At 54.5% G+C, this 57202-nt stretch carries 56 protein-coding genes and 1 riboswitch (1 of these 57 cut by a window edge); of the genes, 31 read left to right on the top strand and 25 right to left on the bottom strand.

Features of this window, described 5'->3' with window-relative positions; all coding sequences use genetic code 11:
• From G506_RS0111050 to G506_RS0111040, 3 genes are all read right to left on the bottom strand, one after another.
• Window positions 1–822: the 5' portion of an efflux RND transporter periplasmic adaptor subunit gene (locus tag G506_RS0111050; protein WP_028116913.1), read on the bottom strand. Its footprint begins 471 nt before the window's first position; only the first 822 of its 1293 coding nucleotides appear in the window; the start codon lies at window positions 820–822; its stop codon lies off the left edge, out of view.
• Window positions 822–1454 carry a TetR/AcrR family transcriptional regulator gene (locus G506_RS0111045; RefSeq protein ID WP_028116912.1) on the bottom strand — a complete coding sequence of 211 codons (633 nt, stop codon included), beginning with the start codon at window positions 1452–1454 and terminating at the stop codon, window positions 822–824. Before G506_RS0111045 ends, G506_RS0111050 begins: the two co-directional genes overlap by 1 nt.
• 311 nt (window positions 1455–1765) lie before the next feature.
• Window positions 1766–2314, bottom strand: a complete 549-nt coding sequence (locus G506_RS0111040; RefSeq protein WP_028116911.1) for a YaeQ family protein — start codon at window positions 2312–2314, stop codon at window positions 1766–1768.
• A gap of 216 nt (window positions 2315–2530) precedes the next feature.
• Here G506_RS0111040 and G506_RS0111035 point away from each other — a divergent pair, with 216 nt between their 5' ends.
• The gene (locus tag G506_RS0111035; protein ID WP_028116910.1) at window positions 2531–3355 is read left to right on the top strand and encodes an FKBP-type peptidyl-prolyl cis-trans isomerase; all 825 of its coding nucleotides are present in this window, start codon (window positions 2531–2533) and stop codon (window positions 3353–3355) included.
• A 61-nt stretch (window positions 3356–3416) separates the two neighbouring features.
• Here G506_RS0111035 and G506_RS0111030 read toward each other — a convergent pair whose 3' ends face one another.
• From G506_RS0111030 to G506_RS0111005, 6 genes are read right to left on the bottom strand one after another with little or no spacing between them, the layout of a single operon-like run.
• Window positions 3417–3983, bottom strand: coding sequence for a DUF3833 domain-containing protein (locus G506_RS0111030; protein ID WP_240473416.1), 567 nt, complete (start codon window positions 3981–3983; stop codon window positions 3417–3419).
• A gap of 18 nt (window positions 3984–4001) precedes the next feature.
• On the bottom strand, window positions 4002–4550 hold the full coding sequence (locus G506_RS0111025) for a chalcone isomerase family protein (protein ID WP_051202076.1): 549 nt from the start codon (window positions 4548–4550) through the stop codon (window positions 4002–4004).
• Complete coding sequence (locus tag G506_RS0111020; protein WP_028116907.1) at window positions 4550–5758, bottom strand: SAM-dependent methyltransferase; 1209 nt, start codon at window positions 5756–5758, stop codon at window positions 4550–4552. Before G506_RS0111020 ends, G506_RS0111025 begins: the two co-directional genes overlap by 1 nt.
• Window positions 5743–6510, bottom strand: a complete 768-nt coding sequence (locus tag G506_RS19550) for a DUF1365 domain-containing protein (RefSeq protein WP_035387268.1) — start codon at window positions 6508–6510, stop codon at window positions 5743–5745. Before G506_RS19550 ends, G506_RS0111020 begins: the two co-directional genes overlap by 16 nt.
• A 2-nt stretch (window positions 6511–6512) precedes the next feature.
• Window positions 6513–7748 carry an NAD(P)/FAD-dependent oxidoreductase gene (locus G506_RS0111010; protein WP_028116906.1) on the bottom strand — a complete coding sequence of 412 codons (1236 nt, stop codon included), beginning with the start codon at window positions 7746–7748 and terminating at the stop codon, window positions 6513–6515.
• Window positions 7745–8464, bottom strand: coding sequence for an SDR family NAD(P)-dependent oxidoreductase (locus G506_RS0111005; RefSeq protein WP_028116905.1), 720 nt, complete (start codon window positions 8462–8464; stop codon window positions 7745–7747). Before G506_RS0111005 ends, G506_RS0111010 begins: the two co-directional genes overlap by 4 nt.
• 142 nt (window positions 8465–8606) lie before the next feature.
• On the opposite strand from G506_RS0111005, the gene G506_RS0111000 reads away from it, so the two are divergent.
• The 3 genes from G506_RS0111000 to G506_RS0110990 all read left to right on the top strand — a co-directional run bounded on the left by G506_RS0111000 (window position 8607) and on the right by G506_RS0110990 (window position 10530).
• Complete coding sequence (locus tag G506_RS0111000) at window positions 8607–9197, top strand: LON peptidase substrate-binding domain-containing protein (RefSeq protein ID WP_028116904.1); 591 nt, start codon at window positions 8607–8609, stop codon at window positions 9195–9197.
• 63 nt (window positions 9198–9260) lie between these two features.
• Window positions 9261–9860, top strand: coding sequence for a sigma-70 family RNA polymerase sigma factor (locus G506_RS0110995; protein ID WP_205619501.1), 600 nt, complete (start codon window positions 9261–9263; stop codon window positions 9858–9860).
• Window positions 9853–10530 (top strand): ChrR family anti-sigma-E factor, encoded by a 678-nt coding sequence (locus G506_RS0110990; RefSeq protein WP_028116902.1) that lies wholly within the window; start codon window positions 9853–9855, stop codon window positions 10528–10530. Before G506_RS0110995 ends, G506_RS0110990 begins: the two co-directional genes overlap by 8 nt.
• Window positions 10531–10607: 77 nt before the next feature.
• Here G506_RS0110990 and G506_RS0110985 read toward each other — a convergent pair whose 3' ends face one another.
• Complete coding sequence (locus G506_RS0110985) at window positions 10608–11261, bottom strand: thiol:disulfide interchange protein DsbA/DsbL (RefSeq protein WP_035387267.1); 654 nt, start codon at window positions 11259–11261, stop codon at window positions 10608–10610.
• Between the two features lie 200 nt (window positions 11262–11461).
• Entirely contained in the window at window positions 11462–12655 is a 1194-nt protein-coding gene (locus G506_RS0110980; RefSeq protein WP_240473415.1) for a multidrug effflux MFS transporter, read from the bottom strand.
• Window positions 12656–12753: 98 nt separating this feature from the next.
• Here G506_RS0110980 and G506_RS0110975 point away from each other — a divergent pair, with 98 nt between their 5' ends.
• Window positions 12754–13719 carry a LysR family transcriptional regulator gene (locus tag G506_RS0110975; protein ID WP_035387266.1) on the top strand — a complete coding sequence of 322 codons (966 nt, stop codon included), beginning with the start codon at window positions 12754–12756 and terminating at the stop codon, window positions 13717–13719.
• Here G506_RS0110975 and G506_RS0110970 read toward each other — a convergent pair.
• From G506_RS0110970 to G506_RS19545, 4 genes are all read right to left on the bottom strand, one after another.
• Entirely contained in the window at window positions 13711–14856 is a 1146-nt protein-coding gene (locus G506_RS0110970) for a response regulator (protein ID WP_051202074.1), read from the bottom strand. The genes G506_RS0110975 and G506_RS0110970 overlap by 9 nt on opposite strands.
• Before the next feature lie 13 nt (window positions 14857–14869).
• Window positions 14870–15613, bottom strand: coding sequence for an MlaA family lipoprotein (locus tag G506_RS0110965; protein WP_028116897.1), 744 nt, complete (start codon window positions 15611–15613; stop codon window positions 14870–14872).
• Window positions 15614–15819: 206 nt separating this feature from the next.
• The gene (locus tag G506_RS0110960) at window positions 15820–16947 is read right to left on the bottom strand and encodes an alkane 1-monooxygenase (RefSeq protein WP_051202073.1); all 1128 of its coding nucleotides are present in this window, start codon (window positions 16945–16947) and stop codon (window positions 15820–15822) included.
• 35 nt (window positions 16948–16982) lie between these two features.
• Entirely contained in the window at window positions 16983–18296 is a 1314-nt protein-coding gene (locus G506_RS19545; RefSeq protein ID WP_051202072.1) for an ammonia-forming cytochrome c nitrite reductase subunit c552, read from the bottom strand.
• 497 nt (window positions 18297–18793) lie between these two features.
• Here G506_RS19545 and G506_RS0110950 point away from each other — a divergent pair, with 497 nt between their 5' ends.
• The 9 genes from G506_RS0110950 (at window position 18794) to serA (ending at window position 28711) form a co-directional block, all read left to right on the top strand.
• Entirely contained in the window at window positions 18794–20062 is a 1269-nt protein-coding gene (locus G506_RS0110950; RefSeq protein ID WP_028116895.1) for a DEAD/DEAH box helicase, read from the top strand.
• Window positions 20063–20276: 214 nt separating this feature from the next.
• Window positions 20277–20489: a hypothetical protein gene (locus G506_RS0110945; protein WP_028116894.1), complete on the top strand. Its 213-nt coding sequence runs from the start codon at window positions 20277–20279 to the stop codon at window positions 20487–20489.
• Window positions 20490–20972: 483 nt separating this feature from the next.
• Window positions 20973–21413 (top strand): Hsp20 family protein, encoded by a 441-nt coding sequence (locus G506_RS0110940; RefSeq protein ID WP_028116893.1) that lies wholly within the window; start codon window positions 20973–20975, stop codon window positions 21411–21413.
• Between the two features lie 183 nt (window positions 21414–21596).
• Entirely contained in the window at window positions 21597–23747 is a 2151-nt protein-coding gene (locus G506_RS0110935) for a molybdopterin-dependent oxidoreductase (protein WP_051202071.1), read from the top strand.
• An 86-nt stretch (window positions 23748–23833) separates the two neighbouring features.
• Window positions 23834–24490, top strand: coding sequence for a ribose-5-phosphate isomerase RpiA (gene rpiA / locus G506_RS0110930; protein ID WP_028116891.1), 657 nt, complete (start codon window positions 23834–23836; stop codon window positions 24488–24490).
• Window positions 24491–24570: 80 nt separating this feature from the next.
• Window positions 24571–25107: a glutathione peroxidase gene (locus tag G506_RS0110920; protein WP_028116890.1), complete on the top strand. Its 537-nt coding sequence runs from the start codon at window positions 24571–24573 to the stop codon at window positions 25105–25107.
• Window positions 25108–25393: 286 nt separating this feature from the next.
• Window positions 25394–26776 (top strand): coniferyl aldehyde dehydrogenase, encoded by a 1383-nt coding sequence (locus tag G506_RS0110915; RefSeq protein WP_156904878.1) that lies wholly within the window; start codon window positions 25394–25396, stop codon window positions 26774–26776.
• A gap of 1 nt (window position 26777) precedes the next feature.
• On the top strand, window positions 26778–27383 hold the full coding sequence (locus G506_RS0110910) for a TetR/AcrR family transcriptional regulator (protein WP_028116888.1): 606 nt from the start codon (window positions 26778–26780) through the stop codon (window positions 27381–27383).
• Between the two features lie 98 nt (window positions 27384–27481).
• Complete coding sequence (serA, locus tag G506_RS0110905) at window positions 27482–28711, top strand: phosphoglycerate dehydrogenase (protein WP_028116887.1); 1230 nt, start codon at window positions 27482–27484, stop codon at window positions 28709–28711.
• A gap of 72 nt (window positions 28712–28783) precedes the next feature.
• Here serA and ompW read toward each other — a convergent pair whose 3' ends face one another.
• Window positions 28784–29428 (bottom strand): outer membrane protein OmpW, encoded by a 645-nt coding sequence (ompW, locus tag G506_RS0110900; protein ID WP_028116886.1) that lies wholly within the window; start codon window positions 29426–29428, stop codon window positions 28784–28786.
• A gap of 231 nt (window positions 29429–29659) precedes the next feature.
• On the opposite strand from ompW, the gene G506_RS0110895 reads away from it, so the two are divergent.
• Both G506_RS0110895 and G506_RS0110880 read left to right on the top strand, forming a co-directional pair.
• A complete protein-coding gene (locus G506_RS0110895; protein ID WP_028116885.1) occupies window positions 29660–30553 on the top strand; it encodes an aldo/keto reductase in 894 nt (297 codons plus the stop codon).
• Between the two features lie 710 nt (window positions 30554–31263).
• Entirely contained in the window at window positions 31264–32697 is a 1434-nt protein-coding gene (locus G506_RS0110880) for a disulfide bond formation protein B (RefSeq protein WP_028116883.1), read from the top strand.
• A 96-nt stretch (window positions 32698–32793) separates the two neighbouring features.
• On the opposite strand, the gene G506_RS0110875 is transcribed toward G506_RS0110880, so the two are convergent.
• Both G506_RS0110875 and G506_RS20945 read right to left on the bottom strand, forming a co-directional pair.
• Window positions 32794–33204 (bottom strand): YbaY family lipoprotein, encoded by a 411-nt coding sequence (locus tag G506_RS0110875; RefSeq protein WP_028116882.1) that lies wholly within the window; start codon window positions 33202–33204, stop codon window positions 32794–32796.
• Between the two features lie 163 nt (window positions 33205–33367).
• Complete coding sequence (locus tag G506_RS20945; RefSeq protein WP_156904877.1) at window positions 33368–33520, bottom strand: hypothetical protein; 153 nt, start codon at window positions 33518–33520, stop codon at window positions 33368–33370.
• Window positions 33521–33873: 353 nt separating this feature from the next.
• Here G506_RS20945 and G506_RS0110860 point away from each other — a divergent pair, with 353 nt between their 5' ends.
• The gene (locus G506_RS0110860; RefSeq protein WP_240473414.1) at window positions 33874–34806 is read left to right on the top strand and encodes a DUF1295 domain-containing protein; all 933 of its coding nucleotides are present in this window, start codon (window positions 33874–33876) and stop codon (window positions 34804–34806) included.
• A 58-nt stretch (window positions 34807–34864) separates the two neighbouring features.
• On the opposite strand, the gene G506_RS0110855 is transcribed toward G506_RS0110860, so the two are convergent.
• The 3 genes from G506_RS0110855 to G506_RS0110845 all read right to left on the bottom strand — a co-directional run bounded on the left by G506_RS0110855 (window position 34865) and on the right by G506_RS0110845 (window position 38802).
• A complete protein-coding gene (locus G506_RS0110855) occupies window positions 34865–36235 on the bottom strand; it encodes an alanine/glycine:cation symporter family protein (RefSeq protein WP_028116880.1) in 1371 nt (456 codons plus the stop codon).
• Between the two features lie 247 nt (window positions 36236–36482).
• A riboswitch (glycine riboswitch) is annotated at window positions 36483–36584 on the bottom strand.
• Window positions 36585–36801: 217 nt separating this feature from the next.
• Entirely contained in the window at window positions 36802–37659 is an 858-nt protein-coding gene (gene tesB, locus G506_RS0110850; RefSeq protein WP_028116879.1) for an acyl-CoA thioesterase II, read from the bottom strand.
• Between the two features lie 234 nt (window positions 37660–37893).
• A complete protein-coding gene (locus tag G506_RS0110845) occupies window positions 37894–38802 on the bottom strand; it encodes an SDR family NAD(P)-dependent oxidoreductase (protein WP_028116878.1) in 909 nt (302 codons plus the stop codon).
• A gap of 218 nt (window positions 38803–39020) precedes the next feature.
• Here G506_RS0110845 and G506_RS0110840 point away from each other — a divergent pair, with 218 nt between their 5' ends.
• The gene (locus tag G506_RS0110840) at window positions 39021–39911 is read left to right on the top strand and encodes a 1,4-dihydroxy-2-naphthoate polyprenyltransferase (RefSeq protein WP_035387265.1); all 891 of its coding nucleotides are present in this window, start codon (window positions 39021–39023) and stop codon (window positions 39909–39911) included.
• Window positions 39912–40228: 317 nt separating this feature from the next.
• Here G506_RS0110840 and G506_RS0110835 read toward each other — a convergent pair whose 3' ends face one another.
• Window positions 40229–41188 carry a DMT family transporter gene (locus G506_RS0110835; protein WP_156904876.1) on the bottom strand — a complete coding sequence of 320 codons (960 nt, stop codon included), beginning with the start codon at window positions 41186–41188 and terminating at the stop codon, window positions 40229–40231.
• A 171-nt stretch (window positions 41189–41359) separates the two neighbouring features.
• Window positions 41360–41899, bottom strand: coding sequence for a GntR family transcriptional regulator (locus G506_RS19540; RefSeq protein ID WP_240473413.1), 540 nt, complete (start codon window positions 41897–41899; stop codon window positions 41360–41362).
• 59 nt (window positions 41900–41958) lie between these two features.
• On the opposite strand from G506_RS19540, the gene G506_RS20715 reads away from it, so the two are divergent.
• The 13 genes from G506_RS20715 to G506_RS0110765 all read left to right on the top strand — a co-directional run bounded on the left by G506_RS20715 (window position 41959) and on the right by G506_RS0110765 (window position 54874).
• Window positions 41959–42189 carry an enolase C-terminal domain-like protein gene (locus G506_RS20715; protein ID WP_338032044.1) on the top strand — a complete coding sequence of 77 codons (231 nt, stop codon included), beginning with the start codon at window positions 41959–41961 and terminating at the stop codon, window positions 42187–42189.
• Between the two features lie 711 nt (window positions 42190–42900).
• Window positions 42901–45000, top strand: coding sequence for a TonB-dependent receptor plug domain-containing protein (locus tag G506_RS0110820; RefSeq protein WP_051202069.1), 2100 nt, complete (start codon window positions 42901–42903; stop codon window positions 44998–45000).
• Between the two features lie 10 nt (window positions 45001–45010).
• Window positions 45011–46006, top strand: a complete 996-nt coding sequence (locus G506_RS0110815; protein ID WP_035387264.1) for an ABC transporter substrate-binding protein — start codon at window positions 45011–45013, stop codon at window positions 46004–46006.
• The gene (locus G506_RS0110810) at window positions 45994–47061 is read left to right on the top strand and encodes a FecCD family ABC transporter permease (RefSeq protein ID WP_035387263.1); all 1068 of its coding nucleotides are present in this window, start codon (window positions 45994–45996) and stop codon (window positions 47059–47061) included. The genes G506_RS0110815 and G506_RS0110810 overlap by 13 nt, the downstream gene beginning before the upstream one ends.
• A complete protein-coding gene (locus G506_RS0110805) occupies window positions 47054–48373 on the top strand; it encodes an ATP-binding cassette domain-containing protein (protein WP_240473412.1) in 1320 nt (439 codons plus the stop codon). Before G506_RS0110810 ends, G506_RS0110805 begins: the two co-directional genes overlap by 8 nt.
• Complete coding sequence (locus tag G506_RS0110800; protein ID WP_051202067.1) at window positions 48366–49061, top strand: hypothetical protein; 696 nt, start codon at window positions 48366–48368, stop codon at window positions 49059–49061. Before G506_RS0110805 ends, G506_RS0110800 begins: the two co-directional genes overlap by 8 nt.
• Window positions 49058–49894 (top strand): hypothetical protein, encoded by an 837-nt coding sequence (locus tag G506_RS19535; RefSeq protein WP_051202066.1) that lies wholly within the window; start codon window positions 49058–49060, stop codon window positions 49892–49894. The genes G506_RS0110800 and G506_RS19535 overlap by 4 nt, the downstream gene beginning before the upstream one ends.
• Entirely contained in the window at window positions 49891–50718 is an 828-nt protein-coding gene (locus tag G506_RS19530; RefSeq protein ID WP_051202065.1) for a DUF3450 family protein, read from the top strand. The genes G506_RS19535 and G506_RS19530 overlap by 4 nt, the downstream gene beginning before the upstream one ends.
• Before the next feature lie 25 nt (window positions 50719–50743).
• Window positions 50744–52147, top strand: coding sequence for a MotA/TolQ/ExbB proton channel family protein (locus G506_RS19525; protein WP_051202064.1), 1404 nt, complete (start codon window positions 50744–50746; stop codon window positions 52145–52147).
• On the top strand, window positions 52144–52686 hold the full coding sequence (locus G506_RS19520) for a MotA/TolQ/ExbB proton channel family protein (RefSeq protein WP_051202063.1): 543 nt from the start codon (window positions 52144–52146) through the stop codon (window positions 52684–52686). The genes G506_RS19525 and G506_RS19520 overlap by 4 nt, the downstream gene beginning before the upstream one ends.
• On the top strand, window positions 52679–53092 hold the full coding sequence (locus G506_RS0110775) for an ExbD/TolR family protein (protein WP_028116870.1): 414 nt from the start codon (window positions 52679–52681) through the stop codon (window positions 53090–53092). The genes G506_RS19520 and G506_RS0110775 overlap by 8 nt, the downstream gene beginning before the upstream one ends.
• Window positions 53089–53724: an energy transducer TonB gene (locus tag G506_RS20465; RefSeq protein WP_051202062.1), complete on the top strand. Its 636-nt coding sequence runs from the start codon at window positions 53089–53091 to the stop codon at window positions 53722–53724. Before G506_RS0110775 ends, G506_RS20465 begins: the two co-directional genes overlap by 4 nt.
• Window positions 53696–54874, top strand: coding sequence for a tetratricopeptide repeat protein (locus G506_RS0110765; protein WP_169628101.1), 1179 nt, complete (start codon window positions 53696–53698; stop codon window positions 54872–54874). The genes G506_RS20465 and G506_RS0110765 overlap by 29 nt, the downstream gene beginning before the upstream one ends.
• Before the next feature lie 216 nt (window positions 54875–55090).
• On the opposite strand, the gene G506_RS0110760 is transcribed toward G506_RS0110765, so the two are convergent.
• Together G506_RS0110760 and G506_RS0110755 are read right to left on the bottom strand one after the other, a co-directional pair.
• Entirely contained in the window at window positions 55091–55621 is a 531-nt protein-coding gene (locus G506_RS0110760) for a hypothetical protein (RefSeq protein WP_028116868.1), read from the bottom strand.
• A gap of 453 nt (window positions 55622–56074) precedes the next feature.
• Complete coding sequence (locus G506_RS0110755; RefSeq protein WP_028116867.1) at window positions 56075–57112, bottom strand: IS110 family RNA-guided transposase; 1038 nt, start codon at window positions 57110–57112, stop codon at window positions 56075–56077.
• Window positions 57113–57202: the final 90 nt, after the last annotated feature.

The raw sequence follows: 57202 nt of genomic DNA, 5'->3' as shown, positions 1-57202 counted from the left end.
TTTAAAGCCTTTGGCGAGGGTACGAAATTCATGCAGAGGCACCTGAGCTTGCACCTCCATCACATCGATGCCGTGAGCTTCAAACAGCATCTGATTGGCGCTGATCGCCTCACCCTGCTCAATCTCTACCGCTCCGATGCGGCCACTGAATGGCATGGTAAATACGGTTTTTGCCAAGCGGCGCTGGGCATCGGCAACACTGGCTTCAGCAACGTTGAGTTTGGCCTCAGCCACCGCGCGGTCATCGGGCAGCAGCGCTAATTGATTTTGTAACTCCTGCACGCCGTTACGCTGGCTAAGCAAACTGCTTTGCTGCGATTCCAGTTCAGAGCTTGAGATCAAGCTTTGCTGACGCAGCTGCTGCTTACGAGTGGTCTCTTGTTCGGTCAACTTAAGCTTGCGCAGTTCCAGCGCCAATGAGGCATTAAGGTTGCTGACACTGCGATCAATTTTGGTCAGCTGCGCCTTGGCGGCATTGAGATCCGCCTGTGCCTGTGCCAACTTCAATTGGTATTCGGTTGGGTCAATTTTCAGCAGTTCGGTGCCCTTCGCTAACAGCCGCCCGGCGTACAGATCGGGATGGCGATAGATCACCTCACCACTGACTTCAGCAATCGCCTGCCACAACTGCTTCGGCGCCACCCGACCAAAGCCGGTGGCTTCTGGCAGCAATTGCTGAGTGGTCAAGGTCACCACATCAACCAAGCGCGAACGGTCATACTCCGGTGCCGCTTCGACACCTGGTTTTAACGCTTTGGCAACCATAATGGCGGCAACACCACAGGCTAGACCGACGGCAAGCCAACGTTTTTTATCTTTCATTATTGTTTCTCTGCCAGCAGACCGTAACGCAGCACTTGGGCGTGATGGGCAGCAAGCTCGGTAAGGGTTGGTCGATCAAGGGTGATGCCAGCACGCTGACGAAACGCCGCCGGCATCATAAAAGGAAATAGGATCATCGACACCAAGGTTGGCCCGGCAAAACGGTGCTCGCGGCCCGGCTGCAGCATCCCTTGGCGCAGCAACATCTGCTGCATGAGATGGTGGGGTCGAGCCATCACTCGTTCGACCACCTCGCGTTGTTCGGTGCCCGAATCAAGTTGCATGCAGGTGCTCAACATATGCGGCCAATTCGGGCGCTCTAGCAACATCTCGTAGTAGCACAGGATCATCTGTTCGATATCCGCTTGCGGATCACTGATCAGCAGCTCCATCTGCGCCAGCAGCGGCTGATAAAACTCGGCAATACAGGCCTCAAACAGCCCGGCTTTGTTGCCAAAGTAGTAACGGATCATGCTGATATTACTGCCCGCCAACGTGGCAATTTCTCGGGTTGAGACCTTGCCGTAGTCGCGTTCAGCAAACAGTTTGGTGGCCACCGCCACCAGTTGCTGGCGCACCGACGAGATACTGTCCGGCGCTTGTTTGGGACGGCCGACGGCCCGTGAACTCATAACATTGACCCTGAGGTAATTGTGGCGAGGGCAGTATAAAGAAGCGGTCACAACTGTCGCAGTGAACTAATTCACACTGCCATTAATCGCTGATTGATTTGTTGCGTTGGCTCAATCCAGTCGCATTCGACTGTCCCTTAGGCATAAAAAAACCGCCCCGTATGCGGGGGCGGCTGAATGAAAGCATTCTAAGGAGATGATGATGAATCTGTTAATTAGGACTGGCGCTAACGCCAAAGGTTCCAGCCGTTGCGAAAAAAAATCGCAAAATAATTTCGCTTCATCGTCATCCCATTGATTCGCAATACAAATTAGTTTTCGAATCGTTGTAGCCAGTTTGGCTCGATCATCACGTAAGCGCTGTCGTTACTGACGCTCACTTGGTCATCACTGATCGATACTGCCAGATCCATGGTGCGCGCTGCCATGGCCGCCAGCTGTTCCGCAGCGTCGTCGTTAATTTGCACCACGCTTAAGTTACGCAGCTTGCTGAACTTGCCTTGGTTCTTCTGCCACCATACCGCAACCGAGTTATCACCGTAGGCAAACAGCACCACGTTTTGGGCACGGCCACAGGCTTTGCGCAGACGGGTCTCGTCAGGGGTGCCCATCTCAATCCACAGTTCGATCTCGTCGCTGTAACTCTTTTGCCACAACTCAGGCTCGTCCTCTTCGCACAGGCCTTTGCTGAACTCCAAGCGCTCGTTGGCGAACATGCTCCATGCCAGCACCCGCAACATCAGCCGCGTGTCGGTCTCGGATGGGTGGCGGGCCATGGTCAGCGGTTGCTCTAAATAGACATGGCGATCCATGTCCGACAGGTTAATTCGTGCTTTAAACACTGTGGCTTTTAACGCCATACCGCACTCGCTTTCATTAAATCAATCAAACAACCGCGGCAGAGTACTGGCTGGCTAGCCGAACTACAAGCACAGCAAAGTCCAGCTCGCAGATTAAGGCGAGCATCAGGGAACCATCACAGTGTTGGCAGGTCTTAGCCAACGATAAATATTTAAGGGTTGCAATCAAGCAGTTAGCCCCCAATAGTAGTGAAACCAAATTTAAGGGAATGACACATGAACAGCATCTTTAAAGTCAGCCTGCTGACTGCCGCTATGGCACTGTCTGGCTGTGGCGAAGCGCAAGACGCCAAAGCCACCGAAACCGCACCTGCCGCGGCAACTCAAACTGAATTGAGCAAAGCGCTTGAAGCCGCTCCAGACAATAAAGTGGCCTACGCCATCGGCGTTTCCATGGGTAGCCACATGGCATCGCAGATCGACGCCATCGTTGCTCAGCAAACCGAAGCCGAGCGGCCGCTGGATCAACAACTGATCCGTGATGGCATCAAAGACGCATTGGCTGGCACCCCAGCACTGGAAGACGCCCAGATTGAAGAGATACTGCAAGCATTCCAACAAGAGATGCAAGCGGTGATGATGGCCAAGCAGGAAGAGCTGCAAAAGCAACAAGCAGCAGCCGCGGAGAAAGAGCAAGCGGAAGGCCCTAAATGGCTGGCTGAAGTAGCCAAAAAAGAGGGTGCCATCGTTACCGAATCTGGTCTGGTACTGTTCAAACTGCGCGATGGTGACGGCGTTAAACCTACTGCCGCTGATACCGTAGAAGTGCACTACCGTGGCACCACCCGCGACGGCAAACAGTTTGACTCCTCTTACGACCGTGGCCAAACCATCGAATTCCCACTGTCTGGGGTAATCGCCGGTTGGACTGAAGGTCTGCAGTTGATGGATATCGGTTCTAAGTACGAACTGTACATCCCATCCGAGCTGGGCTACGGCGCTCGTGGCGCTGGTGCCGATATCCCACCACACGCGGCACTGAAGTTCGAAATCGAACTGGTAAGCATCCCGTCGCAACAAGCTGACGAACAAGCACAGTAATTACCTACCGTGATCAAAAAAGAGCGCTGCGGCGCTCTTTTCTGTTTGTGCCTGCTGAACACTACTCGAGCTTACGGATCTGCAAGGTGATGGTGCCGACCTCGAATCCCCATTTACTCATGGTGGCAACATTGAGCAGCTGCGTTTCATCTATCAGCACCATGGTGTCATCTAAGGTAATCTGCCAGCCACCTTGCGACTCGGGCAACTGCAGATCATAGCGCCAGCCAAGCCACGCGCCGACCGCCTGCCCGCGAGCCACGCCAACCACATCATCGGCGCGGCCGGAATAGCTGCCATCGGCTTCAACGGTTAAATACCAGATGCGGGTGCTCTGCTCGCCATCGTCCCAATAAAACACTTCATCCAGCACCCCCTGCGGTTTGCCGTCGACAGTTTGCCAGCGACCAACCAAATCGGCTTTAAAACGGCGCAGCACGGTGCCACTGCGATCTTGCACCATGCCGTGGGCAACCAAGCGGCCATCGAAAAATTGCTCGAGCTTCAGCTGCGGTGTTTGCCCCTGATAATGGCTAAGATCTTGACTGCTGCAACCGCCCAGCAGCGGCAGCACCAGTAACCAAGCCAACAGCCAACGACGAGCCTGAAATGGTAGATGTCGCATCATGATTCCGTACCTCGCTGATTACCGGCCAACAAGTTGGCGCCGACTCTTGGGATAACTGGCATTTTCATCAAGCCAAATGGCAGCAAAGGCGGGGCCAAAACTGGGATCTGTCAGGTCGCCAATGAAGTTGCCGTTGTAGTAAAACGCCCCACTGTGCGTGGTTAGCGCAAACAGCAGCTGGTCGCCATCGCGGATGTTCGGCCAAATTGCTTTGAGTTTGGCCAACCAGTGAGAGGCTTGGGCGTCGCTCACTTGCCCCAACTTGCGCCACTCTTTGGCGGTGTGATCAAGTAGCTCGTCAGCATCAATATCGCGCAGGTAATTCAGCTCTAGATAGAGCGGTGCTTGCACCCCCTCAAAGCGACCGGATGGGGTGTAGAGTTTGGCGCGATAGATGGAAAACCACAGTATCTTCAGCTTGGTTTGCCCCACCAGCTGCAGCGGCGCTAGCTGCGATGTGGTAGCAGGTCGCTGCGGCTCGACCTCCGTCGCTGATGCCAGCAGCGGCAATAACGGCAGTGCGGTGGCGGCGGCCAGCAGCAGTGCCCGTGCCATCGATTGCCACATCAGTAGCGGTCTTTCTCGGCGGTTAACTGCACCGCGCTGATGCGGCGAGTTTCAAAGCCCGCTTGGCAGTAGCAGAAATAGAAACGCCACAGCCGAATAAAGGCCTCATCGAAGCCATAATCGCGCACCCGAGATAGCTGTGCTTCAAAGCGAGCACGCCAGTGACCAAGGGTGTGGCCGTAATCCAAACCGATATCTTCGACATTGCGCACCACCATGCTGGTGCGCTGTTTGAACTTGCGGCTTAGCACCTCAAGCGACGGCAAGAAACCGCCGGGGAAGATGTAGGTTTGGATAAAATCGACGTTGCTGCGGTAGTGATCGTAACGCTGATCGGCAATGGTGATCGCTTGGATCGCCAGCAGACCGCCTGGTTTCAACAGCGCTTGCAACTGCTCAAAGTAACTATCGAGGTAGGCTTCACCGACCGCTTCAATCATCTCCACCGAGACAATCTTGTCGTATTGGCCATGCAGATCACGGTAGTCCTGTTTAAGCAAGGTGATCTGATCAGTCAGCCCCGCCGCTGCCACTCGAGCCGTGGCTTCTTGATACTGCGCGTCGGAGATAGTGGTGGTGGTGACGTGGCAGCCGTAATGGCTGGCCGCATGCAGTGCCAGTGCGCCCCAACCGGTGCCGATCTCCAGTAGATGATCGCCACGGCGAAGTTGCAACTGCTGGCACAATCGTTCCAGTTTATCGAACTGCGCCTGCTCTAGCGTTTCGGCCTCGGAAAACAGCGCGCTGGAGTACAGCATCGACTGATCCAAAAACAGCTTATAAAAATCATTGGAGAGATCGTAATGGGCCGCAATGTTCTTGCGGCTGTTGGCTTTGGAGTTACGATTGCGCCAGTGATTAAACTTATTAATCGGCGCCGATAGCCAACTGAAGCGTCGCTCAAGCTTATCGAGCAAGCCAAGGTTGCGACTAAACAGGGCAATGACTTCGGTTAACTCTTCGGTGTCCCACAGCCCGTCTCGATAGGCCTCGGCCATGCCAATGCTGCCGCCCAGCAACAGCTTGCGCCAAGCACGATGGTGGTGGATGGTAATGCTCACCTGCGGCTGGCCTTGGCCTAGCTGCCAGCGCTGCTGCCCCTCAATAACTTGCAATTGGCCATGTTGCAGTTGGCTAAGGATGCCGAAGCTAATACGACGATAAAGGCTGTCACCGGCATTGGCGGTGGTTTCTACTTGCTCGAGCATCCAATGTCTCCGTTGGCTCCGCTGTGAGGATAAAAGCGCGCCCGCTTCAGCAGCAGACGCAGCGCTTCAAAATAGATCCCGGCCACCGTCTTGGCGGTAGCCCAAGGAACTGTCCTCATTACGCGATTGAAATTCCCTTGGTTTAGCGGGGTTAAAGTTAAGTCGATTGCCGCCCAAAAAGCGCGTTTTCCCTGTTGCTCAGAGCCAGCTCGATGGCAGTGGATGCCGATGCGGATCCGCTCGTCATCCAGTTGCACCCGCCAACGATAGCCAAGCTCGGCTGGCATAAATGGCGACACGTGGAATCGTTTCGGGGTCTGCAAGTTGTCGGTTTGCGCTAGCGGCACTAAATAGTGATGGCGTTGATTCCACGGGGTATTGCTGACCTCCGCGAGCATCTGGGTGAACTGACCATTTTGCTTCAGCAGATAGAAGTTGACCGGGCTGAAATACAAGCCGAAATAACGCACCTGCCCGAGCAAAAACAGCTGCCCTTGCAGCGGTTCACCCGCCAGTTCGCTCATACGCTTTAGCACTGCGGCTTTCAGATCGCCCTGCCCTAGATAATCATCACGACGCAGCCACACCCAGGGTTTGCGCCAACAGCGCTGTAAACGGTCGAGCCGATCCAGATCGAGCCATAACATCTGGGTGCGGTAGCCAAAGCGGTGCTTAGGCTTCAGCAGGCGCTGGTGTACCACCTCGCCGATCCCAAGCGCGTGACCATCTATCGCCGCCTGCTGCTGAGTCATCACTACAGCTCCGCCCCAAAACGGCGACAAACGTCAAGGGCGCTGCGAACGCCATCTTCGTGAAAACCGTTGTACCAATAGGCACCACAGAAATGGCTGTGGTTGTGGCCACAGATCCGCTGACGCTGCGCTTTCGCTTGCTCCGCCGCAAGGGTGAACTGCGGGTGGGCGTAGTTAAACCGCTGCAACACCTTATCTGCCGCAATTGGAGTCACTGGGTTTAAGGTAACGCAGTAGGTTTTATCGCTGTTTAGCCCCTGCAGAATGTTCATGTTGTAAGTGACCGTCACCGGCGCTCGCTCGCCAGCCCCCATCAGATAGTTCCAACTGGCCCACGCCGCTCGGCGTTTGGGCAGTTGGCCAACATCGCTGTGAAGGATCACCTCGTTATCGCGATATTCGATCTGTCCCAATACTTGTTGTTCGGCCTCGGTGGCGTCGCTTAATAACTTAAGCGCTTGGTCACTGTGACAAGCAAAGATCACCTCATCGAACTGCCACGATTTGCCGCTGCTGTCGGTCAGCTCGACGCCATCATCGGTTCGTTTGACTGCGGTAATGGCGTTGCCCTGCTCTAGGGCAAAGTTGGGATTGCGCTGCAGCGCTTTGACGTACTGCCAAGAGCCGCCTTTAACCGTGTACCACTGCGGCCGATTAGTGACGCTAAGCAAGCCGTGATGATGGAAAAAACGGATAAAAAATCGCAGCGGGAACTGGCGCATATCGTCGATGCTGGCCGACCAGATCGCCGCACCCATCGGCAACAGGTAATGACTTTCAAGCCAGCCATCAAAACCGTTTTGCTGCAAAAACTCGCCCAAACTGATGTCGCCAATCTGCTGTTGTTGCGCCAACTCGGTGGCCAATTTATTGAAGCGCAAGATCTGGCGGATCATCCCCCAAAATTTCGGCCTAAAGATGTTGCGCCGCTGGGCGAACAAGCTAGCAAAGGTGTGGCCGTTGTATTCTAAGTTCTGCTGGCTGTCGCTGACCGAGAAACTCATCTGAGTTGGCCGCTTTTCGACCCCAAGCTGATCCAGAAACTTCTCGAAATTGGGGTAGGTGCGGTCATTAAATACGATAAAGCCAGTATCCACCGCCAAACCATCAACTTCGACAGTGTGAGTATGACCGCCGAGCCAAGATTCGCTCTCAAATAGGGTGATCTGATGTTCCCGCCCCAGCACGTGGGCACAAACCAAGCCGGAGATCCCTCCTCCGATTACGGCAATATTCATTCGCCTTTCATCCTTCTACACAACTTGTACTGCCAACGTAGTGGCAGCCACGACAACAGGGTTAGGGTCCAATACAGTCGCTTTGGAAAAGCCACCACCGCCTTATTAGAGGCAATCCCTTGGCTAATCCGTCTGCTCGCTTCCTCGACCGACAGCAGGGTTGGCATCGCAAATTGATTGCGATCGGTCAGCGGCGTTTTAACAAACCCCGGCGACACCGCCACCACCCTGATCCCTTTTGGCTCCAGATCAACCGCCAAGGTCTGGGTCAGGTAGTGCACCGCCGCTTTACTGGCACCGTACGCCTGCGAACGGGTAAAGGGCAGCAGCCGCGCCAGACTATCAACAACCGCCAAGGCACTACCGGTCTTCAGGTTGGGCAACAGCGCCGCCAGGCAATAGTTGACGCTGTCGAGGTTAGCGCGGATCACCTGACCAAACTTGTCGGCCTGCCAATCGTCGCAATCGATGTACTCGCAGGTTCCGGCGTTTAAGATCGCCAGATCAATGTCCGTTATCCCACCAAGGCTGGCGGCGCATTGCTGTGGATCGGTGACATCAAAGCGCAAGCAGGTGACCGCACCAAACTGTTGCAGCGGTTCCAGCCGAGTTGGCTCACGCCCGCAGGCGTAAACCTTCCAGCCTTTTGCCGCGTAGTCTTTTGCGAGCTGTGCGCCAATTCCAGAACTTGCGCCGGTGATCAAAACCGTGGCCATCTGCCCTCACTTAGTGGTTTGCAATTGCGCCAACACTGCGCCTTTCAACCATCGGCTTACGACCGATTTGTCCAATAGGATCAGTGAACTACTTCTCCTTTTTAAGCGTAGCAACAGAAAATCATTTTGATGGAGGTCAACGATGCAGCAGTTCGCCGAACTCCCCCTATTTCCGTTAACCAGTCAGGTGTTTCCTGGCGGCCGCTTGCCGCTGCGGATTTTCGAGCCTCGCTACCTACGAATGATTAAAGAAAGCCTGCAACGCGGCCATGGTTTTGCGGTCTGTATGCTTAATGAGCAAGGCAATAAGGATGACAACAGCCACATCTACCCGTTTGCCACTCGAGTGGAGGTGGTCGATTTTGACCAACTGGAAGGGGGCATGTTGGGTGTCACTGTCGCGGGGCTGGAACGACTGCAGATCGGTCCCATCCGCAGCCAAAGCGACGGTTTGCGAGTCGGCAGCGCCACCGTACTGCCACAGTGGCCACAGCTGGCCATCAAGCCACAGCAGCTGCTGGTCGCCGAACAACTGCAGCGGGTATACGAGGCGTATCAGGATCTGGCGCAGCTATATCCGGAGCCGCATTTTGACGACGCCACCTGGGTTGCGCAGCGCTGGCTGGAGATCCTGCCGCTCAGTGGCGAAGACAAACATCGGTTGTGGCAGCTGGACAGCCCCAATCCAACACTGCAACTGATCGATAGCATGCTAAAAAACAGTAATCAGTGATCCCACTTTGTTTCGCTTTCGTAGCAAGCTGGTAAAGCCACCGGTAACACGAGATAATCACAGATGATTGAGGCCACACAGAGTATTGTTGCGATGGGGCAGGACGCCGTCGCAGATGCCGACCAGCAAAGACTGTGGATCCAACGTATCGCCGATCTGCAGGACAAGGCGGCATTTGCCAGATTGTTTCGCTATTACGCACCGCGACTGTTAAATCATGCGCGCAAACACTTCACCAGCGACGCCCAAGCGGAAGAGATGGTGCAAGAAACCATGACCAAGGTGTGGCTCAAAGCGCATCTTTATCACCGCGACAAAGGGCAGGTATCGACCTGGTTGTTTACCATCGCCCGTAACGTCCGCTTTGATATGCTGCGGCGCCAGCAAGCTCGGCCAGAGCAGCTGTGTGCTGAAGAGATCTATCTTGATCTGGAAGCCGACTTTGACCATGAAGAGCCACGCCTCGACGGCGGCATCCTTCGTCAACAACTCAAAAGCTATTGCAACCGTCTACCGGATCCACAGCGACTGGTGGTGGAGATGATCTATTTTGAGGATCGCTCACAACAAGAGGTTGCAGACGCCTTAGATATACCGCTAGGCACCGTTAAATCGCGGCTGCGTCTGGCCTTGGCCAAAATTCGGGAGCTTATCGATGACTAACATTACTCACCACCCACAGCCTCAGCTGTTGCAGCAATACGCCGACGGTCAGCTCGACGGTGGCGTCGCACTGCTGGTCGCAGCGCATGTCGAGATGTGCCCTCATTGCCGCAACCAAGTCGAAGTACATGAACAACAGCTGGCGCGTCAAGCACTGACAGCAAGCCCAAACGAGCCACGGTTAGAGGCGATGTTGGAAGGGATGTTGGAAAAGCTACCGAGCAACGACAACACCATCGCGGTCGCCCAAAGTAGTGAGCAGCAACATTTGCAATTGCAGCACCACAGCTTCCGACTGCCGCGAGTGCTAAGCAACCAGCTCAATAAAATCGGTGGTTGGTCTGCCCAGCCCGGCAAGTTGCACCAAGCTCGCTTAGAGCTTGGCGACCACTCATTGCAGCTCATCCACATGGATCGCAATACCAAGGTGCCCAGCCACACCCACCGTGGCAACGAGTTGACCTTGGTACTACATGGCGGCTTCAGCGATGCCGAAGGCGATTACAAGGTCGGCGATTTTATCGCGCTGGATCAGCGCCATGAACATCAGCCGTATACCGATGCCGACGAAGACTGCTTGGTGATCAGCGCCGTGGATGCGCCGCTACATTTCACCTCTGGCCTAGCCAGAATGCTCAACCCGTTATCGCAATTGTTCTTCAAGCCCTAAAAGTTGGGCCTTGGATAACAAAAACGCCTCGCTCTGTAATCCAGCAGCGAGGCGTTTCTTATGAAGCGGCCTAAGTCTTACTTCTTAGACAGGTAGTCCATCATCTCGATCAGCTCGTCAACGGTACGGATCGAACCCATGTTCACTTGGTAACGGTTGTTAACGATAAAGGTTGGGATAGATTCGATGCGGAACTGGCTCTGCTGACGATCCCACATCTTCACCGAGTTGTTGGTGAAGTCAGAGTTAGCCAGCTCATCGAACTTAGCGCCATCTACGCCAAACTCAACAAACACCTTGCGGATGTCAGCCATGGTTTTCAGGGTCTTTTCTGGCTCTGGTTCACCGGCAGCTACGTGGGCGGAGTGATCGTGATCTTTGGCGTGGTTCAGTTCAAATAACTTGTCTTTTAGCGGTTTGTTCTCTGGCAGCTGGGTCATGATCACAAACGCACGCACCATGTTTACGCCCTGCTCATCGCGGGAGAAGTTGACGTGCTTCTGCTCAAACTTGATGCCGCGTTTCTCGATATCCGGCACGATCATTGGCAGGTACTTCGATTCCATGTTGTAGCAGTTGCCGCAGTACAGAGAGAAAAACTCAGTCACCGTTGGCTCAAGGGTCGAACCATTTGGGTTGACGTCATAGTAGTGCAAGCCTTCACGGAAGTCGGCCGCCCAAGCGGATACAGAAGCCATGGATAGGCAGACGGCAGCAATCAGTTTTTTCACGAAAGATCCTGTCAATTAAACAAATGAAGTTAAGGGATTAGACCAAGGTTACTCGTTGGAGTTGCACCAAGGTCAACGCAATTTTAGCTGGTGAAACGAATATTCGATCTATCGCGAATTTTGCTCAGCCAATGTGATTCGGCTCGCGCCAAAAAGTGCCGTAAAAAAAGAGCGCCGCAGCGCTCTTGTTCAGTTTAAATTCAAACTTGTGGTTGGCTGGCCAGATCAAGCCGTACTTGGCGGTAACCGCCGCGCAGGCGAAACGCCAACCACCATAGTGCCGGCAATATCATGGTGATCGCCAATGCCACCATGCTGGAAACCCCAAGCACACTGACCACACCAACCAATACCGCTGCGCCACTCATCTGCAGCAGTCCCATCAGCGCCGATGCAGTACCAGCGCGTTCAGCGAACGGCGCCATCGCCGCCCCAGTGCCCACCGCCAACAACACACAAAAGCCCATCGCCGCTAGATAAACCGGCGCCATAAACGCCAATGGGTGGCTGCTGTGTTGCATCAACAGCAGCGCAATTGCCGCCAGCACACAAGCGCAACAACCAAACAGTAAACCGTTGCGACGCCCTAATTTACTGATCAAGGTCGGGGCGACAAAGGCACCAACAATGTTGATCGCCGCATTAGAGCCAAACCACAACGCAAACGCCATCGGACTTTGCTGCATCTGTACCATCAACACATCGGTAGAGAACGACACATACGCCAGAATCACCGTAAACGATAAGGTCACCATGCCGGCGTAAAACTGGAATTGGGGGTTGCCCAGCACCGGTTGATAGCGCTGCCAGCTGATCAACTTACCTTCGGTTTGGGTGTCCGCTGGACGCGTTTCTGGTAAACCAAACCACAACAGCAGGCCAACCACCGCACCAAAGATACTCATAAACCAGAAATTGGCTTGCCAGTTAAACTGTTCGGTTAAAATTCCGCCCAGCAGCGGTGCCAAGGCCGGGCTGACGCAAATCACCCCATTTAGGTAGCTGTAGATCGCCGTCAGTTTCGGGCCGTTGTAGCGATCGCGCACCCCTGAATAAGCGGCTACCACAATCGCACAGGTACCAAAACCTTGCAGCGCTCGCAGTGCCCACAGCACCTCTACGGTTGGCGCCAAGGCACTGCCGATCGCCGCTACCACGTAAACCAGCACGCCCGCTAACGCCATCGGTCGACGGCCAAAGCGATCCGCCATCGGCCCCGCAACCAGCTGACCAAACCCCATGCACAACACAAACAGTGGCACCAATGCCTGCAACATCGCCAGCGGTGCGTCATAAAACGCCGCCATTCGCGGTAATGCCGGTAAAAACACATCGATTGCCAATGGTGAAAACATCACCATCATCATAAACAGCACAAAGGTTGGAAGCTTCACGGGTACCTCTTCAATAGTTAAGCGGCGCTATTGTAAGGATCACCAGATATGAATAAAAATGATTTATAAGAAAGCAAATCATTCCCCAAAGGAATACCTTGAAGTCACTTGAACCACTGGATCTAAACCTGCTGCAACTGTTGGCAATTTTGCTGGAACAGCCCAATGTCAGTGCCGCTGCCAAGCGGCTACACATCAGTCAATCGGCAGTCAGTAAACAGTTGGCGAAACTGCGCCAACAGCTTGGCCAAGCACTGGATGATCCGCTATTTGTCCGCCATGGCCAAGGGCTGCGAGCAACCCCCAAGGCGCTAGCGCTGCAGCCACAGTTACAGCAATGGCTGCAACTGTCGCGGGCGATGCTGCAACCGACGGTGTTTGAACCGCTGACCAGTCAGCGGCAATTGACCTTGGTGATGGCGGAAAAAGCGTTTCCGATTTTGCTGCCGCTGCTGCCACAACTCAATCGGCAGGCGCCGCACCTAAAGCTGCGCTTTTTGCCGCAAAGTGGTGAACAATTCCAGCAACTGCGCCGTGGCGATATCGATCTGCTGGTGTTAGCTCGAGACACCGATCCGCGCTCACCGCGCAATTGGCATCAAAGTAGCCTGCCAGCGGATCTGAGTCGGCAAGTGCTGTATCAGGACCATCACCGAGTGCTATTGCGCCAGCATCACCCGTTGTTAGCGCAGCCGCTAACCAAACAGAGATTCTTAGCGGCAACTCACATCACCATCAACGTTGAGGGCAGCGATCTGTGGCTGATGGATGAGGTATTGGGAAGCGAAGGTAAGCAACGTCGGATCGGTGCCCAAGTGCCAGATTTTCACAGCGCCGCGATGATGGCGCAGCACTCGGACATGATCTTTGTTTGCGGATCACAGTTTGCGCGACATCTGCAAAACTGCTTTGGCTTAACCTCAGTGGCATTGCCATTTGGCTTGGATGAAATCTGCGTCAATATGCTTTGGAGCCCGATGCTCGATGGCGATCCAGCTCATCAGTATCTGCGCCAATTTCTGGCGGAACAAACCCCCAAAGCGCTGATAGAAAACCTAGGATAGCAACGTCAGTTGCAGCGCCGCACCGCCGTGTTCGCCCTGTTGCACCCCAAGCCTTTGCCGCTGCAGTAACTGCTGTTTGGCCAGTTCATCACCCTCTAGCAACAGCAGGCTTTGGCCAGGTGAGAGGCTGCGAAAGTGCGATTGTGGTTTCATGTTGCTGGCGCTACCCAGTACCGGGCTTTCCGCCAGCAGCAGCGGCGACAGGTTGTCCTGTTGTTGCAGGTACGGTTTTATCTGCTTGCCGTAACGGGCCATCGATAAGCGGCCACTGGTTTGCTCTAGCGCCAGATAAAAGATCTCAATTTGGCTGTTGAGGCCAGATTTCACCAGTTGCTCGTTCAAGTAGCTGAGCATGGTGAACGGTTCGATGATGGCGCTGCTGCCACCTTGCCGATAGCGTTTGAGCTTTTGATTAAAGAAACTGCGGATCAGCACCGATACGAACGCATTGGCGGTATCTGTGGGCGACATCTTTGCCAGATAGGCACAGTAGTGGTTGTGGTCAACTTGGAAGCCATCACAGAAGCGATCACTGACGAGGTCGGTTTTTACTAAGTTGTAGCTAAAACGACAGTGCGCCCCCTGCCAATCGGCGGCGGGGAACAGTTGCGATTGCACCATCTGCGCCGTTTGCGGATCATTACGCAGGGCATCGAAATTATCACTGACCGCCAGTGACAACTGCTGGGACGACTCCGCTGCCGTTGCTGCGGTGGTTTGTGGTTGTGGCCTGCCATCGCTGCTAGGCTCGACCGCACCGGATTCCTGCAAGCAGTCGCTGATGGCATTGCGCAAGATCTGCAGATCGGTCAAGGGTTTCATCAAATAATCCCAAGCACCATGACGCAACGCATCCACCACATCAGACATCGCTTTGTTGGCGGTGATCACGATACAAGGCACGTTAGCGTCGATCTGAGCTAACTCCGCCAGCAGTTCTTGGCCGCTCATCCGCGGCATGCACAGATCGACCAGAATCAAGTCTGGTCGCTGCTGCTTAAAGCGTTCAAGGCCATCCTGACCATCTTCCGCTTCAATGACGATCATCCCTTGGTGACGGCAATAATCACCGACCAATTGACGAAACACTGGGTCGTCCTCAACGATCAGGACGCTGACTCCATCCAACCCCATCATTTTATTGTCCTAGTTATTCATCTATCTCATCGAGATAGTCATCCAACCACTCATCCGATTCCTGTGGCTGTTCCGGCACCTTGCCGTCGTAGATATCATACTCCCGCATTTGGAAATATGCTTCTCTAACAAACACATACGGGTCTAATGCATTATCCAGCAACGGCTCCTGATCGCGCACTTGGGCACGGTCATTGATGCCATCCATGGTCCAGCGACCGATCGTTTGCGCCTGATTTAAGTGGTTGTAGGGAAAGTACAGACCGTCCACCAGATCGCCGGCACCATCACGCACCGTGGTGGGACCAAACAGTGGCAGCATTAAGTAGGGGCCACTTGGGATCCCGTACTTGTGCATCACCTCGCCAAACTCCTCTTGGTGGTGAGCTGGCAAGCCCATGTCGCTGGCGATATCAAAAATACCGAAAATGCCAACGGTTGAGTTGATGGTAAATCGCAACACTTCGATGCCCGCTTTTTTCGGCTTCCATTGCAATAGATGGTTGGCGGCGCTGAACGGCGCATCGAAGTTATCAAAGAAGTTGCTAAAGCCGGTTTTCACTGGCTGTGGCATGTAGTCGTCGTAGGCGTGCACAACCGGACGAGCAACCGGATCGAGGATGTTGTAGTTGACGTACCACATCGCCCGGTTAAACGATTCGAACGGATCCCGCTGATCTTTAACGTCGGCGGTCTCTTGCGCCTGTGCTGGCATGACGCTTAGCAGTAACAGCGCCAACCCCAGTTGCAACTTCATAGTCTCTCCCGTGACCTCACGGTGATCCCACCGTGACCTTATTTATTGTAGTTTACGAACAAATTATGCCGATCTGCGGCGCGCGCCAAGCTGGCACCCTATGGCACCGATGCAGCGGCCAAAGATTGTCGAACCTTAGCGAAAAATAGCGGTATTTCAATGGGTAGACCGGCAATTCTGATAATAGCTTACGGCTAAGTTGACGATTATGGCTGACTTAACCAGCCTTTCTGTTGAAGCAGTTGCCGCTCTTGGTCACTGGCAAATTCACGATCCCACTGCGCCAACCGTGGCGCCATCACCCGTCGCCACAACGGTGGGATCAACGTCAGCAATATGGTGGTCATGTAACCGGCGGGCATCATTGGCGTTTGCACCAAGGGTTGCAGTTGTTCAAAGGGTAATTGCGCTTTGGCATGATGATGCGAGTGGCGGGTCAGGTTAAAGGTCGCCCAGCCACTGATGCGATTGTTGCTGTTCCAGCTGTGACGGGGCTGCACAGGTTTACAGGGATCGCGCACCAAGCCGTAGTGTTCCATGTAGTTGACGATCTCAAGGTAGGCTTTGGCGATTAGGGCGCAAGCCACAAACACCAATGCGCCTTGCCAATTCGCCAACAGATAGGCCAGCGCTAATAGCGTCAGCGACATCGCTTGCCCACGCAGATAGCGGTTGTGCCAACTTAGCCGCGGCAAGCGCCGCAGCGCCAGCCGTTTGGCCTCAATCCGCCAAGCACTGAGATTGCCGAACCAACTTGAGCGCCAGATGTGTTGATAGACATTGCGACCACGGGGCGCCGTGGCCGGATCGTTGTCAGAACCGAGCCAGCGATGATGACCATAGACGTGTTCAATGGCAAAAGCAGTATCGCAACTGAATGCCAGTAACCAACGGGACACCACCTGCGCCAGCGGCTGACCAGCACGATGACACAGTTCATGACCAACTATGGTGCCCAACGACGCCAACATCAGGCCGCTGCCCTGCAGTGCGGCTGGAATTAACCACCACGGGGTTTGCTGTTTGGCGGCCACAAACGGGTAATCAATAACGCCAGCGAGCCAAGCGCCCAAGCCCAGCATATCCCCCGGAGTCAACGCCCACAGGGTAACTAGCATCAACAGCAGCATCAGTGGCAGCGCCAGATAGAGCAACCCATCCGCCAACCGACTCGGCTTGATTGTCGCTGGGGTTAGATCGTCCCCCAGCAGCGCCTCGCCGAGCACCAACACCGCCACCGTTGTGGTTGGCCCTAATAACCAGCCCCAACCGCCGATCAGCAGACCCAGCAGTTGCGGAACCAGTAGCAGATACATCGTTAGATAGCGCCACATATCTCGTGCCCGTTTAATCGGCGGATATTATCAACCTACCAGCCCGGCCAGCGATCTTGCACCTGCTCGCGCAAAAACTGCTGTTTTTGTTGCTCCAGTGCAGGCATATCCAAGCCAATAAACTGCTGCGCCGCCGCTTTGCTGCTGAGATCTGGGTAACGTACGCGAAGGTCAGGCTGCGCCGCCAACAGCGGGGCTATTAGCGCCCGCGCTTGCAGAGCCTGCGTCTTAGCCGCCGCCAGCAGCGCTAACCCCTCTTGTGGGTTATGGGCATGCACCCCATGGGATGACACCGCAAAATCCCAGCGCCACTGGGCGTGGCGGATCAGCATCTGAATTGGCGTTAACTGCGCTTGGCTGACCTTGGCGCGCCACAGTGCACCCGTCTCCGCGTGGGCTTTTACCAGCAACGCTTCGACTTCACTGCGAGCGTCGTCAATCCGCTGCCGCTGCTTGGCCATCTTCGCTTTTAACGTCGACTCGCTGACGTGGCAATCAATGCACTGGCTATCAAAGTTATCCCAGACATTGGCGGTGTTGTGATCATGGTATTCGCGGCCATTGGCGTCGGTTTTTACCGGCATATGGCAGGTCACGCAGGTAACCCCTAACTTGGCGTGACTGCTGCGACTCCACTGCTCGTAATCCGGATGGCGAGCTTTGACCATCGGCGTACCAGAGATCGGGTGGATCCAGTCATAGAAACGGCGGGTGTCGTAGTATTTCTCGATCTGATCGGCACTGTTGCCGAAAATCCACGGGATGTTGACGCGATTGCCCTGCTCTGGCTGAAAGTAATAGGTGACATGGCACTGGCCACAGGTCTGCGCCGCTTGTGTCGCGTGGTTTTGCTTGGCAAACGGTTGCTGCACCTTGGCCATCGCCTCCAGCGCAAAGGGTCGTGCCAAGCGCAGGCTCTGCTGATCCGCCTGATGACAATCATCACAGCCAACCGACACCGCCATCTCGTGGCCAACCTCAGCCATGGTTTTACTGCCAAAGCCGTTTTCACCATATTCCGCCATCAACATCGGCGCTCCTGGGCTTTTGCAGCTAAAACAACTGGCGGATTTGCTGCCATCGGCGCTGCGCAGGGTATTCACCACATCAGCCACGGCAAACTGATGACCCCGTGGCGCGGTGTATTGCCGTTCAAAGCCAGAGCCGGCCCACAGGTACACCATCGCAGGTCGTTGCTCTAACAGATCGTCGGTACTGCTGTTGGCTGCCGTCGATAGCCAACTAGCGGTGGGCTGAGTATTGGCATCGGGAATATCGGTCGCGCTACCCCGGTCGCAACCGGTCAGCAGTACCACACCAGCAAGCGCAGATATCAGTAGTGTTTTCATTCTTTAAATAACTTTCATATTCAATGCAACTTATGTTGCCACGCTGACGCCACTCTCCCGAGGATAGTTGACCCAAGCAGTGAGCAAGATCACAAGTCATTAGGGCGTGTTGACCTTTGCTGTATATTTTTGCGCCCACAAATGTCAGTTCCTGATGCTAGATTGAACTTGGCAAGTCAATTTGACTATTCAATCGTCACTATTGGGCGCCTTTCAGGGTCGGATTAGCGGCAGTCACTCTTCGTCATACGATTTCGACGTAGAGCCCTGATTTTGATTTCAGAAGAGAGGGCCTTCAATCGCAATCCTCAATTGACTGCCGCTATCCTCGACCAAATTCTGAACACCGAAAGCCAACACGCCCTAGGCTCCGTTACCGAAACGACGCCAAAACGCCACCGCAATTTAGCCGCTCTAAGGCCCTCGAAAAATCTCCACCCGCGATAACCGTTTATCCTGTATCATGTGCCACCATTTTTTCAGTCGGTTAATCAGCCATGAGTTTTGCTTCCCAAGGGTTCAGTCCCGAGATCGTTCGCGCCGTTGCCGAGTGCGGCTATGACAAGATGACCCCGGTGCAACGCCGTGCCATCCCTGCTGCCCGTAAAGGTCGCGACATTCTGGCGAATGCTCAAACTGGTACCGGCAAAACCGCCGCCTTTACCCTGCCGATTCTGCAGCAGCTGATCGACAATCCGCAGCCAGTGAAAAACTTCAACGTTCGTGCGTTGGTGTTGGCACCGACCCGCGAACTGGCGGCGCAAATCGGCGCCAATGCCGAGGCCTATGCCAAGTATCTGGATCTGTCGATCGTCACCATCTTTGGTGGCGTTAAGATGGCCGGTCAGGTCAAGCAATTGCAGCCAGGTGTCGATCTGCTGATCGCCACCCCTGGCCGTCTGCTCGAGCACATTGCCGAAGGCAACATTGCCCTAGGCGCGATTGAACACGTGGTGCTGGATGAAGCCGACCGGATGCTCGATATGGGTTTTGCCGGTGAATTGAAACGGCTGTTCTCGCTGGTGCCAGCCAAGCGCCAAACCATGCTGTTCTCCGCCACCTACCCAGCGGCGATGAAACAGCTAGCGCGCCAAAGCCTAACCAGCCCGGTTGAAGTGGCGGTAGACGCCATCAACGCCACCGCCGAAACCGTCAGCCACGTGGTTTACCCAGTGGATGCAGGGCGCAAAATGGAACTGCTGTCAGAGCTGATTGGCCGCAAGAACTGGCGTCAGGTAATGGTGTTCTGTAACTACAAAGAAACCGCCGATAACGTCGTTAAAGAACTTAACCTTAACGGCCTGCCAACTGTGGTCTGTCACGGTGACAAAGGCCAAGGTGCCCGTCGTCGGGCGCTGGCGGAATTTAAAGAGGGCAAAGCGCGAATCCTGGTGGCCACTGACGTTGCCGCCCGCGGTTTGGACATCAAAGGTCTGCCGTACGTAATCAACTTCGACGTGCCATTCTTGGCGGAAGACTACGTTCACCGCATCGGCCGTACCGGTCGTGCCGGACAGCGTGGCCACGCGGTCTCTTTGGTTGGCCGCGATGAAGAGTTGTCTATCGCTCAGATTGAACAGCTGATCGGTCAACACATTCACCGCATCACCCAAACCGGTTACGAAGTGCCGGATCGCACCGCGCTGCTGCACGATGTGCGCAACAAAAAGCGTTACACCGACAAGCGCCGCCGCACCAACAACCCAAGCGCCGATCGCGGTCAGGCGCAAGCCGCCGCCGAACGCAACCTGCGCAAACGTCGTTAAGGGCAGTTAACAGTTAGCAGTTAGCAGTTAGCAGTTAGCAGTTAGCAGTTAGCAGTTAGCAGTTAGCAGCACAGTGTGCATAAGGGAGTCCAGATGGACTCCCTTTTTTGTCGCTTTAGCGTAACGTCAAAACCGCCGACAACTGGCAAAAATCGTCAGCTTCAACTAGTGCTTAGCTAACGGCCTTAGACGCCCTAATCACAAGGAGGAGCCGATGTCAGACCAACCACTATGCGCTGCCTGTAAGGCGCAACTGAGCCAACAAAACGCCGCTCCGCACGACAACCTGCGCGAATTTGCCAACCATGAAGCCAGTACCGTCGACGGCGGCTTTAGCGAGCACGAATACCACTGCGATAAGTGCGGCCACTATCTGCGCCACATCAGCGGTATCATCATGGATGGCGGCTGGAGCGAAATGCCATAACCGCCATTAGACGCGACCCGCTTTTCGCCATCGCTCTAACCTGCCCTCACCTCTGGAGGGCATTTTCTTTTAGGGCGTGTTGACCTTTGCCGAATATTTTTGCGCCCATTATTGGCCACTTTTGACAGCAAATTGAACTTGCTCGGTTAATTTTACTGTTCGATGGTCACGAAGGGGCGCCTTGCAGGGTCGGACTAGCAGCTGTCACTCTTCGTCATACGATTTCGACGTAGAGCCCTGATTTTGATTTCAGAAGAGAGGGCCTTCAATCGTAATCCTCGATTGACAGCCGCTATTCTCGACCAAATTCTGAACACCAAACGTCAACACGCCCTAGTTTTAATTCAATAACTTAAAAATTAATCCGAACATTTTTTCGGTGTCGCCCTTTAAAAGTTTCAGCCAACACCACACATAGGGTTTGAGGGTGCTCGATGGAGGCTCTCGAATTTCAATTTTGTTGCTCAATAGAGGACACACCAAATGCGTACTTTTGATCTATCGCCACTGTATAAATCCGCCATCGGTTTTGATCGTTTCGCCAACGTTATGGATGAAGCGATGCGCATCGAACAAAACGGTTTCCCGCCATACAACATCGAACTGGTTGAACAGGATCGCTACCGCATCACTATGGCGGTTGCCGGTTTTACCGAAGATGAGCTGGATATCGAAGTGGAAGGCGACACCTTGCGAGTTGAAGGCAACCGCAGCAAAGGTGAAAGCGAGCGTAAATTCCTGCACCAAGGCATTGCCGAGCGTAACTTTAAGCGTCGTTTCCGTCTGGCTGATCACGTTAAAGTGCTGGATGCCCAGCTGCAAAACGGCCTGCTGAATATCGAATTGGTGCGTGAAGTGCCAGAAGCGATGAAGCCACGCAAGATCAACATCGGCCAGCGAGTGTTAGAGGCCAACGCGGAATAATCCATTTCGCCCCCTAATCTGTCATCATCACTCCCGCCGAAGGAGCCACCGTCAAAGGTTGGCTCCTTTTTTGTTTCTGCCCGTTATGGCCGGGCTCATCATCACCATCAAATAGCTTTCAATTGCCGCCGTTAAATTAACGCGGCAGGTTTGGGGATAGCAGCAATTAAAGGAAGCCCAGCTATGCCCGCCGTCGAGAACACCTTATCCCAACCACAAAGCCATTACCGCGCCTGCCATCTGTGCGAGGCGATCTGTGGCCTGAAAATCGTTACCGAGGGGGAGCAGATCCGCTCGATCACCGGCGATAAAGACGATCCGCTGTCTCGCGGCCATATCTGCCCCAAAGGGGTGGCGCTGAAAGAACTCCACGGCGATCCAGACCGGCTGCGCACGCCAATCCAAAAAGTAGCCGGTCAATGGCAACCGATTGCTTGGCAAGATGCCTATCAGTTGGTCGCGGATAAACTCAGCGCTATCCAACGGCAATACGGCGATGACGCCATCGGCATCTACGCCGGTAATCCCAATGTTCACAACTTAGGGCACATGACCCACGGCAGTCACTTTACTCGGCTGATAAAAACCAAAAACCGCTTTTCGGCCACCTCGGTCGATCAACTTCCGCACCATCTGGTGTCACTGTGGATGTATGGCCATCAGTTCCTGCTGCCAATTGCCGATATCGACCACACCGATCTGTTGCTGGTGATTGGCGCCAATCCGCTGGCCTCGAACGGCAGTCTGCTGACCGCCCCTGATATCCGCAATCGCCTAAGCGCGATTCGCGATCGCGGCGGCGAGGTGGTGGTTATCGATCCGCGCCGCACCGAAACCGCCAAGCGCGCCAGCGCGCACCACTTCATTCGCCCCGGCACCGACGCCGCGTTGCTGCTGGCGATGATCAAACTGATCGTTGATAACCGCTGGCAGCGCCCCAACCACCTGACGCCGCTGACCGATGGCCTTGAGCAACTCAGTCAAGCAGTAGCGCCGTTCAGTGTTGATTGGGTGAGCGCCTATTGCGGCATCGAAGCCGCAACCATCGAACGTTTGACCAAGCGCCTGTGTCAGGCCAACAGCGCCGCCGTTTATGGTCGCATGGGCGTCTCCACCCAAGCGTTTGGCACCCTCTGTCAGTGGGCCATTCAAGTGCTTAACCTACTGACCGGCAACCTTGATAGCGTCGGCGGTACCCTAGTCAGCACCCCGGCGATCAATCCCGCCGGGCCCAGCGATCGAGCTAAAGGTCACTTTGGCCGCTGGCACAGCCGAGTGCGAGGCCTGGCAGAGTTTTCCAAAGAACTGCCCTGTGCGGTGATGGCCGAAGAGATCACCACCGCCGGTGCCGGCCAAATCAAAGCGATGATCACCATCGCCGGCAATCCAGTGTTATCGACGCCATCGGCAGATAATCTTGATAAGGCACTTGCCAGCCTCGACTTTATGGTGAGCGTCGATCCCTACCTGAATGAAACCACCCGTCATGCGGATCTGATCTTACCGCCCGCCAGCCCGCTGGCTCACAGCCACTACGACCTGATCTTCAATAAATTTGCGGTGCGCAACTACGCCAAATACAGCAAGCCGGTCTTTGCCCGCGCCGCCGATGAGCGGCTCGACCATGAGATCTTTAATGGCTTAGCACTGGCGCTGGCGGCGGCCAACGGGATGCCACTGCAACCGCTGCCAGCGCCAGAGGCGATGTTAGCGCTGGGGCTTGCCGATGGCCCTTATGCCAATAGCGATAACCCACTGACCCCAGAACAACTGCTTAGCGCTGAACACGGCATCGATTTAGGGCCATTAACGCCATCATTGCCAGCGCGACTGTGCACCGACAATGGCCGTATCAATGCCTTTCCGGCCCCCATCGCTACCGATATTGCACGGCTGCAGCAACAGATGGATCGCCCAACCAGCAGTGAACTCACCCTGATTGGCAAGCGCGATCTGCGCAGCAACAATTCATGGATGCACAACCTACCTTATCTCGTAAAAGGCAAACCGCGCTGCGTGCTGTTGGTTCATCCAAACACCCTAACGAAGTTGCACCTGAGCGACGGTGAAACGGCTCAGCTAAGTGCCAATGGCAACCAACTAACCGTCACCATTGCAGCCAGCGACGACGTTCATCCAGAAGTAGTATGTCTGCCTCATGGCTGGGGGCACCGCTTTGCCGATACCCAGCAGCAGGTTGCCAATGAGCACCCAGGGGTTAACTTCAATCGCTTGGCCGACGCCAAGCAGTTAGATCCGCTTAGTGGCAACGCCGTGTTGTCTGGCTTTACGGTGCAACTCAAGCCACTGGATAAAACCGATAAACCGTTGTGATTACGTGTGAAAAACTGACGCGACTTGATCGCTTTCTGGCTCTATAATCGGCGCCGAAACCTCTTCGGTAACCAGGAATAATACCAATGTCACAAGATGCGCTGAAAAAAGCCGCCGGCTGGGCCGCCCTCGATTACGTCGAACCAGACACCATTATTGGTGTCGGCACCGGTTCCACCGTTAACCACTTCATCGATGCCTTGGGCACCATGGCCGACCAAATCAAAGGCGCGGTATCCAGCTCTGAAGCCTCCACTGAGCGCTTAAAAGCACTGGGTATCGAGGTGTTCGACATGAACAGCGTTAGCGAACTGAGCGTTTATGTGGATGGCGCCGATGAGATCAACGCAAAGATGGAGATGATCAAAGGTGGCGGTGCTGCCCTGACTCGCGAAAAAATCGTCGCTTCCATCGCCAAGAAATTTGTCTGCATCGCCGATGAAAGCAAGCTAGTAGATATTCTGGGGCAGTTCCCTCTGCCGGTAGAGGTGATCCCAATGTCCCGCTCTGCGGTAGCGCGTGAAATCGTCCGCATGGGTGGCGATCCGGTGTACCGCGAAGGCTGCATCACCGACAACGGTTGTCAGATAATCGACGTTTGGGGCTGGAACATCGACGCCGCCAAAGATCTGGAAAATAAGCTGAACAACATCGTTGGTGTGGTCACCAATGGCCTGTTTGCCCAGCGCGGCGCCGATGTGCTGCTATTGGCCAGCGAAGATGGGGTTAAAACCATCAAATAAGTACGCCATCGTACTTGGCGATGCTGATCTGGACTTTCAGCATCGCCGTTAAAGGACAACCACTCAAAAGGATCTGAACCATGAAAGTTAAAGCGCTGCTGCCGCTGTTGGCTCTGGCCTCCAGCACCGCCCTTGCCGGTCAATGCCCGGCCTGGCTTGACGTTGAAAAACGCAAGCTGCACTCCAAAGACAACGTTAACCTGTGCCAGTTAACCGCCGACAAACCGGTGCTGATCGTCAACACCGCCAGCCACTGTGGCTTTACCGGCCAGTTTGAACAACTCGAAGCACTGCACGATAAATACGCCGAACAAGGCTTGGTGGTATTGGGGTTCCCCTCTAACAACTTCTTCCAAGCGGCAGACAGCGAAGCGGAAGCCGCTGAGGTTTGTTACAAAAACTACGGCGTTTCCTTCACCATGCTGACCGAAACCGAAGTGCGCGGCTCCGATGCCGATCCGATTTTTGTCGAACTGGCGCGCCAAGGCGGCGCCCCGAAGTGGAACTTCTACAAATATCTGGTCGACGCCGATGGCAATCTGGTGGATTACTGGTCATCAAAAACCAGCCCAGATGACGATAAAATCGTCCAGAAAATCGAGACCTTACTAAAATAAAGAGTGAGCGTTTGGACGCCGGTTGGTGATCCGGCGACGCTCATTCCCAACCTTATCGGCCCTTGCGAGGCCGATTTTTTTTGGCTAAGTTGTAACCAGACCGACTAATCAGTCGGGGAAAGGCAATGTGGTGATTAGCCAGATCGCACCGGCTGCCCCTGCTCTTACTCATCACTGACAACTAGAAACTGATAACTGATCTCTAACCACTGAAAACTTATCGAAATTGGGAGCGCTTATGGAACCGGCCCTTGCTGTATCACCCCAAGACCACGCCATCGCGGCAATGCAACAACAGTTTGCTGACGCCAAGCAACACTACGCGGCGCATCGCAACCCGTCCCGTGAACAGCGAGATCGCGATCTGGCTAAGCTGGCCGAAGTGTTGCTGCAACAGCAACAGGCCTTAGTAGCAGCGCTAACCCAAGATTATGGCCAACGGGCCGAGTTCGACTCGCTGTTTACCGACATCGTCCCCAGCCTCAACTTAATCCGCTACAGCCGCAGCAATCTGAAAAAGTGGATGAAGGCCAGTCGGCGTCATGCAGGGCTGATGCTGTCGCCGTCCAAGGTTGAAGTGCAATATCAGCCCAAGGGCGTGGTTGGCATCATCGTGCCGTGGAACTTCCCGATCTATCTGGCGCTCGGACCACTGATCAGCGCCATCGCCGCTGGTAACGTGGCGATGTTGAAACTGTCGGAGTTCACCCCACACACCAATGCGGTAATTAAACAACTGCTGGCGGATTTCGGCCATCAGGCGCAAGTGGTCGAAGGGGAAGCAGAGGTCGCCGCGGCGTTCTCTGCCCTGCCGTTTGATCATCTGCTGTTTACCGGCTCCACCGCCGTAGGCCGCCACGTGATGCGCGCTGCCGCTGATAACTTAACCCCAGTAACCTTAGAACTTGGCGGCAAATCGCCGGTGCTGATTGACGACCAATTCGATATGGCCGAGGCGGTAGCACGGATCATCTACGGCAAGTGCCTTAATGCCGGACAGATCTGTGTCGCCCCCGATTATGTGCTGCTACCACGAGAAAAGATCGCCGCCTTTATCGACGCCTTCAAAGCTCATTTTCAGCGCTGCTATCCCGATGGCCTTGCCAGCAAGGATTTCTCCTCCATCGTCAATCAACGTCAGTACCAGCGGCTGCAGCACAACCTCACTGATGCCATCGATAAAGGCGCCACCGTCCATCCGGTAGCCGAGCACGCTAGCGACGATGACCACCATCGATTGCTGCCGCACCTGCTGACCAACGTCAGTGATCAGATGCAGGTGATGAACGACGAGATCTTTGGTCCATTGCTGCCTCTGGTGCCTTATGACAGCGTCGATGAGGCACTGGCTTACATCAACCAACGACCACGGCCACTGGCGCTGTACCTGATGAGTTTTGATAAGTCATTGCAACAGCGGGTGACCAGCGAAACCCACTCTGGCGGGGTCAGTCTGAATGACACCGTGGTGCATGTGGCGGCGGATGACGCCCCCTTCGGCGGCATCGGCCCCTCTGGCATGGGTCACTACCATGGCATCGAAGGCTTTCGTACCTTCAGTCATGCCAAAACCGTGGTTCACCGCGGTCGCATCAACTTCACCCAGATGTTGCACCCGCCCTACGGTAATGCGCTGCAACGGCTGATGCTAAAACTGCTGGCGCGCTGAGATGACAGTCGTTGCCGCCACTGCTGCACGCAGTAAAAAGCAGTTGCTGTTGGATGCCGCGCTGACGCTGTTTGTCGAGCGCGGCATCGAAGCCACCGCCACCGCTCAGATCGCCAAAACCGCCGGCGTTGCCAACGGCACTCTGTTCCACCATTTCGCCAACAAAGCGGCGCTGGTTAACGCGCTGTTTGCCGAAACCAAAGCGCAACTGGCGGCGGGCATTGAGCTAACGAACCAGCTTAGCGCGGAGATCGATCTGCTTCAGCACAGCCAGCGACTGTGGCATAACGGCATGCGCTGGGCTATCGCTCATCCACTGCAATTGCGCTTTTTACAGCAGATGCACTACCACCCCAGCGATCCAAATCGCCAACAAACGGTGCAGCAACTGTTTGCCGGAGTAAGCCAACTGCTGCAACTGGGACAGCAACAACAGTTGTTGGCTGCCAGTCCACTGGCACTGACCGAGCATTTGATCCACAGCCAGTTTTTGGCCAGCGCCGCGTTCATTAGCGAGCTGCCAAAAGCCCAGCAATCACAGGCGATTGACGACAGTTTTATGCTGTTTTGGCGAGTAATTGGCGGCAATACTGCACAAATGCAATGAGGTAATATCAAAGCTCTATCGACGCCGACTGCAATCAAGTAGTCGGCGTTTTATTTGGTTAAGCTATTTGCTCAAAAAACTAATAAATAGAGAACCAGATGAACCACTATTCCCTCGATAAGGATAAGATCAACGTCCTGCTGCTAGAAGGGGTACACCCGCAGGCGGCGGCGGTGTTCCGTGATGCCGGCTACCACAACGTCACCGAACTGAGCGGCTCGTTGTCCGATGAGCAACTTATCGAAGCCCTGCAAGAGACCCATTTTGTTGGCATTCGCTCCCGCACGCAGCTGACCGAAGCGGTAGTGGCCGCCGCCCCAAAGTTGGCCGGGATCGGCTGCTTCTGCATCGGCACCAATCAAGTGGATCTGCACAGCTGCGAAATGGCCGGTATTCCGGTATTTAACGCGCCGTTCTCCAATACCCGTTCCGTGGCTGAATTGGTATTGGGACAAATCCTGCTGCTGCTGCGCGGCATTCCCGAGAAAAACGCCCTCGCCCACCGCGGTATTTGGAAAAAATCCGCCAGCAACAGTTTTGAAGCCCGTGGCAAAGTGTTGGGGATCGTCGGTTACGGCCACATTGGCACCCAGCTTGGGGTGCTGGCCGAAGGGCTGGGGATGCAGGTGCGCTTCTACGACATCGAAAACAAACTGCCACTGGGTAACGCCCAACAAGTCGCCAGCCTTAACAAACTGCTAGCGCAAGCGGATGTGGTATCGCTGCACGTACCAGAAACCCCAAGCACTAAAGAGATGATCGCCACCGCGCAATTAGCACAGATGCAGCGAGGCAGCATTTTGATTAACGCCTCACGCGGTACCGTAGTCGATATCGAAGCCCTCTGTGATTCCCTTAAATCTGGTCACCTAAGTGGCGCCGCCGTCGATGTGTTCCCAGAAGAGCCGAAATCCAACGACGATCCATTTATCAGCCCGCTGTGTGAGTTCGACAACGTGATTTTGACCCCGCACGTTGGTGGTTCCACCCAAGAGGCGCAGGAAAACATCGGCATCGAAGTGGCGCAGAAGCTGGTTAAGTATTCCGATAACGGTTCAACCTTGTCTGCGGTTAACTTCCCACAGGTGTCGCTGCCAGAGCATCACGGCAGCTCTCGTCTGCTGCACATCCACCGTAACCAGCCGGGAGTACTGAACCAGATCAACCAAGCGTTTGCCGCTAAGGGGATCAATATCTCTGGTCAGTATCTGCAAACTACCGCCAATATCGGTTACGTAGTGATGGATGTTGATACCGAACACGCCGAAGAAGCGCTGGAAGAGTTAAAGCTGATCGACGGCACCATTCGTGCCCGCGCCCTGCACTAATCTGTTCATTTCAGCCCAAATAACAACGGCGCCGCGGACTCATCCACGGCGCCGTTTTTTATCTGAACGCGCTTAGAACTTGTAGCCAACCGACAGCATGTAGACCCAAGGGTCGATGTCGGTATTAATGCTATAACTGGTTGTAACGCCCATGTCTGTAGCATCGAAGTTCACGTCGGTACCGATATCCAGATACCAGACCGAGGCGTTCAACAACCAGTTTTGATTCAGTTGGTAATCAACCCCAACCTGCGCCGCCACCCCAAAGCTGCTATCCAAATCTAAGTTGGATAAACCAACACCTTTAGCAGTGGAATTAAACTCTTCATCAAAGAAGATGGTGGCATTCAAACCAGCACCCACGTAAGGACGCAGCGGACCCACATCAAAGTAGTATTGCAGCATTACCGTTGGTGGCAGGTGGGTTACCTCAGCAATTTTTCCTACTCCAGCTAACGACACATCGTGTTGAAATGGGGTGGCAGCCAGCAGTTCAACACCGAAGTTATCGGTCACCATATAGGTAAAATTCAGCCCAAGTTGAGTATTGTCATCGATCGAGAACTCGCCCGCTCCTAATACATCATCCGAACTCTCATTCGGTGCTACCACCGCTGCGCCAGCGCGGAAGATCACATCGCCAGCTTTGTGGGCCAAGGCCGGTGCTGCTACCACGCAGGATACTAGGGCCGCCACTAGGGTTACTTTCCGCATCATCTCACTCCTTTTAAATCACCAGTTGCGAAAATCCTTACTCAACAGGCTACCCTTTGCACTGAAGCTTTTTTTGATCCTGAACAACTTTTAGTCAGATGTTAAATTTCAGCTGAATCAATGAGATCTTCATCAAAGTAGTCATGCATACGTATGCATAACGTCACTGCTGGCGTGGCAAGGCATGGCCGTTTTAAGCTGCCGTCACAGACCGTAGAGACAACAGGAAATACGATGGAACGGGTTAACCTTAAAGGATTAGAACTGTCGCGCTACGTCGCTGGCTACTGGCGCATTTTGGACTGGGGTAAGACCCCACAACAGTTGCTGCACTACCTAGAGAGTCATCTCGAATTTGGCATCAGCAGCTGCGATCACGCCGACATCTATGGTGACTATCAGTGTGAACAGCATTTTGGTGATGCGCTTAAACTCAAGCCCAGCATCCGCGAGCAGATCGAGATCGTCACCAAAACCGGGATCTGTCTGCCGGGGCGCAAGGGCTACGATCTGCAGCACTACAACACCAGCGCCGGCCACATCATCAACCAAGTAGAGCAATCACTAACGAACTTCGGCACCGATCGGATAGATCTGCTGCTTATCCACCGCCCCGATCCACTGATGAATGCCGATGAGGTAGCACAAGCCTTCAGCCAGCTTAAGCAAGCGGGCAAAGTGCTTCACTTTGGGGTATCGAACTTCAGCAATGACCAATTCAAACTGCTGCAATCGCGACTAGAACAACCATTGGTGACCAATCAGTTGGAGATCTCGCCGCTGCAGATGGCTAGCCTTCACGATGGCACTTTGGATTTTCTGCAGCAGCAACAAGTACCGCCGATGGCGTGGTCATGCCTAGGGGGTGGCCGCCTGTTCAGCCCTGAAGATCCACAAGCCCGGCGGATCCGTGCTGAGCTGCAGGCGATCGCCACCGAGATTGGCGCCAGCAGCATCGATCAAGTGCTATACGCGTGGCTTTTGGCTCTGCCAAGCAAACCATTACCCGTGCTGGGAACTGGCAAAGTGGAACGGATCCAAACTGCCGTTGCTGCCAAAGATCTGGTGATCACCCGCGAACATTGGTTCCGAATTTGGACCGCAGCCACTGGCCACAAGGTGCCGTAACGCCACTAAAATCAGCTTCGGTTCAGACTTTTCCGCTAACCATTAAAATCGCTGCTAGGCAATGAATTTTCTTCAGCGCCAAGCCGCGATTTTGTATCCAATTGCGCACAACGCGCAGCATACCCACAAAGTGGTAACTTTTTTCACCATCAACCCCTATCGTGTGCGAGTTCGATTCCAGTTAAGGCCGATAAGGTGCGCCTTAACTCGCTTTGCCAAAAAACCTCGAATCGAAACAAAAATACGTTTTTTCATACACTTGGATGCACTGCATTTTCAGAAAAAATAAAGGCAGGTTCGCGTTTTAGTTAAATACACAAGCGACCGCAAACTCTGGCAACAACGCCAACCCAATCCCCACCAAACTGCGATTTAACTCGCAAATTCATTTAATTCACTCCGGTAACTTCGCCGTCAATTCACTGATGAAGGCGATTCACAAGTCGTTCTTCATTGAACCTTAACCCGAGCAGACCGGCCTGTTGTCACATCCCTAGGTGCAATTGACCCGATGCCGATACCGGAGAGATAACGTGGAGTTCTTACTATTTTGCGTCATCTTCGCAACCGCTTACTTGGTTGCATTCAAACCTGAAAAACAGCAGCTGGCACACAAGCTGTTGGCCGTCAGCATCCTAATGAGCTTGTTCATCTGGCTAGTAGCCACTTGGACCATGATTGTGCCGCCTGGCAACTTGTAAGAGGCGAACATGAACGAAACCGTACTAAACCGAATTGTTTCCCTAGCGGCGCTGGCACTGATCGCCTTCCCGGTAGGTATCGCCTGTATCATTCTGGGCTTCGGCATGGGCGACACCCCATGCGTACTGTGTTGGCAAGAGCGCACCGCCATGGTGCTGGTATCGCTGATCTCCCTGTTCATCATGCGCTACGGCCTGAAGCCAAAGTACATCGGTGCCCTGATCCTAACCGCGATGTACGGCCTATACGCCGGCTTCCGCCACAGCGCTCCGCACATGCTGCGTGACATCGGTCAAGGCTTCGGTCCAGCGATCTTTGGCGTACACACCTACGTGTGGGTAATGGTTATCTTCATCATCGTTCTGCTGTTTGCTGGCGCGATGCTGATGCTGCAAGGCGACAAACTGCGCGACAAGACCGTAGCATGGGGCCCGCTGAACAAGGCCACCATCAACACCTTCCTGGTGATCATCGGCTTCAACATCGTGCAAGCGTTCACTCAAACTGGCCCATTCCCATTCATTGGCCAGAGCGATCCAGTACGCATGAGCTTCAACCCAGAAACCATCATCTGGTCTACCTCTAAGTGGCCAGCATTCGATAAAGGTTCTGTGCGTGGTGCTTACAGCATTGCTAAGCCAGACTTTGCTGAAATGACTGCCGACAGCAACACCAAAGTAGCGACCGACGCGACTGTGGCTGCGACCGACAGCATCAAGCTGCCTGCACAAATTGAAGGCGTTGCCACCGGTATCAGCTACAACCCGAACTCGCAACTGTTCGCAGTAGTAACCAGCGACAACTGGGTATACTTCCTAGACAAGTCTCTGCAAAACGTACTGGCACAAGTACGCATCGACGCGGCGTTCTCGGTTGAGATCTCCAACCTGGCCGGTGTGGCATTCGATGGCGACAACAGCGTTATCCTGTCTGCTGATCACAAGAGCTTCGCTCGCGTAGCTTACGATCCACAGGCTAAAGTTGCTGATTACTACGCTAACTTCATCGACGGCACCGACGGCGTGAAAGAGTTCAAGCGCGGTCGCTTCGAGACCGTACGTGCTAAGTACAACTACGTTGGCGACATCGCTTACGATGCAGCAACCAACGAGTACCTGATGGTGACCCTGCCAGTGGACGTACGTAACAACCTGGTGGTATCCCGTCTGAGCGCTAAAGACTTCAAACTGAACAGCGAAGCGGTTATCGCCATCGATTCAGCTAAGCTGCCTCAGGTAACTGGCGTAGTAGCGACCGACAACGGCATGCTGCTGCTGAGCCACTCTGGTGAACAGCTGCTGACCGTAACCAACAACCAAGTGGTTAACGCGGTAAACCTGACTGGCACCACCAACCCACAAGCAATGACTGTGGTTGATGGCAAGCTGGCGGTAATCAACGGCGAAGCGGGCAACAACAGCGTAGCGTTCGCGGCACTGTAATCGCCCACTAAATAGTTAATAACGACCCTACAACGACAAAGCCGAACTCACTGAGTTCGGCTTTTTTATTGCGGTCAATTTATCGCACTAACCACGTTAACGTGGCGCTGGTGCTTTTACCTCAACCAACGCATTGGTAACGCCGTTATTCAGCACCCGCACAAACGGGTCACGGGTTTGCAGCAGCGGCTGCGCCAAACCATCAACATTCACCGCAGCCCAGACGACATAATCGGCGTTGTCGTCATACTTCTCTTTCGGGGTCGAGAGGAAGAACGGCACCGGCAGTTTGGCGGCGGAAAACTCGGTTTGCATCAAAATGGTGCCACGCTTGTTGGCATCCACCACCGCCACCACAATCCGGCTATTGTCCGGCAATAACGTCTTTTCTTTAAAGGCGATAACGCCACTGACCTGAGCATACTCCACCTGCTCAACATCCGGCGTATCGGTGACACACCCAGCCAATGGCAGCAATAAACCGACAGCAACAAGCAAACGCCGCATCGAAAGTTCCTTGGTTCTACGAGAAGATTAGCGGTCATCTTATACCAATCTGCACCGCTGCCAGCGGCATTTATCTTCGATTGCTAAAACAACCAGCGCACTAAGCCGATGCTTGTGTGCGCTGTTCGATTAACCAAAGTGGCTCAAGCAGCCACGCAAACCACTACATCAGGACATAAGCCCAACCGGGAACGCCAAACAGCAGCGACCACACCACCACGGTGGTTGAGACCGCGCCCAGTACCACCAGAATTGCAGGATAGCTCAACAGGACACCAGCTGCAGTCATCGCTAAATAACGCTTTAACGAAGTCATAGTTGCTCCTTAAATAACCTAGACCCCATTTAATCCTAGCACCACAAAAAGCGATTAATATCAGCAAGATACATCATTCATGAGTAAGCCTTAAAAGCCGCCTATCGGTGCTGAACAATTACCCATCAGCCATTTAAAATTTACAACTAAGGCAACGATTTCTCGGACGCTGCAAGCAACGACACAGTTATTTAACTTCAGTAACAAATGTTTTTTAGCGGCTGCCAAAAGCCGAACTTCAACCGCTTAAATGGCACGAATCACCGCTTCTATGGCGATTACGCCAATTACTTTTCGATCTCGCTATCGGCACACTAAGCGGTCATCTAGGCCGACACTCAGGGAACACAGGGATGCAACGGCTAATTAAGTACATCAAACCAGCGCTGCCATTTTTACTCGGCTTGGCGGTGTTACTCAGTAGCAGTCAATTTTTTCAGCTTAGCCTTGCCAATGGCTTAGCTCAGCTGCTGCTGTTTGCCTTGGTGGTGTGTATACCTACTTGGAAAACCGGCCGGATGTCTTATGTCGATATCGGCTGGCCGCTTGGGGTTGCGCTGATTGGGCTGCTGACGTGGTTCTACAGCGATGGTTACTGGCTGCGCAGCGCCATTGTCAGTGCGGTTTATCTGTTTATTGGGCTACGAATGGGCGTGGCGGCACTGGCACTGCTGCGCCATGGCCATTTAGATAAAGAGTTACCGCGTTATCAATATCAACGGCGTCGCTGGCAAAAGGCCAACATCAGCAATACCGCGGCAATGATGCAGATTGAAGCCTTAGTCCAAGGGCTTGCCAATGCGTCGTTCTTAGCGTTACCGGCATTGATTATTGCCAGCAACCCAGCCACCAGTTTCTCAGTGTTTGAAGTTATCGGTCTGGCGTTGTGGCTCGCCGCGTTTGTAATGGAAAGTGTCGCCGATTACCAAAAGAAGGCCTTTCTCACCAAGATGCGCCAACAGGGGATGCGCCACCAAGTTTGTAGCGTCGGCTTATGGCGCTTTAGTCGTCATCCAAACTACTTTGCCGAATGGATGGTGTGGAACGGCCTAGTTATCGCCGCCCTACCATCGTGGTTAGCGCTCTACTCAACGGCAGATTCGTTGTTGCTGTGGGTGCTGTTGGGTGCGGGTCTGCTCTTTACTTCAAAGATCATGTACACCACCTTGGTGTACTACTCTGGCGCGGTACCGGCTGAATACTACTCGGTTCAGAAACGGCCGGGGTATCTGGCCTATCAGCAGCAAACCAATCGTTTCTTTCCCGGGCCAGTTAAATCGCAGTGATCACAAACAAAACAGGGCGCTGCCATTGGCAACGCCCCGTTAAGGTTCTAAGTCTAAATTAGGCTTCTACCGCCTCTGTCCCATGCTTTGGTTTAACCGCCAATCCAGCAAAGTAAGCACGGGTGTCACTGATAATCTCTTTGCGCAGCAGCAACAGCGCAATCAAGTTTGGCACCGCCATCAAACCGTTAACCACATCCGCCAGTAGCCAGATCAGGTTCAACTGCAGCAAACCACCCACCGCCACCAGACAAACGAAGATCACTCGGTACGGCAGACGACCTTTTTCCCCAGCCAAGAACAGCACCGCACGTTCGCCGTAGTAACACCAGCCTAAGATGGTGGTAAAGGCAAAGAACAGCAGCGCGATGGTGATGATCTTGGCGCCTAAGAGTTGCGACAAACCGTTGCTCATCGCCTCAGAAGTCATCGCTGCACCAGCGGCATCGCTTTGCCACGCGCCGGTGATCACCAGTGCCAAACCGGTCAAGGTACAGATGATCAGCGTATCCAAGAACGGGCCGGTCATCGACACTAAGCCTTGCTCGACTGGCGACTTGGTCTTAGCCGCAGCGGCCGCCATCGGCGCACTACCCAATCCCGCTTCGTTAGAGAACACCCCACGGGCGATACCAAACTGAATCGCCATCATCACCGTGGCACCGGCAAAACCACCGCCAGCGGCGACCGGATTAAAGGCACTTTCAATAATTAGGCTTACCGCCGCCGGCACCGCCTCGAGGTTCGCCAGCAACAGGGCGCTACACACCAACACGTAACCAATTGCCATCAGTGGCACCAGCGCGGTCGCCACCTTGGCGATGCGCTTAATGCCGCCCAGTACCACCGCCGCGACCAGCAGGGTCAGCACCACCATGGTCACTTCACGGGGTACGCTCAAGGCGATGTTGGCGCCATCAACAATGGCGTTCACCTGCGGGAAAGTCCCGATCCCAAAGAACGCCACCAGCAGGGTAAATACTGCAAATACCTTCGCCAGCCACATCTTGCCGATGCCGTCGGCGATGTAGTACATCGGCCCACCCACTTGTTCGCCACGGCTATCAGTGCGGCGGTATTTCACCGCCAACATGCACTCAGCGTACTTGGTGGCCATCCCAAACAGACCCGCCAGCCACATCCAAAACAGTGCCCCAGGGCCACCCAATTTTACCGCAGTGGCAACACCAACGATGTTACCGGTACCGATGGTCGCCGCCAGCGCGGTACACAGCGCCGAGAAACGGGAGACATCACCGGCACTGCTGTCGGCGCGAAACATCAGTTTGAGCGCGAACGGCAACTTGCGCAGCTGCATAAAGCCCAGTTGGGTGGTGAAATAGATACCGGTACCGACCAGCAGCACTAACAGCGGCGGTCCCCAAACCCAAGACGATAGGGTCGACAGTACAGATTCAATCGCAGACATTTGTTTTTCCTCAAATACATCAAAATTTTTGAGGAGAAACCACGACGGACCGAGTGCGTTTACCGAACAACGACGACAAACACACCCGCATTACGGGTGCAGGGGGATAGATCATACCAATCGGCTACTGAGTGTCGGGCGCGCACCTGCATGTCGTCATTTCATTGCCAGTGGCGGCAACGACGCGGCGAAGCGCGGTGGCTAATCTCGCGATAGCGGCACCAATGCTCAGTGTAATCAGTAAAAAACTCTACTCTCTGTCCTTTTGCCTGAGCGTTTCACGCGGCCACGATTGGCTACGCTTGCGCCTTCGGCGTCCAAGTCAATGGAACTCTCCAGAGGCTCGTCCAGTACCAGTCCTCATCAGCAAACGCTGACACCTGAAAGATTTACTTCTTCGGTGGGTGCCCTATCGGTTTTCATTAGAAAATCGATAATCGACCGCTCTCCTGGTTACCTTCATCCGAGGTATAGCTGGGATTTGTGCCAGCTATCTATTTACGATATCAAACAAAAAAAGCGGCTGTCAGTAGCCGCTTATTGATCTTAATCACACTTTGTTAAAGTCATTTGCGCTTACGCAACAACCCCTCTTGCACCGCACTGGCGACTAACTGGCCATCACGGTTAAAGATCTGCCCGCGCACCAAGCCGCGGGCATTACTGGTGGATGGGCTATCGATACTGAACAACAGCCAGTCGTCAAATTTGACTGGGCGATGGAACCACATTGAGTGATCGATGGTTGCCGCCTTGACTTCGCCAGATAGCCACTCAATGCCGTGCGGCTTTAACGCGGTGGTTAAGAAGTTAAAATCCGAAGCGTAGGAGAGCAAAAACTGATGCAGCGATTGGTCATCGGCCAAGGCGCCATTGGCGCGCATCCAGATATTGCGAGTCGGACTGCGGTCGGTCAGACGCTGGGTTTTGCTTTCCGCTACGCGGATCTCGATCGCTTGTTTTTTCAAGTACTGATCACGCACCGATTGCGGCAGCAGATCGCCCATTTTAGCGGCCAATTCCAGCTCTGACGGAAACGCTTCTGGCGCTTCCACCTGCGGCATCGCTATTTGATGCTCAAGGCCGGGCTCTTCAGCCTGGAACGAGGCGGTCATAAAAAAGATCGGTCTTCCGTGCTGAATCGCGCTAACTCGTCTTGCACTGAAGCTGCCACCATCACGCAGGGTTTCCACATCGTAGATCACCGGCAAGCTCAGATCACCGGCGCGCAAAAAGTAGGAATGATAGGAGTGCACCATCCGGCCAGCCGGCACGGTACGCTGGGCCGCCGCCAACGCCTGACCTAACACTTGGCCACCAAACAGGTGACCAAAGCCCAGATCTTGGCTTTCACCGCGGTATAAGCCATCGTCCAACTGCTCTAAGGTGAGCAGGCTAACCAAATTGTCCAATACGGCTGACATAGCGCTCTCTCGATGACGAAAATCAGTCGATTACACTACTGCGGCGCACAGCAAAATGCCAGTTTTGAAACTTATACCAATTCACTTAAGTAAATGGTCTACCTAGTGCGAAGGAGAAATCGTCTCAATCAAGGCACTCAACGCCGCTGCTAGTGGCTCTACCAGTAAGTTGAGTAACGCAGAGTGAGATGATTTAAACCAGCAATAGTGATCAGATATTTAGGTGAATTGGTATTACCCTGCTTGCTTAATCATCAATTGCTTTAGAATATGACCCATGCGCTGCTTAAAGCTTTTATAAACCTGATTTTTCGGTTGATGCATCAAGCCTTGAATGGCGTTGGCCACGACCTGCGGTCGCAGGTTGACCAGATCGGGCATCACCCCTTCGCTCTCCATCGACTCGATTAACGAATAGTGGCCACCTCCAGCAGAGATCGTAACCCCGTTCGGAGCGCTTTCAGCAAGCAGCCACAGCACCGCTGGTACAACTAGGTCAGCGGTAAACAGTTCATACTCAAATGGCCAATCCAGCTGCGACGTCAACCGCGAATAGTTGGCCGGCGCGATGATATTGATGTTGATATTACTGTCGCTAAGCGCCACTGCAAGGCAGCGAGCGTAGCCCATATTGGCAGACATCGACGCGGCAAAACCCATCAGCCGAGGATCGCCATACAACGGACTTAAGCCGCCGGTCACCACAATCCGGCCCGCATCCGCCGTGCGCATCAACGGTAGGACGTGCTCAATCATCGCCACCGTAGCAACGTGATTAACATCCAACTGGCGCAGATGTTTGGCGTTTCCTTCATCCTCTGCCGATTGCAACAGCATCAGCCCGGCATTGCAGATCAAACCGTCAATTCGGCCATGCTGCTGGTACACCTCATCGAGCACATCAGCAATCCGCTGCTGTTGGGTCACATCGACACAATAAGCCGACATGCGATAGCCCATGTCCTCAATGGTCTCTCGCAGATCATCCAGATAACTGCTGTCGACGCCATGGCCGTCGATATCACAACCATTATCGATGGCCACAATATGCGCCCCGCGCGATGCCAGCGCCAAACTGTAAGCGCGACCAAGTCCTCGACCAGCACCGGTAATCACGATCACTTGACCATCAAAATTGAACATCCTGTCCCCGTTTCAACTTGTTAACAATGTTATTAAATAGTTAACCCCACATCGAGCAAATAGGCTTAATCATTGACCCAAATCAAGCGTGGAATTTTTTGCTTACAAAGCCCGCGCCTGAATCACAGTCAACCGTCACCGTGTGATGCCGATCAGTGCCGCTGTGCGTACACTTTCGATACAATAGGCAATGATTGAATCCAAAAAAGTGATCCACCATGAATTTAAACCCATGGGTGCTGGCCATTCGTCCACGTACCCTGCCAGCGGCCATTGGCCCGCTGCTGCTTGGTAACGTTTTAGCCTACGTTGATGGCACCTTTAGCCTGCTGTTGGCGTTTAGCTCGATGCTCTGCGGTGTGCTGCTGCAGATCGGCGTAAATCTGGCTAACGACTATTTTGACTTTAAAAGTGGCGTCGATACTGAAGAACGTTTGGGTCCGGTACGGGTGACTCAGTCCGGACTGATCCGCCCTCGTTCGGTGCGTAACGCGATGATCCTGTCGCTGGTGTTAGCGGTGGCGGTAGGCATGCACCTGATCTTCGTTGGTGGCCCGATTGTCGCGGCGCTGGCAGTGTTCGCGGTGCTCGGCGCGCTGTGCTATTCCGGCGGCCCTTACCCACTGGCCTCCCACGGCCTTGGTGAAGTGGCGGCGTTTGTGTTTTTTGGCTTGGTGGCGGTGGTCGGCAGCTACTTCACTCAAACCCACACCAGCACCATCAATGTTTGGTTGTTAGCCTCCACCATGGGGCTGCTTAATGCCGCGATTATGCTGGTGAACAACACCCGCGATATCGGCACCGACACCAAAGCTGGTAAACGCACCTTGGCGGTTCGTATCGGCCAAGAGCGCTCGCGACTGCTGTACAGCACCTTGCTGGCACTGCCTTATCTGACCTTGAGCTTAATGTTCTTACTAGGACAACTGCCGGGGCTGGCGCTGCTATTGGGCTTTGCTTCGGTACCAATGGCGCGGATCCTCGCTCGCGAATTTCGCCGCAGCGAAGGCGCAGCGCTAAACCCACTACTGGGGCGCACCGCCAAATTGACCTTGGTTTACAGCCTGCTGCTATCCTTGGGGCTACCACTAGCAAGCTTGCTAGGGTAAACAACCAACAACAAAAAACGGCCCGACAGTCTGACTGTCGGGCCGTTTTTATAGGGCGTGTTGACGTTTGGTGTTCAGAATTTGGTCGAGGATAGCGGCTGTCAATCGAGGATTGCGATTGAAGGCATAGTGGCTCTACGTCGAAATCGTATGACGAAGAGTGACAGCCGCTAGTCCGACCCTGCAAGGCGCCCCTCAGTGATCTCTGAGCAGCAAAATTAACTGACCATTAGCAATGTGCTGTCAAAAACAACCAACAATAGGCGCAAAAATATACAGCAAAGGTCAACACGCCCTAGGTATTCACCAAGGTGCGATTAAATCTGGCATTGGGCCTTATCAACTTGGCGGGCCTTCTGTCTGGCTTCGGCGCGATTGGCGATAACAATCCCTGAGATGATCAGCAAGCCACAGATCCCATGCAGCAAGGTAATCGGCTCGCCCAAGGTGAGGGTCGCCACAATCCCGGAGAACAGTGGCAGGGTGAAATAGATAAGCCCCGCATTGGCAGCACCAATATAAGTAACCGCTCGGTTCCACAGATAAAAGCCAACCACCGAGGCACCGATGCCGATGTACAACACCCCACCAACTACCGATAGGCTCCAATCGGTGTGGTATCCCAGCGCCAATTCAACCCCGTAGAACGGCAACAACAGCACCGTACCCGAAGCGCAGAACAGGAACAGAAACGGCAATGGAGTTAACACCGCCGGTTTGCGTTTCAGCATCATCGAGTAGATGGCAAACAGCAACGACGCCAACAGCGCCCACAGCTCGCCTACCCCAAATTGCATGCTCGCCAACCGTTGCCAATCGCCGCCGGTTAACAGCGCCAACACCCCAGCGATGGTGATGCCGATGCCCGCCAGCCGCAGCCAAGAGACCGGCTCGCGCTCAACAAACAGCGACAAAATCAGCATAAACACCGGCGCCGAGATCGCCAGCAGCGACAGGTTAAAGGCTTCGGTAAAATGGGCGGCGTAGTACATCATCAAGTTGTACAAGGTCACCCCCAGCAGGCCGCTGATGGTGATAAAACGCCAATGCGGCAGCAGCTGACGTCGCTGTTGCCAGCAGTAACGCCATGCCAGCGGGATCAACACCACCGACGCCACCAACCAGCGCCAAAACGCCAGTGCCGCCGGCGGCATCGCATCGGCCACCCCACGGGCGATAACAAAGTTCAGTGACCAGGCGATAACCGCGCCCAGTGCCAGCAGCGCCCCTAAGCGTGCAGAGGATTGTTGTTGCATAGTGCCCTTACGAACAGACACCCGCAGCGCACCAATGCCACAGTGGCATAAGCGTCATCGGGAGTAGCAAATATGAAGAGTTGAGTAGATCAGGCCAGCCGTCGGAATCGACCGCTGAGCGCGGCGCGCATTATCGCCATCTGCGCTGCAAGTGACCGTGAGCCAGCGCACAGCATCGACGGATTTTTGAACTTACTCGGGCGTAAATGGGGTGATGTTGGCGCGGGCTTGTTGCTGGGCGGCAACCGCATCGCCGGCGCAGATCGCCGCCACTAACCCTTGATGGCTTAACGCACTTTGGGACAGATCGTAGTTCTGGTGGGTAATGGCGATGTACGCCTGCAATGGATAGAGGATCTGCTTGTATTGGCTCTGCATTCGCTCGCTGCCGCAGATCGCCACAATCTGTTGGTGCAGCTGCCAATCCATCTGGCTGATGGCGCGATTGTCTTTGGGCTTGTTTTGGCACAGCTGACAGTACTGCTGATAGAGGCTGTGCAGCGCTTGCTTATCGACGTCACTGGCCCACTCGGCGGCCATCGCCGCCGCTTCCCCCTCCAGCGCCAAACGCAGATGGTACAGCTCCCACAGATCCGCTTGGTCAATCTCCACCACTTGCCAACCGGCGTAGGGCTTTTGCACCACCAACCCCTCGTGCACCAAGGTATTCAGCGCCATCCGCACGGTGCTGCGGGATAACTCCAACTGCTTAGCCAAATTACTCTCAACCAACTTGGCGCCAAGGACAATCTCGCCATCTAAGATCAACTGGCGCAGATAACGGTACTCAGCTGATCCCGCACGGCTTCAGCACCGGCATCCTGCTGTCTGCCTCGGTTCACTTCTTGGCGGCCTGTGAGCACGGCACTCTGATGGAGTTCTCCCAGAGCAGCAGCCCACTGTTTACCAGCTTGGTGAAGAACCAGCTGCAATTCGACAACGGCTACGTAGCCGTGTCCGATGCACTGGGTCTGGGCATCGAGCTAGACGAAGAGCTGATCGCCAAATACCGCGTTAACTGATCCGCAGATCAGGTTGGCAGCGACACCGAGTTAGCCCGGTCGCTGCCAATGTTCGATTCTCGTTCGTTGTTGTCAGCAGCAAACTGAGTATTGGCCTTAGGCCACACCAATCCCAGCCTCGCGCTGGGATTTTTTTTGGCTCAATTTGGATGAGTCATTTGGTCGCAGCTGCATCAATAGATCCCACTATTGGTTGCAGTTCTCAGTCGGCTGTTAGAAATCCCGCCTCAGTGTGTGATCAAGGTTAAAATAAACTCAATTTGCTCAGATCTCGGCCAACCCAGCCGTTACACTGCAGCACAATCGCCCCTGGGCGATTAAGGCCAGAACTGATTCTTTGCGCGCAACTCGTCCTATCCCGCCTGCAAAGCATTGGTCGCTGGCCTTTTCCTTTTCTACGCCCCCCAGCAACAGCACCACTCCCCGTACAGCCACCTTACACTCAAGCGGTTAACTGACTCTAACGAACCACGGTCACCAAACTTCACCCCAAAAAGTCCAGACAACTTGGCGCAACCCCCCACAACAACACGACCCAACAAGGGCAATATGTCACACAAAACACAAAACACTCGCAAGTGATGTCATTTATTGGCGCTTTTGGTGTGATCACTATCGATAACTGAATAAACACTGAAAACTTGCCCTGCCGCCTTTGTTAGCATCCCCGCGTATTTTTTAGCCCTGTTCATAATTAGCAAGGAGCATGCAGTGAAGTCTCTGCGTCTGTCCCCACTGGCCCTGATGGTGGCCGCCGGTTTATCCGCCCAAGCGATGGCGGCCGATAACAGCAACGTATTCTCTTTAGGGGAAATTGTGGTGGCCGATCAAGCCACTGGGGTGCGCGATATCGCCATCAACAACGTGCTGACTCAAGAAACCATTGAGATGGTTGGGGCACAGACCGCGGCGGATGCACTGAGTTACATGCCCGGCGTACACATCACCCAGAACAACAAAGGCGAGCGTCACCTGAACCTGCAAGGTTTTGATCAAAGCCGTGTGTTGATCCTGCTGGACGGTATTCCTTACTACAACACCAACGAAGGCAAGCTGAACCTTGATCAGATCCCGGCCAACATCATTGCCAAAGTAGAGATCACCAAAGGCGCTTCTTCGGTACTTTATGGGCCAAACGGCATGGGCGGGGTGGTAAACATCATCACCAAACAGGGCCACGAAGGCATTTCTGGTGAGATCAGCGCCAGTGTTGGTGAATACGGCCAGAACCATCAAGACGCCTCTTTTAGTTACGGCAAAGGTAACTTCACTGTATTCGGTTCCATCGAACACACCGGTCGCGATGCGTTCCGCTTGTCTGGTGACTATGAAATGCCAGAGAAAGTAGAAGACAAGACCACCGGAGAAATGGTTCAGCTGGAAGATGGCGGCCGCCGGATTAACTCGGATTTAGAGTCATTAAGTGCCCGCCTGCGAGCTGGCTACAACAACGGCACGACCGCGGTTTATGCCACTGTATTTCAATTTGAAACTGAACGCGGCCTGCCATTCCAAGACAACCGCATTAAATCTTGGGCGACCTATACCAGCTACGCGGACATTACCGATTACACCGACCGCGGTATCGATCTTAATGCCAGCCATAAAGTCTCTGATAACCTGACTTTGCGTGGGCTTGCCTACTACCACACCCACACCGACAACATGGCTTATTACGAAGGCATTAAAAAGGAAGAGAAATGGGGTGACAGTGGCTTTGACGACTACAGCGTTGGTGGCGCGCTATTTGCCGATTATCGCTTTAGCGAAACCCACAGCTTGAGTATTTCTGGTAACTACAAGAAAGACATTCACCGTAAAACTTTCTCGCTTGTACCAGATCACTTGGTATCTAGCCGCCCTGAGCTTGATGAAGGTGACAGCATCGAGGGCTACAAAAACCAACTGTCTACTTACAGTCTGGCCGCTGAAGACACCATCCACTTTGGCAATCTAACGGTGGTTAGTGGTATCGCCTGGCACCGCCAAGTGGTTGATGATATGCAAGGCTATATCATCACCGAAAACAACAACGACACCACTGATACCTTCGATCCGATGATTGGTATGAGCTACGCCCTATCTGAACGCGCACGAGTTTTTGGTTCGGTTGCCCAAAAAACCCGCTTTGCGACTTTTAATGATATGAGCAGTGACGATGGCAAACTGCATCAGCTAGACCCTGAGCGCAGCTTGAGCAGTACTTTGGGTTACGAACACCAGTTTGATTCGGAATTGGTTAGCCAATTTAACTTCAGCCTGTTCCATCACGACATTAAAGATCGGTTATCTACCATTGATGTCGATAATCCAGCTGAAGAAGAAGGTAATGGCGACTGGCGCGTTCCTGTCAACATTGATGAATCCGAAACCTTTGGTACTGAACTGTCCTTTAGTGGCGAACTGACAGAGGAGTTGCGTTACACCATCGATCATACCTACACCCACGCTCGCAATAAGTCAGATGACGTAGATTATGACGAGGTTTACGACGTTCCGACCAACGAAGTCAGTGCAATGTTGATTTGGGATGAACAGGTTACCGGCATTAGCGCCAACCTAAACATCAATTACAAAGACAAATTCGTAATTGGTGACAAAAAGGTAGGTCAACGGCCAAACACTTATTACGTCCCAGTGTTTGAAAAAGACGTTACCGTTATCAACGCAGGTATTCGCAAAGACTTCTTTAACCATCAGCTGACTGTGTTTGCCAACGTTAACAACCTGATGGACGTGAACTTCTACGAAGGTGATGGCCACGCTACCGAAGGTCGTAACTTCGATATCGGCGTAACCTACCGCTTCTAAGGTTGCCCAGATGTCTCGTAAGTTCTTACGGTCGCTGACCACAGCGATGCTGTTAGGGCTTGGTACAAAAGCAGCGGCCAGTCCGCTGCTTTTGACCGACATGACCGGGCGCCAAGTCGCCCTGTCAGAGCCTGCAACCCGCATCGTCACAACCTATATGCCCGCCTCCATATTGTCCCTAAGCCTTGGTCTTGGGGACAATCTCGTTGGGGTCTCCAGTCAAGACAACCGCCAATCGCTGGTGCGTAAGCTGCTGGGCCAGCGCAGTCCCACCCAAGTGGGCAACCTCACCGCAGGTATTAACCTTGAAACCGTGTTGGCTCTGAAACCGGATCTGGTGCTGATCAGCGATAAAAAAGATGGCGCAAGACTGGCCGATCAACTGGCACAACTGAAGGTGCCAGCACTGCTGATCCGCGCTGAATCGCTGCCGCAAATCGAACAAGCGCTAACCTTGATCGCCACCGCCGCGGGCAACCCCGCAGAGGCTGAGCGAGTGATCGACGCCAGTCGCGCACTGCAACAAGAGCTAAGCCAACGCTTAACCGGTGTCACCCCAGTGCGCGGCTATTACGGCAACGGCGGCGATCTCTATCGCAGCGTCGGCAAATCGATGTTCCAACACGATCTGCTTACTAAAGCCGGCATCGATAACGTCGCCGCGGACGTCGCCGGTTTCTATCCGAAAATTAACCTTGAGCAACTGCTGACCTGGGCGCCGCAATATCTGGTGCTGGAGCAAGGCCGTGGCGAGCGCATCAGCGAGCAACTGGCCGAGCCGCAATTGATGGTGCTCAAGGACGTGCCGCGTACTACCTTGCCATCGGATGCGCTGTGGCACATGCCAACCCCATTGGCCGCCGCCAGCGCCTACTACGTTGCCAGCCAAGTTCACCCACAGCGTTTTAACGACGTGAATGTAGCGGATCGCTTGGGTCAGTTTTACCAACAAGTGGTCGGCGACGCTTGCACAGCGCCATTTGAGAACAGTCTATGTCGCCACTAGCCGCCGCGCCGCGCTGCCAGCGCACCCTGTCCGCGCAACAGATGGCGCTGTTGCTGCTGTTAACCCTGGCGGCGGCGTTGCTGCTGGGGCGCTTTGATACCGATCTGGCCTCGACTTTAACCGCGCTTAGCAAACTGCCAGCGGTACTGTGGGCCCTGCTCAGCAGCAGCCCATTACCAGCAGACTTAAGCGCCAGTGAACAGGTGATCCTATTAGTGCGCCTGCCACGGCTGCTGATGGCACTGATGATTGGTGCGGGGCTGGCGATGGCGGGCACCGTCTATCAAGGGGTGTTTCGTAACCCGCTGGTCTCCCCCGACATTTTAGGGGTCAGCGCCGGCTGTATGTTTGGTGCGGCGCTGGGGCTGCTGCTGCCCGGCAGCAGTTGGTTGCTGGTGCAAGGGTTGGCGTTCAGCTTTGGCCTACTGGCGGCGTTTGCGGCAATCTCGATGGCACGCCAAGTGGGCAACAACAGCCTGCTGATTATGATCATGACCGGCATCATCGTTGGCTCGCTGTTTGGCGCGGCGCTGATGGTGATCAAAACCTTGGCGGATCCCTACGGCGAACTGCCGGCGATCACCTTCTGGTTGATGGGCTCACTGTCCGCCAGCAGTTGGGACAACGTTGGCAAACTGCTGCCCGCGCTGCTGCTCGGCTATGGCTGCGCTCATCTGCTGCGCTACCGCTTAAACATTCTCTGCCAAGGCGACAAACAGTGCCAAGCGCTGGGGGTCGATCCGCGCCGACTGCGGCTGCTGCTGACCATCGTCAGTTCGCTGGTGGTGGCCGCCTGTGTCTCCGTCGCGGGGCAAATTGGTTGGCTCGGGCTGGTGGTGCCACACATGATCCGTTCAATCATTGGCGCCGATCATATCAAGCTTTTGCCGCTGGCCACCTTGGCGGGCGCGGTGTTTATGCTGCTGGCCGACACCCTGGCCCGCAGCAGTTTCAGTTTGGAGTTACCGGTGGGGATCATCACCTCGGTGGTCGGCGCGCCGCTGTTTGCGTTGTTGCTGTACCGCAGCCGATTCCGTGGAGGCGCTCATGGTTAATCACACCGCAGAAACCGTGCTGACGGTAAACGATCTGACTCTGCATTTAGAGCAGCGTTTACTGCTTAATAACGTCAATTTCAGCGCTAATGCTGGCGAGTTCATTGCCATTTTGGGCGCCAACGGCGTCGGCAAATCGACCCTATTCGACTGCCTGCTGGGCCATCGCGCCGCCGACAGCGGTCAGGTGCAATTACGTCAGCAGCCGTTACAACAGTTATCGATTGCCGAACGGGCGCAACAGATCGCCTTGGTGCCGCAGCAGCAAGAGGGGGTGTTCGCCTTCTCGGGGCTCGATACCGTGCTGATGGGGCGCACCCCCTACCTCAGCGCTTTTGCCTGCCCCAGTGACGACGACCGTCAGCTCGCGCTGGCGATGCTGCGGCGCCTTAATGCCAGCCATCTGGCCGAGCGTGAATTTAATCAGCTCAGTGGTGGCGAAAAGCAGCTGCTGCTGTTAGCGCGGGCGATGGTGCAAAGCCAGCACCTGTTGCTGCTGGATGAGCCCACCAACCATCTGGATTACCACAACCGTTATCACATGCTCGATCAGGTCAAACTGGCCTGCCGCCGCGATCAGCTGTGCGCCATCGCCATCTTGCACGATCCCAATCTGGCCTACCGCTACGCCGATAAGGTGCTGCTGCTCGACCATGGTCGCTGCCTTGGTTTTGGCGCACCCGCGCAAGTGATGACTCCCGCTAACCTCAGTGCCCTGTATGGGATGGCGACCGCCGCCATCGCCATCGGCCAGCAGCAGATCTTTATGCCGCAACACTTAACCGAACAGACCCAGCCACGAGTGCTGCTGCTTACCGGAGAGTCCGGCAGCGGCAAAACCACCGCGCTGATGAACCTGTGGCAACAACAGCCGCAGCTCCAATTAAAAGGCTTGTTATGCCCCGGCGAAATGGCCGACGGCAAACGCCTCAGCAGCGACGCCATCAATCTGGCCAGCGGCGAACGCCAACCGTTTGGCCGTCGCCAAGCCCAGTTCGATGCTGCCACCGGCACCCGTTTTAGCTTCGCCCCAGAGGGGCTGGCACTGGCACAGCAAGCGCTTAACGCCGCAAGCGATGACCACAGCACCTATCTGGTGGATGAGATTGGGCCGATGGAGCTGGCCGGTCTGGGCCTTGCCAAAGCGATCGCCAGTTTGCTGGCCAATCCGCAGCGCAAGCAGATCTGGGTGGTGCGGCCATCGCTGTTAGAGGCGGTTATTGAACGCTGGCATCTGCAGGCGCCACAGATTGTCGTCGCCAGCGACGCCGATGCCGCCAGCCAACTGTTGGAGTTTTGCGCCAATGACTGATCCTAAACCAATAAGCAGCACCACTGTCCCATCAGCCCGATTCGATCTCAGTCGCGGCTTAAGCCTTGGCTTGTTGCTGCTGTGCCTAGGCTGGCTGGCCGAGGTGTACCTCAAGAATCATCAGTTCCCGATGAGCAGCACCCTGATGTTGCTGCTGATTGGCGCGCTGATGTTGTTGCTGAGCGGCCAACTGTCGCTGTCCGCCTCCGGCGTCAGTCGCCAATATCGTTATGGTTGCAGCGCCGCCGCGCTGGTGTTGCTGGCGCTGGCCAGCCGCTACAGCGCCCCGGATGAGGCCAGCTCGGTACTGACCTATCTGTGGGCGCAGCTGTTCTTCCTCTCGCGGCCATTAACCCTTGGCTTAGTGCTGGCCGCCGCCATCGGCTATCTGCTGCTGATTAAACAGCGCGACCAACGGCTGCAAATTCACTGTCATCTGCTGGCACTGTTGGCGGGATTAGCGTTTATGTGCGGTGAAGTCGCTGGCAGCTATTGGGCAATGCAGGGCTGGGGCCGCACCTGGAGTTGGAGCAGCCACTTCTTCTTCTCGGCGCTGTTCTATCTGCTGCTGATCTTGGTGTTTCACTTCCCGCGCCAATGGCTGCGGAGCCAGAAACAATTGAATCTGGCCAAAGCGCTGTTGCTGCTGTTTATCGCGTTGCTGCAAGTGGGGTATCGGATCAAATGACTAGCTTGCTCGAAAAACTCAGCTCGATGCGCCTCGCCTGCGTGCTGATCATCGCCAGTATTGTCTGGTTTGCATTAGGTATTTTTCTGTCGGAACAAGCCGGTTACTGGCCAGTGCTGAAACAGCTTAGCGGCCTGCCCTTTAGCCAATGGTCACCGCTGCTGGGCGACAACCCACCGGTGCTGTGGTGGCTAGTTAGCCTAGTTATGGTGGTGGCGCTGTTGGGGGTCAACACCTTGGCCTGCTCCGTCACCGGCTTATGGCCGATTTGGCAAAAACGGCGCTGGCGCCATCGTCATCTGTGGTTGCTGCCAATTCACCTGCTGACGCTGGTGATCTTCTGCATGCACGCGCTGGAAATTGTGGTGCTGCATCAGCCAACCCACATCGAGCTAAAAGCCGGCGAGCAGACCGAATTTAACGGCCACACCGTGCGGCTAGATAGCATCGAATACAACAACGACATCGGTCTTATTCGCCAAGATGCCGAAGGGCACACCCAAGCCGGACGGATGACCCGCCGCACCTTGGCCGACTTTGATCCGCGCATCAACCACGCCAACCTCAGTGTGTTCGATGCCGACGGCAAACTGCTGATCAGCGATGCCGCCAGCTTTATGGAGCCACTGGAATGGGGCGATCACAAAGCGGCGGCGGTGGATTTCTTCGTCCCCCACGGCGCCGCCGACAGCGCCCTGACGGTCAAATTCACCTTAAGCCATAACCCGATGGCCAAGATCTATTTTGGCAGCTACATCCTGCTGATCTTGTCGCTGCTTATTCACCAATTCCATCTACTGTCGGGCTTTGCCCGCACCGAGCGTATTTCATGACCCGTTCTGTCATTAATGCCAGCCGCCTGAGCCTGCTGCTGGCCGGTTGCTGGTTGGCTGCGGCAAGCAGCGCCGCCACTACAAATACCGATACCACTGTTGCCACAACCAGCGCCAATCCGCAGGCACTGCAAGCGACGTTGGCCAAACCGATCGCCAGCGCCGCCGAACTTGGCCGCCAAGCCGCCCGCTGGCAGCAGCAACAAGCGGATCTCAACAGCCAGCAGCAACAGCAGTTGGCACAGCTGTACTGGACCGAATATCAGATCGCCAAGCTAGAGCGACAGGTGGCCGAACAACAAGCGCAGGTCAGCCAACTGAGCACCGACATCGCCAACATCGATGCCATTCGTCAGCACCTCGATCCCAATCTGGAGATCTGGTACGCCGAACTGGAACGCTTTGTGGAGGCCGATCTGCCGTTTGCCAAAGAGGAACGCGCCCGCCGCTTAAGTTTCCTGCGCCAAGCACTGGATGACGTCAACCTCAACCAAGCGGAGCGCTTTAGCCGCTTGCTAGAAGCACTGCGAATTGAGATTGAGCAAGGTTATGGCAGCCACAGCGAACAAGCGCTGATTGAACTGGCTGGCGAACAGCGGCAGATGCAACTGCTGCGCATTGGCCGTTTAGCGTGGTTTGCCCAAAGCGCCGATGGCCAGCACAGCGGTTACTTCGATCGCAGCAACAATCAGTGGCAGCCCCTTGGCAGCGAGCACAACGCCGCGATCAGCTCGGCAATTGCCATCAGCCAAAACCAGCAGGCCGCCGCGTTGGTGCCGCTGTTGATCCCGAACACTAACGCCAACGGCAGCGCCCAGCAGTAAGGCCATGATGATGACGTGTAATGCAATGAAGTCTTGTTTGATTAAATCGACCATCGCCGCTGCCCTGCTGAGCCTAACCGCTAGTGCCGCCGCCAGCTCGTCAAGCAGCAGCTCGTTAAGCCAACAGGCAGATCAGCGCGCCGCCGCGATCCAGGCCGACAACCACCAGTGGCAGCAACAGCTCAGCGCCGAACGCCAAGCACTGCTGGCCGACAGCAAGGCACTAAGCAATAAACTGGCCGAGCAAACCGCCACCATGCAGGCGCTGCAAGCCAAACTGGCTGAACTAAACCAAAAGCGCCAGCAACTGAGCGAAGCCAAAGCCGCCGCCGAAGCGGATATGGCACTGGTGGACAGCAGCTACCGCCACGCCTTAAGCCAACTGCAGCAGCGCTGGCAGTTAAGCCCAAGCCAGTACCTATACCCGCAGCGCCAAACTTGGCTGGTAAGCCAGATCGCCAGCGAGGGGTTCCCAAGCTCAGCGGCGCTGCAGCAACTGGTGGATTACGCCTTGGGCGATCTGCACAGCGGTGCCAGCATCACTCCGTTACAGCAGCCGTTTGCCAGCAGCGATGGTCGCAGCCAAAGCACCGACTTAACCGTGATTGGTCAGGCGATGGTGATTGGCCAGCAAGGGGCGCAGTTGGGGCTTATCGATACTCAACAGCAGCAGTGGCTTAGCCCGCTGCCAAGCCATATCGAACAGCCACTACAGCAATGGCAAAGCGGTGCCAGTGAGCTGCTGCCGCTGGACTTAAGCCAAGGCAGCGCGCTGGCGTCACTGGTGGCGCAGCGCAGCTGGCAAGATTGGGTGGTTGATGGCGGCGAGATGCTGTGGCCAATTCTGGCGCTGACCGCACTGGGGTTACTGACCATTGTGATCTGCGGCGCACGGCTACTGTGGTGGCGACCGCTACCAGCGCTGAATGCCGACCAAATTGAACAACAGCTTAGCGGCCTAAAACGTACCCCAGCCGCCACGGTGCTGCTGCAAGCGTGGCACAGCAGTTCACTGGAGGCCGCCGATCAGCAGCTTAAGCAAGGGATGTTGGCGCAGCTGGGTCGTTTCGAACGCGGCTTAGCGTTTGTCACCTTGCTGGCAGCGCTGGCGCCGATGCTCGGCCTGCTCGGCACCGTCAGCGGCATGATTGAAACCTTCCGCGCCCTAACCGAATTTGGCAACGCCGAACCGAAGCTGCTCTCTAGCGGCATCAGTAAAGCGTTGATCACCACCCAAGCGGGCTTGATCGCCGCCATTCCGCTGTTGCTGCTGCACCATCCACTGAAGCGCCGCGCCCAACGGTTGACCGCCAATATGGAACAACACGGTGCCCAGTTGCTGGCCTACAAACTGGAGGGGGCGACCACCGTAGCGCCAGTCCAACCAGCGACTAATTCAGTAGCTAACCCAACCGAGCATGCAGCATGAGTAGCCTGCTGAACCAACCGCTGCTCAGCGACTTACTCGGTTATCTGCAAGCGGGCGGCGCGGTGATGTGGCCGCTGCTGCTGTGCTGCTTGCTGATGCTGTATCTGGCGGCAGGCTTGCTGCTGCCTCCCAGTAAGCCACATCTGTTGACAGCCACTGACACCAAAACAGGCGCCGCCGCTCCAGCGTGGCTGCAACAACGACAGCAACAACTGGCGCTGCAGCGGGCGGCCGCCAGTCAACAAGGACAACTGCAGGGCTTAAAACTGCTGGCCACCACCGCGCCCCTGCTGGGGTTGCTGGGCACTGTGAGCGCGATGATCACCATGTTTGATGCCATCGGCAGCAGCGGCTTGCAGCACGGCAGCGCCCTATCGGATGGCATCGCCCAAGCGATGATCACCACCCAAACTGGGCTGCTGATCGGCGCCCCCGGCTTGCTGCTGGCATTCCTGTGGCAACGCCGTCTTAACCGCTTGCAACAGCAGTGGCGCAGCGCACTAACCTCCGCCAACCCTAAGGAACTCACCGATGCTTAGTGATCGTCTTAATCGCGATGGCGACAGCGAAATCAATATGACGCCGATGCTGGATGTGGTGTTCATCCTGCTGATCTTCTTTATCGTCTCCACCAGCTTTGTCCAGCTCAATAAGGTTGAAATTGAACGGCCACAAGCCGCCACCGCCGAAGCCAGCCACGGCACCCCGTCGATCATCAGCTTGGATGGTGCCGGACGGCTGTATTGGCAGGGCAAAGAGTTAGACATCTACTACCTGCCAGCCACCCTGCGGCAACTGGCGGCCTCAACCCCGAATGCTCAGCTGCTGATCATGGCCGATCAGCGCTGTCCTACCGGAGTCACTATTAAGGTGTTGGATATCGCCAATCAGTCCGGCTTAAAACACACCGCGGTCGCCGCCGATCAACTGGGTAGCAGCCAATGATGATTGCCACCTTTGGCCGTGGCACCCTGCGGTTAGCGGTGGCGCTGCCACTGGCGTACCTGTTGGTGTTTTGGCTGCCACAACAACTGAATCATCGCGGCCCAGTGCAACTGGCCAGCACGGAGTCGGTTGCGCCGTTAGTGCTGCCACCACCGCCGCCACCGAAACAGGACAAGCCGAAACCGCAGCAGCAAAACGCCAGCGCCAAGCCGCAGCAGGCACTGCCGAAACCGGCACCGGCGCCCAGCCTAAATGCCCCGAGTATGGCGTTACCGCTGCTTAGCCCAACGCTTTCGATGCCAAGCCTAAGCGATGCACCACTGCCAGAGCTGGGTCAGCAACTGGCCAGTTTGTCCGAGGTGGATCAGCCACCGAAGCTGCTGAAATACCTGCCGCCGAAAATGCCGATGAAAGCCCGCAATGCCGGGGTAACCGGTAAGGTGATGCTGCGCTTGGTGGTGTCAGAGCAAGGCGAGGTGGTGGAAGCCACCGTGCAACAAGCAGAGCCTGCGGGCTACTTTGAACAGGCGGCGCTGGACGCGGCCAAACGCTGGCAGTTCAAGCCAGCCCTAATTGCCCAACAGGCAGTCGCGGTATTTGTCGATGTTCCGATCAATTTTGAGCTTAATTAGTCTATTGCCGATGTTGGCAGTCGCCGCCCAAGGCTTATCCAGCCACCACTATCGGGTATTGTCTGAGGCCGATAAGTTGCTGCAAGCGGGCCAAGCGGTCGAGGCCGCCGCCAGCCTATGGCCACTCATCGACGGCGAACAGCCACCGCTGCCGGTGTATCAATATGCCTGTCGCGCCGCCGCCGAAGCCGATTACCCTGCAGCGCAGGTGCTATCGTGTTGGCAGCAAGCGCAGCGGCAGTTTCCCAATGAAAAAGTCCCCGCCCTGCAACTGGCGCAGCACTATCTGCAACACCAGCGCTACGCGGAGGCACTGCCACTGCTAAAGCCCTATCTGAATGATGCCGACGACGATAACGTCCGTTACCAATACGGCTACGGCTTGTATCAGTTGGGCCGTCATCAAGAGGTGTTAACGGTACTGGTTAAGCCCGCGAACGCGGCGCTACCAACCCCTTGGTTGCCACTGCGCAGTTACAGCGCCTTGGCACTGGAAGATTGGCGGCAGCTACAACAGGAAAGTGAGCGTTGGCTAACCCAGCAGGCTGAGCAAGCGCAGCCGTGGCAGCTGCTGGCCCACGCTCTGATGCAGCTGGATCAACCGCAACAAGCGGCCACCGCGCTAGAGCTATTATCGCTGCTGCGACCAGAGCAAACCCGCCAACCTCTGCAGCAACTGTATATGCAGCAGCAAGCCCACAACTTAGCCGCCGAGTGCTTGGCCAATGACAAATTAACCCTGCACTGTCTGCAACAAGGTTATCTGGCAGGTAAATACCAACTAACCCTAGAAGCTACGAAGCAACTGGCACTGACCGAACTGCCACCAGCGCAACAGGATCAATTATTGCTACTGCAGGGGCGGCTCTACAGTGCCCTTGGTGATAACGAACTCGCGCGTAAGCACTGGCAACAAGTGGGCAAAGGTGCGCTACCGCAAGGGCTGGATGGCAACACCCTGAAAACCCTACGCCAGCAACGGGAATATCATCGTGGTCAAGGGTTATTGCTGATCGGTCAAAGCTATTGGCTGGCGCAACAATGGCCGGAAGCGCAGATGACCTACCGCGAACTGGAACGACTACCCAGTTTTGCTGGCAACGCCAAGGCGCTGCTGAATAATTTGGATTACTACACCAACTTGCAGTGATTTTTTAGTTTTTAGTTTTTAGTTTTTAGTTATCAGTAACAGTTGCCACAGTGCTGTTGCTCTTTCTAATCACTGACCACTGTCAACTATTCTGAAAAATCAAAAAGAGAGCCGACATTGGCTCTCTTTTCATCGTGCATTCAGATGCTTGGAATGGGTATCGATACAGCTAACGCCTAAATCAGGTGCGCTGTAGGCGTCACCTGGATTTTCTTGTTAGCTATGTTGCAGAAGGTCATTCGATTGTTTTTGCTTTTTTTCGATTACTTGCTGAATTTTATAAAGGAAATCTATTGCTGAATCGCAAAACTGAGCAACATCAAAAAAGAAAACCCAATTTTTATTTCCTTGCTTTCCTCTCAGAGTAATTTGACCTCCCCACCAAGTAAAATCCTTGTGGTAATTTACATTTCCTTGGTAATCCAAATTAACTTCGTTAGCATGAATTATTTTATTACAAAGAAACCTTAAATTTTTAGACGATTTGCTGATTTTGTTCTCATAAATATCAATATTATTTTCAAGTTCAAAAGGACAGAATTCATCAAAAGACCTGAGCTTGACTGCGAGTTCTATTAAGGATTCAGAAACAGAAAGCTTCAACGTTGTGGAGTATGACTCTTTATCGTACATACTAAAACTTGATTTATACATGTATCTGCGACACAAATCTTCACCAGCTATGGCTAAGCCTGCAAGATTCATAAGTTTCACATTTAAACTTTCTATAGAGATGTAATGAGACATTGATACTCCGGAAACAGCTAACACCCGCATAACGGGCTAATAAAGCTTGGCTAAAATTAGTGGAGCACGAACTAAGCCAAGCTTTATTAATCCATGCATTGATGCATTGTTAGCTACCGTTTTACTATTTTAATAACATCATTATCTGTAATTGTATGCTTTATGCCTTTATATGGGCTTTCTTCAGCCAACTCCCAGATGAATTTTGAAAAATTAACCATATATGGACGCCCCGTTAGCAGCAAGCTTTGATGAAGATTGGTTCGCGACCATATATCCGGCGTCAATATGGTACTGCTATCGTACCGCGCCATGATGAAATCCGAACCCTGGTTCCTTATCACTACATCGACATCATCGTGCCTTGGTCAACGATAGGTTTTCCCAGGGACGGGTAACCGTTAGTTCATCAGTGCTTGCAAACTCAGGTTTTGCTGTCAGCTAAGTCTCCTGCTAAGTGTTGGACGCAAACGCCAAGCGGGCATCAAAGTGCTGCTTGCTGTTCAATACGCCCCAGGCGATGCGCGCTAGTTTGTTGGCCAATGCGACGGTTGCTTTATTCTTGCCGCGGCGCTCAATTAGCCGTCTGAGCCACCGCCCGAGTCGGTCATCACGTTTATCTGCAAATCGAAGTACTGCTCGCGCACCGTGGATAAGTAGAACCCTAAGCTCCTTGTTTCCGTGTTTCGTTATGCCTCCCAGCATCTGCTTACCTCCAGAGCTTTGCTGCTTAGGGACTAACCCACACCAGGCGGCTAATTGTCTGCCATTTGCGAATTGTCCGCCTGAACCGATCTCACTTACCAATGCAGAAGTTATAACTGGGCCAAATCCTGGAACCGACATAAGTTCTGAGTATCCGGGTTGCTGTTTGCAAAGCTGATCTATTTGCTGATCTAAAGCTGTGACATCGATATCTAGCATGCGAAGGTCATCCAAAAGGTCACTTAGCAAGCTTCGGAGGATCCTTGAAAACCCATTCTCGTCATCAGCCAATGCATCCGGAAGAGTTTCTCTGAGCCGCTTTATGCCCAGTGGGAATATGACACCGTATTCTGCAGACAACGAACGAATTTGGTTCACTATCGCCGTGCGATGCTCAACGATACGGCGCCTTACACAGCGCAGTGCTTTGATGTCTTGCTGCTCAACCGTTTTGACTTCCACAAGGTGGATCTCTGGCCGTTCAGCAGCCTCACAAATCGCCAAAGCATCATTGGCATCGTTCTTCTGTTTGCGCGTGAAAGGTTTTACTAGCTGAGCCGGCACGAGCGCTGTTTTATAGCCCATGGATTTAAAGGTACGAGCCCAATAGTGAGAAGAGGCACAAGCCTCCATTGCGATTAGCGTACCTTCCGGAAGCTGACGGACTTCATGCAGCAACTTATTCCGACGAACCTTTCTGTTCCGTTGTACCTTGCCATCTTCACGTAAGACACAAACTTGAAAGATGTCTTTTGCTAGATCGATACCAACTACCTTAATCTTCATGGTGGACGCTCCTTCAGCGAATTAAGCAACTCAACTGCTTAATTCTGGCGCATTACGACGCCGTTTCACGGAGGGGCGTCCATCACATCA

The sequence above is a fragment of the Ferrimonas senticii DSM 18821 genome, from assembly GCF_000422665.1.
Taxonomy (GTDB): Bacteria; Pseudomonadota; Gammaproteobacteria; order Enterobacterales; family Shewanellaceae; genus Ferrimonas; species Ferrimonas senticii.
The sequence above is the reverse complement of the archived record's forward strand: the minus strand, read 5'-3'. Positions and strand labels throughout refer to the sequence as shown.

Excerpts from the sequence above, each read along its gene's own strand:
- G506_RS0110945 (WP_028116894.1), top strand. The coding sequence starts at position 20,277 with ATGTCAGACCAACCACTATGCGCTGCCTGTAAGGCGCAACTGAGCCAA.
- G506_RS0110860 (WP_240473414.1), top strand. The coding sequence starts at position 33,874 with ATGCAACGGCTAATTAAGTACATCAAACCAGCGCTGCCATTTTTACTC.
- G506_RS0110755 (WP_028116867.1), bottom strand. The coding sequence starts at position 57,112 with ATGAAGATTAAGGTAGTTGGTATCGATCTAGCAAAAGACATCTTTCAA.
- G506_RS20945 (WP_156904877.1), bottom strand. The coding sequence starts at position 33,520 with ATGACTTCGTTAAAGCGTTATTTAGCGATGACTGCAGCTGGTGTCCTG.
- G506_RS0110840 (WP_035387265.1), top strand. The coding sequence starts at position 39,021 with ATGAATTTAAACCCATGGGTGCTGGCCATTCGTCCACGTACCCTGCCA.
- G506_RS0110990 (WP_028116902.1), top strand. The coding sequence starts at position 9,853 with ATGACTAACATTACTCACCACCCACAGCCTCAGCTGTTGCAGCAATAC.
- G506_RS0110805 (WP_240473412.1), top strand. The coding sequence starts at position 47,054 with ATGGTTAATCACACCGCAGAAACCGTGCTGACGGTAAACGATCTGACT.
- G506_RS19535 (WP_051202066.1), top strand. The coding sequence starts at position 49,058 with ATGACTAGCTTGCTCGAAAAACTCAGCTCGATGCGCCTCGCCTGCGTG.
- G506_RS0110800 (WP_051202067.1), top strand. The coding sequence starts at position 48,366 with ATGACTGATCCTAAACCAATAAGCAGCACCACTGTCCCATCAGCCCGA.
- G506_RS0111025 (WP_051202076.1), bottom strand. The coding sequence starts at position 4,550 with ATGTGGCAATCGATGGCACGGGCACTGCTGCTGGCCGCCGCCACCGCA.
- G506_RS0111035 (WP_028116910.1), top strand. The coding sequence starts at position 2,531 with ATGAACAGCATCTTTAAAGTCAGCCTGCTGACTGCCGCTATGGCACTG.
- rpiA (WP_028116891.1), top strand. The coding sequence starts at position 23,834 with ATGTCACAAGATGCGCTGAAAAAAGCCGCCGGCTGGGCCGCCCTCGAT.
- G506_RS0110910 (WP_028116888.1), top strand. The coding sequence starts at position 26,778 with ATGACAGTCGTTGCCGCCACTGCTGCACGCAGTAAAAAGCAGTTGCTG.
- G506_RS0111040 (WP_028116911.1), bottom strand. The coding sequence starts at position 2,314 with ATGGCGTTAAAAGCCACAGTGTTTAAAGCACGAATTAACCTGTCGGAC.
- G506_RS0110965 (WP_028116897.1), bottom strand. The coding sequence starts at position 15,613 with ATGAAGTTGCAACTGGGGTTGGCGCTGTTACTGCTAAGCGTCATGCCA.
- G506_RS0110855 (WP_028116880.1), bottom strand. The coding sequence starts at position 36,235 with ATGTCTGCGATTGAATCTGTACTGTCGACCCTATCGTCTTGGGTTTGG.
- G506_RS0110940 (WP_028116893.1), top strand. The coding sequence starts at position 20,973 with ATGCGTACTTTTGATCTATCGCCACTGTATAAATCCGCCATCGGTTTT.
- G506_RS0110920 (WP_028116890.1), top strand. The coding sequence starts at position 24,571 with ATGAAAGTTAAAGCGCTGCTGCCGCTGTTGGCTCTGGCCTCCAGCACC.
- G506_RS0111045 (WP_028116912.1), bottom strand. The coding sequence starts at position 1,454 with ATGAGTTCACGGGCCGTCGGCCGTCCCAAACAAGCGCCGGACAGTATC.
- G506_RS0110810 (WP_035387263.1), top strand. The coding sequence starts at position 45,994 with ATGTCGCCACTAGCCGCCGCGCCGCGCTGCCAGCGCACCCTGTCCGCG.
- G506_RS0110845 (WP_028116878.1), bottom strand. The coding sequence starts at position 38,802 with ATGTTCAATTTTGATGGTCAAGTGATCGTGATTACCGGTGCTGGTCGA.
- G506_RS0110875 (WP_028116882.1), bottom strand. The coding sequence starts at position 33,204 with ATGCGGCGTTTGCTTGTTGCTGTCGGTTTATTGCTGCCATTGGCTGGG.
- G506_RS0110880 (WP_028116883.1), top strand. The coding sequence starts at position 31,264 with ATGAACGAAACCGTACTAAACCGAATTGTTTCCCTAGCGGCGCTGGCA.
- G506_RS0110935 (WP_051202071.1), top strand. The coding sequence starts at position 21,597 with ATGCCCGCCGTCGAGAACACCTTATCCCAACCACAAAGCCATTACCGC.
- G506_RS0110760 (WP_028116868.1), bottom strand. The coding sequence starts at position 55,621 with ATGTCTCATTACATCTCTATAGAAAGTTTAAATGTGAAACTTATGAAT.
- G506_RS0110895 (WP_028116885.1), top strand. The coding sequence starts at position 29,660 with ATGGAACGGGTTAACCTTAAAGGATTAGAACTGTCGCGCTACGTCGCT.
- G506_RS19530 (WP_051202065.1), top strand. The coding sequence starts at position 49,891 with ATGACCCGTTCTGTCATTAATGCCAGCCGCCTGAGCCTGCTGCTGGCC.
- G506_RS0111030 (WP_240473416.1), bottom strand. The coding sequence starts at position 3,983 with ATGATGCGACATCTACCATTTCAGGCTCGTCGTTGGCTGTTGGCTTGG.
- G506_RS0110950 (WP_028116895.1), top strand. The coding sequence starts at position 18,794 with ATGAGTTTTGCTTCCCAAGGGTTCAGTCCCGAGATCGTTCGCGCCGTT.
- G506_RS19550 (WP_035387268.1), bottom strand. The coding sequence starts at position 6,510 with ATGACTCAGCAGCAGGCGGCGATAGATGGTCACGCGCTTGGGATCGGC.
- G506_RS0110960 (WP_051202073.1), bottom strand. The coding sequence starts at position 16,947 with ATGTGGCGCTATCTAACGATGTATCTGCTACTGGTTCCGCAACTGCTG.
- G506_RS0111005 (WP_028116905.1), bottom strand. The coding sequence starts at position 8,464 with ATGGCCACGGTTTTGATCACCGGCGCAAGTTCTGGAATTGGCGCACAG.
- G506_RS19545 (WP_051202072.1), bottom strand. The coding sequence starts at position 18,296 with ATGAAAACACTACTGATATCTGCGCTTGCTGGTGTGGTACTGCTGACC.
- G506_RS19525 (WP_051202064.1), top strand. The coding sequence starts at position 50,744 with ATGAAGTCTTGTTTGATTAAATCGACCATCGCCGCTGCCCTGCTGAGC.
- G506_RS0110915 (WP_156904878.1), top strand. The coding sequence starts at position 25,394 with ATGCAACAACAGTTTGCTGACGCCAAGCAACACTACGCGGCGCATCGC.
- G506_RS0110970 (WP_051202074.1), bottom strand. The coding sequence starts at position 14,856 with ATGATGGGGTTGGATGGAGTCAGCGTCCTGATCGTTGAGGACGACCCA.
- G506_RS0111020 (WP_028116907.1), bottom strand. The coding sequence starts at position 5,758 with ATGCTCGAGCAAGTAGAAACCACCGCCAATGCCGGTGACAGCCTTTAT.
- serA (WP_028116887.1), top strand. The coding sequence starts at position 27,482 with ATGAACCACTATTCCCTCGATAAGGATAAGATCAACGTCCTGCTGCTA.
- G506_RS0111000 (WP_028116904.1), top strand. The coding sequence starts at position 8,607 with ATGCAGCAGTTCGCCGAACTCCCCCTATTTCCGTTAACCAGTCAGGTG.
- G506_RS0110765 (WP_169628101.1), top strand. The coding sequence starts at position 53,696 with ATGTTCCGATCAATTTTGAGCTTAATTAGTCTATTGCCGATGTTGGCA.
- ompW (WP_028116886.1), bottom strand. The coding sequence starts at position 29,428 with ATGATGCGGAAAGTAACCCTAGTGGCGGCCCTAGTATCCTGCGTGGTA.
- G506_RS0110815 (WP_035387264.1), top strand. The coding sequence starts at position 45,011 with ATGTCTCGTAAGTTCTTACGGTCGCTGACCACAGCGATGCTGTTAGGG.
- G506_RS20465 (WP_051202062.1), top strand. The coding sequence starts at position 53,089 with ATGATGATTGCCACCTTTGGCCGTGGCACCCTGCGGTTAGCGGTGGCG.
- G506_RS19520 (WP_051202063.1), top strand. The coding sequence starts at position 52,144 with ATGAGTAGCCTGCTGAACCAACCGCTGCTCAGCGACTTACTCGGTTAT.
- tesB (WP_028116879.1), bottom strand. The coding sequence starts at position 37,659 with ATGTCAGCCGTATTGGACAATTTGGTTAGCCTGCTCACCTTAGAGCAG.
- G506_RS0110995 (WP_205619501.1), top strand. The coding sequence starts at position 9,261 with ATGATTGAGGCCACACAGAGTATTGTTGCGATGGGGCAGGACGCCGTC.
- G506_RS0111010 (WP_028116906.1), bottom strand. The coding sequence starts at position 7,748 with ATGAATATTGCCGTAATCGGAGGAGGGATCTCCGGCTTGGTTTGTGCC.
- G506_RS0110775 (WP_028116870.1), top strand. The coding sequence starts at position 52,679 with ATGCTTAGTGATCGTCTTAATCGCGATGGCGACAGCGAAATCAATATG.